This is a genomic window from Bradyrhizobium tropiciagri (assembly GCF_018130545.1).
GTDB lineage: Bacteria > Pseudomonadota > Alphaproteobacteria > Rhizobiales > Xanthobacteraceae > Bradyrhizobium > Bradyrhizobium tropiciagri_A.
Genome location: NZ_JAFCKF010000001.1, coordinates 1 through 55,214 on the forward strand (window position 1 = coordinate 1; position 55,214 = coordinate 55,214).

Sequence of the window (55,214 nt, forward strand, 5' to 3'; positions counted from 1 at the left end):
ATCCGCGTCTTCATGACGCCTTCCTGCAGCTCGGCGGTGACGTTGGAGAGCCGCTGCAGCGGCACCTTGAACTCGGTGTCCTCGTTGCGGCGGGAGATCTCCAAGAGCTGGTTGCGGGTCAGCACCAGCTCGGAGACCATGGTCATCAGGTGTTCGAGGGTGTCGACGTTGACCCGGATCGACTGGTTGGCGATCTTGTCGCCTTCCTGAACATCGGTCTCGGCGGCGGCTTTGCGAGCCGGCTTCTTCGCGGCTTCAGCGGGCTCGGCAGGCGCTGCGGCCACCGGCTTCGCGGCAGGCGCGGGCGCCGCCACGTCGATCTCGGTCTCGCGGAAGGCGCGCTCGAGCTCGTCGAGCGAGACCTCGCCCGGACGCAAGGGTCGCTCCAGCGTCTGCACCACCAGCGTGCCTTCGGTCATTGCGACCTGCACCGACGGCGCCTCGACCACCGGCACGTCCTCTTCAGCAACCTCACCCGCGGCCATCGCGGCCATGCCGCGCTCGACCATCGCTTCGAGCTGATCGATCAGGTCGCGGTCGTTCCCCTCCGGCTCGGCCTCGGTCGCCTCGAGCCCGCCAAGGATCTCCTTGATGCGGTCGATCGAGGACAGGATCAGCGTCACGGCTTCCGCCTTCACCGGCATACCGTCGCGGAATTTGCCCATCAGGGTCTCGCCGGCATGCGCCAGCGCTTCGAGCCGCGGCAACCCGAGGAAGCCGCAGGTCCCCTTGATGGTGTGCACAAGGCGGAAAATGTTATCCAGGATCTTCGCGTTGTTCGGATCCTGCTCGAACTGCACCAGCTGGTTGTCGACCGTATCCAGGCTCTCGCTGCTCTCCGTCAGGAACTCGCGCAACAGATCGTCCATGAAACCAACCTTCGAAAAACGCCGAAAACGCAGCGGCGCGCGACATCGACGCGCCTGACGGAACTGAGGCCAGCTTCTCCGCAAAGCGTTTAAGTTTGGTTGAGTAATTGGAAAAGAACGGGATCAACAAAGAGATAAGGCCGCGCGATTGAATCGCGCGGCCGGTCGTAACCTTTGATTAATGATCTTCGCGCGGGCCGCGTTCAGGCCGCGGCGATAATGACCTTGTCGCCGTCGAGCGTGAGCGTCACCTTGAGCCCGCAGGCTTCCGCCAAGAGGCGCGTGTAGTATGGCTGCACCGCATGCGCATCGACCGTGTTCGCCGAGGTCCCGTTGAGGATATCGACGATGTTCTGCGGCACGCGGGCATTCAGCCCGGCGGACGTGATCCGGAAGATCGTCGCATCACCCTCGCCGACCGGATCGATGGTGAGCGTGCCGCCGCGCGGAATCGTCTGCTGCGCGACCACCAGCATGTTCAGCAGCAGCTTGACGCGATTCTTGGGCAGCAGCAGCCGCGGCAAATTCCAGGTCAGCGTGACCTTGCCGTCCTCGATGTGTCCCTTCGCCATGTTCTGAGCGTCGCCGAGATCGATCTGCGCGCCGGAGGAACCGGCCGCGCCGAACGCCAGCCGGCAGAACTGCAGCCGCGCGGACGCGGTCTTGGCGCTCTTGCGGATCAGATCGAGCGCGAAGTCGCGATCTTCGGGCTTCGGATTGTCATCGAGGACCTCAAGCCCATTGACGATCGCGCCCACCGGACTGATGAGATCGTGACAGACTTTGGAGCACAGCAGCGCTGCGAGCTCGAGCGCATCGGGAGCGGGACCGGGAGACGAAGTGCCAGACATCAATTGTTTCCTGGAAAGCCGCACGCCGACCGAGGAGTGCGAATCACGCATGCCTGTCGGCTTGATACACCGCGCAGACGGATGCTGCCAGCTTGCGGCGAGACTGGCATCATGATCTCAGGGGAAGACGAACAGGATATGAGACCCGCTCATGAATAAGGCACAATCGCCCGCCCTCGACTGCGACAAGGCCGCCACGCTGCTCGAATCACTGACCGAACTGGTGATCCGGGCCGGCGACGCTATCCTTGCGGTCAACCGTTCCGCCATGAACGTCACCGGCAAGAGTGACGGCTCGCCGGTCACCGAGGCCGATCTTGCCGCCGACCACATCATCGTCGAGGGCCTGACGCGGCTGGCACCGCATGTCTCGCTGCTGTCGGAGGAGCGTGTCCATCTGGCGACGCCGCCCTACAAGGACAGTTTCTTCCTGATCGATCCGCTCGACGGCACCAAGGAGTTCGTCGCCGGCCGCAATGAATTCACCGTCAATGTGGCGCTGGTCACGCATGGCGTGCCACTGCTCGGCATCGTCGGTGCACCGGCACTCGGCTTGATCTGGCGCGGCATCGTCGGCAAGGGCGCCGAGCGGCTGACGCTAAAGGGCAATAAGGTTTCGCAGGCCGTGCCGATCAAGACCCGCCCCTGTCCGCCGCACGGCGCGCCATGGACGGTTGCGGTCAGCCGCTCACACGGCGATGCGCGCACCGAAGCCTTTATCGACGCACGCGGCGGCGCGGTCCGCGCCGTGCTGGGATCGGCCGTCAAGTTCGGCCGTGTCGCCGAGGGCGAGGTCGACATCTATCCGCGGCTATCGCCGACATCGGAATGGGATGTGGCGGCCGGTCACGCGGTGATCGTGGCGGCCGGCGGCAAGGTGACCGATTCGCACGGGCATCCATTGCATTTCGGGCTTGGCCGCGAAGACTTTCTGGTGCCGGAATTCATCGCCTGGGGCGACCCGACCGCCGCGGCATGATCACTGCGCGAGGTTTTCTTCCAGCCCCGGCCAGCGCGCGGCGGCTTCCTTGAGGAAGCGCGCGGGATCGGCGGTGAAGGCGTCGCGGCTGTGTTCCCGGTTGAACAGATAAAGCCTGTTCCCGACCACGGCCCAGAATCGCGGATTGCCCGCGCAGGTCACGCCACGCACCAGATCGGTCGGATCATAGCCGCCGAACTGCGGGCCATAGATTTCCGGATGTGCCACGAACGAGGCACGGTTGCCCTCGTTACGGAAGCGCCAGACCGCGCCGCTGTCGGCGGCCTCGAATTCCGGCCGCCCCTCGGTGGCGGTGGCGTCGGTGAAATAGGCGACGGGATCGAATCCCTCGATCGCCAATCCGGAGTAGCGGTTCGTCACCACGCGCTCGGTCGTCGTGGCCTGAACCGGCAAAGCGGGGCAGATAGCCGCCAAAATGCCCGCCAACAGGCCGAAAAACGCCATGCCCCGGCACGATCCATATCTTTCCTGCCGTTGTGCCGTCATAGTTGATACCGATAACATCCGAGTCGAGGGGACACTGGGCGCAACCTAGAGCCGTGCCTGTTGGCATCAGGTTAAAGGGCAGCGCCCAGATTTCGATAGCAGGGGTTCTTTATGACTTTCGCATCACGCCTTGCCGCGGTCGCGTTCGCCGCGCTGATGTGCTGGAGCGCAGGGGCGTCCGCGCAGCAGCCTCCGCCGCCGCAATATCCGCCGCCGCAACGTGAGCCGACCCCGTATACCTACGGGCCGGAAGAACTGGTCGGTGCCGGACACAAGTTCTTCGGCAACGTCTCGCGCGGGCTTGCCTCGGTGATCGAGCGCGCGGTCAGCCAATGGGGTCTGCCCAACGGCTATGTGCTCGGCGAGGAAGGCTCCGGCGCGTTCGTGGCCGGGCTGCGCTACGGCGAAGGCACGCTCTACACCAAGAACGCCGGCGACCTCCGGGTCTACTGGCAGGGTCCTTCGGTCGGCTTCGACTGGGGCGGCGACGGCGCCCGGACCATGACGCTGGTCTACAACCTGCCCTCGACGCAGGCGATCTATCAGCGCTTCGTCGGCATCGACGGCTCGGCCTACATCGTCGGCGGCTTCGGCATGACGGCGCTGACCGCCAACAACATCGTGCTGGTGCCGATTCGCTCGGGCATCGGCCTGCGGCTCGGCGCCAGCGTCGGCTATCTCAAATACACCCCGCGTGCGACCTGGAACCCGTTCTAGGTTACAAGCCTTGCTAGGTTACAAGCCCCGCTGGGTTACAAGCCCCGGTCGGGCGATGCGCCGGGGCGCGCCGCCACCGTTAGCGATTCACCTTAACGCGGCAAACGGGCTGGCCTTCGGCCGGCCCGCCGTGGCATTGTGATTAACAAATTCTTTCTTCTGTTCCTGGAGTGATCCTTCATGATCGAGCCGATCATGTACGCGGCGATCGGTTTCCTGATCTCGATGCTGTGTGGCCTGATGATCGTGCCCCTGGTGCATAACCGGGCGGTGCGGCTGACCACGCGCCGCATGGAGGCGGCCACGCCGTTGTCGATGGCCGAAATCCAGGCCGACAAGGACCAGCTCCGCGCCGAATTCGCGATGTCGGCCCGCCGGCTCGAGATGAGCGTCGACCAGCTCAAGAGCAAGACCACGAGCCAGCTCGCCGAGCTCGGCAAGAAGACCGATGCGATCAACCGCATGAAGATCGAGCTTGGCGAGAAGAACGCCGCGATCTTCGCGCTGGAGGCCCGCGAGAAGGCGATGAAGGAGCAGCTTCGCGCCACCGAGGAAGAATTCGGCGCCAAGAGCGAGCTGCTGCGCACCGCTGAACAGGCGCTGACCGACAAGCAGGGCGAGCTCGGCAAGATCAACGCCGAGCTCAACGACCGCTCGATGACCGCCGACAGCCGCCAGGTCGAGCTGGTCGCGGTGCGGACCCAGGTCGAGGAATTGAAGAACCGCGTCGGCGATGCCGCCAGGGAGTTCGCGGCGACCGAGGCGCGCCTCGCCCAGGAGCGCAGCCAGTCGGAGACCGCGACGCGCGATCTCACCGACGCGCGCGGCCGGGTCGAGAATCTGAGCCAGCGCGTCACCGACCTCGACCGCCAGCTGGTCGCGCAGGTCAAGGAAGCCGAGATGCTCGGCAACCGCGTCACCGATCTGGAGACGCGGCTCGCCACCCAGGGCAAGCTGCTGGCCGAACGCGAATTCGAGAACGGCCAGCTCAAGCAGGCCAACGCCGCCTCCGAGCGGACGGTGCAGGAGCTGCGCGAGGAGATCGCCGCAGCGGGCGGCGGCAAATCGTCGGTGCTCGAGAAGCTCCGCCAGGAGAAGGCCGCCGTCGAGGAGCAGCTGCGCACAGCTCGCGACGAGCGCGGCAAGCTGCAGCGTGACATCAACGCGATCCAGCAGCAGGCCGAGAGCTCCTGGGCGACCGAGCGGATGGAGAACGCGCTGCTGCGCGAGCGCATCAATGACATCGCCGCCGAGGTCGCCAAGCTCGCGATCCAGCTCGAGGGCCCCAATTCGGCGATCGAGGCCATGCTGGCGGCGGAGCCGACCGTGCCGGCCAAGGCCGCCGCCAAGCCTGCCAACGGCGCCGCCAATGGCACCGCGCCGGGCGGCGGCATGCCCGAAGGCGGCGGCACGCTGGCCGAGCGTATCCGGGCGCTGCAGTCCCACGCCTCCCGCGCCCGCCAGCAAGGCGCCTGATTTACACAGGGTTTGGCTTGACACCCCTACCCGGCACTTCGTAAATCGCACGCTCTGACGAAGCGCCACTTTCGACCGGCCGGCAGCGGCCGTTGGCAGTCAGATCCCGGACGCATAGCTCAGCGGGAGAGCGTTCCCTTCACACGGGAGAGGTCCAAGGTTCGATCCCTTGTGCGTCCACCATTTCCCTTGCTGAACCACCAGATCCCTTCCTGAACCGTCAGGTGCGGACGATCGCCGGCATTCCGGTGCCTTTCGGCACTGCCTCATCAAAAATGTCGAAAACAACCCCATGCACAGTAGCCGACACGGGTGCGATGCGGCCGGAAGTCCGGCTCATTGCCGGCGGCGGTGCGGGGCGGATGACGGCTGGGTGGTGCGCCGGCCGAGTTCGCCGAGCAGGTCGCGCACGGCGCCGTCGAGTTCGTCGGATGGCGGGGTGGCTTGATCGGCGCCCTGCGTGCCGGTCGGCCGATACCAGCCGCGGGCGGACATGTCGTCATTGGCGGCCCGAAGCCGGGGCGCATGAACCCGCGGCGAAGACCGCCGCCTCCGGCGCGAGATCAGCTCGCGGACGCCATACCCGGCTGCGAACCCGATCCCAGTGACGAGAACGACAATCAGAATTTCCAGCATTGTGTTGTCCCACCATCACCCTGCCGCAACGCAATATGCGCGACAATGCGGCAGCGGCTTGACCGGGCCGGTTCCTTTTCACTGTAGCGCACACAACCCTGCCCCACGGAGTCATACGGGGTTTTGTTTGCAGGCCTCCTCGGCTACCTTCCCGGAACTCGCGAGGGGGCCGGGACGTCTCGATGCGCAAGGGAAATGACTATCTTCTGAAGCTGCGGCCGTGGTCGTTGTCGACCTTCGTCGTCGCATTGCTGGCGGTGGTGCTGGCCACCGCGACCCAGGAGATGTTCGCGACCTTCGGGATGCAGTTCTATTTCGCAGGCTTCGTGCCGGCGATCCTGATCGCAGGCCTGATGGGCGGCGCGCCGGCCGGCGCCTTTGCCACCATCATCACGGTCCCGATCGTGTGGTGGGTGTTCATGCCGCCCTATTTCGAGTTCGCCTGGCCGACCGCCGACGATTACGACAGTATGTCGATGTTCCTGCTGTCGAGCGCGCTGCTGGTTTGTTTCTCGCAGCTCTACCGGGAAGCGCTGGCCATCCTGCGGAAGTAAGGGGCCACCGCAGGCCGCAAGCGCACGCCTGCGGTCGCAAGCCGGACGCCGGCGCGGATCGCCTGCCCTCAGATCCCGAACATCCAGACCGCGACGACGGTGGCGAGCATCGCCACGCCGCTGACCGTCCAGCCCACTGCGTAGAATGTGTTCTCCGGGGTGGTGTCGAGCACCGTATTGGTGGTTTCCGTCATTGACCGCCAGCGCATGGCGTCTCTCCTCGGAACTCCTGCCCAGCGACATAACGCAGCCGCTGGTTCCCAGTTCCGCTACCTCCGCTGCATCCGCGCCGTTCACGCAGAGCTCACGGACTGCTGATCGGCGCCGCGGAACCTGCGACATTCTGTCCCGTTGAGGGGCGCTGGATACCAACTTGGGAGAACCATCCGATGCGAACATTGATCCTCGCCGCCACGGCGCTTGCCTTCGTCTCGTCCACCGCGCTCGCGCAGGACAAGGCAGCCGGCAGCCCGGCCCCCGCAGCGCAAAGCGGTGACACGGCGGCCAAGGGCGAGGCGACCAAGATGGCGCCGAAGAAGAAGGCCAAGAAAGCCGCGAAGAAATCGAGCACCAAGGCCGGCGCCGCCGCGACCGGTGACGATGCGGCCGCCAAGCAATAAACAGAAACGATCGCGATGCTGATCGCGAACCCAGTGATCAAGGAAAAGGCCGCCCGAAGGCGGCCTTTTCACTGTCCCGGTGCGGATGCTGCCTCGGCCTGTGACGTCGCATTCAACTGCGCCGCCGCCTTGAAACAGGTGAGCCTGGACCAGTTGAGAGCTGGGCCAGCGAATTGAAGTGCGGGAGAGGGAGCGAAAGAGGCGCAGAGCCGATAATCCGCACCGCCATCGGATCGTTCTGAAAAATGACCACCGGCTCCAGGAATTGCTCCACCTCCCGCGCCTTCTGTTCTGCCGCGCGTGCTGATGCGGCGCATGATCCAAACGGGCTATCACTGCCATGCGCGGAAAGAATCGTGCGACAGGCTTAATGCTGCGCGCCACCGTCGCGTGGGCTGGCGAGCGCGCTCTCTCGGAGCCGCTCCGCAAACCAGCGCGACGCGGCGCTGTCGATGGCGCCGCCGGCATAGACCTCGGACGAGCTCACGCCGTTCGGCCCAACGATCACGAGAACACCCATCGCATAGGCAAACCAGACATTCGGGTCGGTCAGCGCCTGCAGCTTGCGTTGATCGTGCTCGAGCGGCTGGTGATTGCTGTCCTTGCGCAACTCGATGGCGAGCAGATTGTTCGGGATGTCACGCTGATGCACGACGATATCGGGATAGATCGACTTGCCGAGATGGTCATCGGTCGAGCTCCCCGAGCCGCGCGGCAGCCGCAGCGTGCGCTCGCCGAGCCGGTCGTAGTTGCAATCAACCTGCCAGCCCGGAAACTGCCGCTCGACATAGACCGCGAGCCGGTGAGTAAGCGTTCGCTCGCCGAGGTCGCGCTCCAGCAGGAACGTCTCCTGCGCGTAAAACTCTTGCACGGCGGCGATCACCTTGTTCAGTTCGGTCTGCATTGGCGCCTCCGACTTGAACTGGACCGCCACCGCGGTCGTGTGAGATTGCGCTGCTACATCTGCACTTCGATCAACCGCGGCCCAGGCTCGGCAACCGCATCCGCGAGCGCCTTGTTGAACTCGTCGGCCGTCGTCACCGCGACCGCCGGCACGCCCATGCCCTTCGCGAGCGCGACGAAGTCGAGCGTCGGCCGGTCGATCTTCAGCATGTCCTGCGCCCGCTTGCCCGGCTCGCCGGCGCCGACACCGTCGAACTCGCCGCGCAGGATCTGGTAGATCCGGTTGGCGAACACGATGGTCACGACGTTGAGCCCTTCGCGCGCCTGCGTCCACAGCGACTGGATCGTGTACATCGCGCTGCCGTCGCCGACCATGCAGATCACCTTGCGGTCCGGACAGGCAACTGCCGCGCCGGTCGCTACCGGGGTCGAGAAGCCGATCGAGCCGCCCATGTTCTGCAACCAGTCGTGCGGCGCAGCGCCCGCCGTCGGCGGGAAGAAGCCGCGGCCGGTGGTGACGGACTCGTCCACCATGATGGCGTTCTCGGGGATCGCGCACGCGATCGCCTGCGCGATCGAAGCGTGGTTGAGCGCACCGGTCGGCTTGACCAGTTCCGGGTGCTGCTGCGGTTTGACGTCCTTCGCCGTCGCATGCAGCGCATTGGCCAGCGCCTCGAGGGCAGCGACCGAATTCTCGCCCCAGGCGGTCATGCGATGCACCTCGCAGCCTTCCGCCTTCAACATGCTCGGCTTGTTCGGATAGGCGAAGAACGCCACCGGATCGTTGGCCTCGACCAGCACGATGTGACGGAAATTCTTCAGGATCGGCAGCGCCTGCTCGATCACATAGGGAATCCGGTTGACCGAGAAGCGGCCGCGGCCGCGCGCCATCCGCGGGTGATAGGTCTGGCCCATCACGGTGCAGCCGGTCTTGCCGGCGATGCGCTCGGCCAGCGCCAGCCCGTGCTCGGTCAGCGCGCTGCCGGTGACCAGCAGCAGCGTGTGCGCGGCGTCGCCGTGCAAGATCTTGGCCGCGGTGTCGACCGCCTGCGGCGAGTAGCTCGGGCGCTGCGTATCGACAGGTACCTCGGCTATGCCGTCGGCTTCGTTCCAGGCGGTGTCGGCCGGCAGGATCAGGGTTGCGATCTGCGGAGGTGCGCTCTTGGCCGCGGCAATCGCGGCCGCGCCGTCGGCGGCGACCGACTTGGCATCCGGCGAGGTGCGGACCCAGGACGACATCGGCCGTGCCAGGCCCTCGATGTCCGAGGTCAGCGGTGCGTTGTAACCGATGTGGTAGGTGGCGTGCTGTCCGACGATGTTGACGATGCCGGAATGCGCCTTCTTGGCGTTGTGCAGATTGGCGAGGCCGTTGGCGAGACCGGGCCCGAGATGCAGCAGTGTCGAGGCCGGCGTTCCCTTCATGCGGAAATAGCCGTCGGCAGCACCCGTCACCACGCCTTCGAACAGGCCGAGCACGCAGCGCATGCCCGGGACCTTGTCCAGCGCCGCGACGAAATGCATCTCCGAGGTGCCCGGATTGGTAAAACAGACATCCACGCCGCCTGCGACCAATGTCCGCACCAGACTTTCCGCACCATTCATGCTCTCGCTCCCGTTTCGCGGTGTTCTTGAGGTCGCTCCAGATCAACCATTGTTCATCCGCTTCGTCAAAGGTTTGACCGGACAATGCAGGTATCGCCTGCGGTCTGTTGCCTTTTTAAACCGTCTTGCCGGAAAGTGCCTGATGTCACCGCTTCGTCGCTTGCGAAAGGCCAGCGGTTGTGGCCTTTTTGGCTGTATATTTGATTGTTCGCGAGGACGACGACGATGCGCAAGATTGCCTTGATGTTTGCCGCGCTCACGATCCTGGCAGGTGCCGGCCAGGCCCAAGCCCAGTTCTTCGACTCCCGGGGCTACCAGTCCGAGCCCCCGAGCTTCTTTGGCAACGGCGCGAGCCCGATCCCACGCACCACCGTCAATTACCCGACCAACTATGCGCCCGGGACCATCGTGGTGAACACCGCCGAGCGCCGGCTCTATCTGGTGCAAGCCAACGGCCAGGCGCTGCGCTACGGCATCGGCGTCGGCCGCGACGGTTTCCGCTGGAGCGGAGTCCACCGCATCAGTGCGAAGAAGGAATGGCCGTCCTGGACGCCGCCGTCGGACATGCTGCGCCGCCGCCCCGATCTGCCGCGCCACATGGCCGGCGGCATCGAGAACCCGCTCGGCGCACGCGCGATGTATCTCGGCTCGACGCTGTACCGCATCCACGGCTCGAACGAGCCCGAGACGATCGGCCAGGCGGTCTCGTCGGGCTGCTTCCGCATGACCAATGAGGACGTCAAGGATCTCTATGATCGCGTTTCGGTCGGCGCCACCGTCGTGGTGAAGAACTGATCGCATCGATTTCGACGGAACCAGGCGCTGCCATCCGGCACAACAACTGATGGCGCCTTGCGCTGCCGCAAAGCTTGCGGCAGCGTCGTTACGATGTCCCAGCCTCGCGTCTCGATCCTGTTCCTTCTCGCCGCAGTGCTCGCTGCATGCGTCACTGATGCCGCCAGGCCCGCGGCCGCTACCGAGGTCCCGGCGATCGCGGCGCGCCAGCGCAACGAGAAGAAGGTCTTCACCGACGCCGAGATCGTCGAAGGCTTCCTGAAGACCGCCTTCGGCGCCGAATATCATCTCGCCGGACGGGTCGACCGCATCCGCAAATACGACAAGCCGGTGCGCGTGTTCGCCGACGGCAGCCGTGCCGACCGCAAGGCGCAGCTCGCCAAGGTCATCGCCGACATCCGCACCAGGGTGCAGCATCTCGACATTGCGATGACCGACGACAAGGATGCCGCCAATGTCGCGGTCAAGCTGGTGCGCGACCGCGAGCTCTACCGCACCATCGCGACCTTCTACGGCCAGGAGCGCGCCAAGGAAATCCGCTCCTCGCTCGACCCGCAATGCCTGTCCGGCTTCCGCAAGAACGAGAATTACGAGATCGAGCATTCCGACGTGATCCTCACCGTCGACAATGGCGATTTCATCTTCCTCGACTGCGCCTATGAGGAGCTGTTGCAGTCGCTCGGCCCGATCAACGACACCGCGACCGTGCCGTGGACCATGTTCAACGACAGCGTCTCGATGGGCTTCTTCGACGTCTACGACCAATACCTGCTCAATCTGCTCTACGACCCCCGCATTAAGCCCGGCATGAACGTGCAGGAGGTCAAGGCCGTGCTGCCCGCCGTGCTCACCGACGTCCGCGCCTGGGTGGCGAAGGTGAACCATCTGGAGTGAGGGGTGGCTGCGATCGGCGCAAACGTTCGCGGCATACACGGCCGTCGTCCCTGCCTAGTGCGCAATTGCGCACTAGGCAGGGACGACACCGAGTGTGTGGCGCGGCTTGTGAGTCGTACCGCAGAGTGCGGGACAACCACCCTCCCCGCTTGACCTTGCCCCTGCGGCCGCCTCCATAGAGGCGCGGTCAGACAACGCGAGGTGATTCGATGAATGCTCCTGCCGCCCGTTTCCTCAGCCCGTCCGAAGCTGCCAGGCAGCTCGGCATTTCGGCGAAAGCGCTGCGCCTCTACGAGGAGCGCGGCCTGATCGCGCCCAACCGCACGCCGGCGGGATGGCGCGCCTATGGTCCGGCCGAGATGGCGCGCTGCACCGAGATCGTCGAGTTGCGCGCGCTCGGCCTCAGTGTCAGTGAAGTGGCGCGGATCCTGGGTGGCGATGCCATCATGCTCGGCCGCGTGCTGGCCGCGCACGAGGCCACACTCGAAGCGCGCATCCGCCAATACGGCGACAGCATCGCCAGAATACGGCGGCTGCGCACCGACCTCGGTGGCGGCAAGATGCCCGCGACGCGCGACCTGATCGGTGCGGTCAAGGTGCGGTCGGCGATCGGCGTCGCGTTCGATCTGCCGTGGCCGTGGGGCGGCGAGCGCTTCGAGCTGCGCGACGTCAAGCCGCTAAATTACATCGTCGGCCCGCTCGGCAGCGGCAAGACGCGCCTCGCCCAGCGGCTCGCGGACGCGCTGCCGGGCGCGAGCTTCATGGGGCTCGACCGCACAGCCGACGGTGGTGCGGCGGCTCGTGCGCGCCTCGATGCCGCCCCGGCGCACAAGGCCAGGGTCGAGGCGAGCCTTGCCGTCCTGGTCGCCGACGGCGCGGTGGATTCACCGGCGCTGATCACCCTGCTCGCGGCGCTCGAGGCCCGCGACGGCGCGATCCTCGTGATCGACATGCTCGAGCACGGGCTCGATGCGGCAAGCCAGGAAGCCGTGATCGCGCATCTGCGCCGTCGCGGGCCGGAGGCGCGGCCGCTGTTCTTCCTGACACGCTCCAGCGCGATCCTGGATCTCGACGCGGTTGGCGACGACGAAACGATCATCCTGTGCCCTGCCAACCACAGCCTGCCGATCTGCGTCGCGCCCATTGCAGGCGCGGCGGGCTATGAAGCGGTCGCGACCTGCCTCGCCTCGCCGGAGGTGCGCGCGCGGACCGAAGGCATGATCGCGTGGCGACCGTCCTGACTTCTCGCATTGGTTGTATTATCATTAAATAACAATGCACGACGCAGGTCGGATGCACGGCAAAAAACTGTGCTATAAGCTCACACAATGACCGAGCTTCCCCGTACCCAGGCCTTGCGTTGCTTCATCACGGTCGCCCGTGAGGGCACTGTATCGCGTGCCGCAGCGATGCTGAAACTGACCCAGCCGGCGGTCAGCTTGCAACTGAAGGCGCTTGAGGAGAGCACCGGGCTGCTGCTGTTCAACCGCACCCCCAGCGGATTCACGCTTACCGAAGCCGGCGCCGCGCTGCTGCCGCTGGCGCACCGGGCGGTGGCCGCGGCATCCGACTTCAAGGCGATGGCGGACTCGCTGAACGAGGCGCAGCGCGGCACCTTGCGCGTCGGCACCATCCTCGATCCCGAATTCACCCGGCTTGGACCGTTCGTGCGCAGCCTTGCGATGTCCTCGCAACGCACCGAAGTGTTCCTGCGTCATGGCGTCAGCGACGACGTGCTGGCGCAGATCGGCAGGGGCGAACTCGACGTCGGCTATTATGTCGACGCCACGCCGCCGGAGCAGCTGGTCCATCACAGCTTCACCGAGCGAACCATCGCCGACGGCCGCTACCAGCTGGCGCCGCTGCTCTGCTACGACTACCGCGTGATCGCGCCGATCGGCTGGAGAGACCGTGTGATCGGCAAGGGCTGGGCCGAGCTCGCCGAGCTGCCCTGGCTTGCGACACCGCCGCATTCCGGCCATCGGCGGCTGCTCGACGACATCTTCCGCCCGCTCGGCGCTTTGCCGAAGCGCGTCGGCTATACCGATCAGGAAGAGGCGATGATCGACTTCGTCGAGTCCGGCCTCTGCCTCAGCCTCGCGCGCGACAGCGTGCTGGCGCCGCGGATGGCGCGCCCGCATCAATTCGTGGTCGCCGACAAAGTGAAGCTCACCTGCGATCTCTCCTTCGCCAGCCTCGCCGCCCGCCGCCACGAGCCGGTGATCGCCCACGCCTACGCCGCGGTGCGCGCGGTGTGGAATATCAAGCCGGCGATCGCCGGCGCCGGCCCGACGCGCACACGCAAGGTCGCGAAGAACGTCTAAGAGGGACTTGCGCCTACTTCAAAGCCAGGCTGGTGCAATACGCAAAGATTTCACCGCTTCTCCAACCGTTATTCAGTCCGGTTTCCGCGCACTGATTATAGCTCTTGAAGGGAACACCGCCCGGCCCGATGTTTCTGCAGCCGGTGTAGGCGGACGCTCCAGCGGACCAGGAGCATCCGACCCAGGGGCGATCGCCCGACCTGAAGCTCGACATGCAACCGCCGATGCAAAACACCGAGGTCGACGCCGTTTGCGGCGACCGGGCGCTGCGCGCCGCCGCGCGCTGCGTCGGCTTTTGTTGCGCGCCGACATGCTTCGGCGCCTCGACCGAGATGTCGGGAAGCGGGCTCGGTTGCGACCACGCCGGGCGGCCTGATCCGCACAGCAGCGGCACGATCGACAAAGCAGCGACGGCGAAATTCGTGACGAAGAGCGACGAGCCTTTCATAGCCATGTCCTCCCGGATGCCGGATGGCAATTCCATCCCGGGATGCAGGCTAGCACACATTCAACCGCCTGAAATTTCTATTCGGCGGGCCGGCAGCTGATCGTGAGCTGAGACCTAGGCTGCAAACACCAGCGGTCCCGTCATCTCCGCCATCGTGGGCACCAGTGATGGCGCCTCATAGTCCTGCAGCGCGAGCTCGTTGACGAGCTCTCGCAGCCGCGGCGGCAGATCGGCGTAATCGCCGCGCAACGCATGGCGAAGCCGCTCGCCGATCTCTTCGCAGATGGCGCGCGCGTGCTCGGACGCGATCGGATGATGATAAGTCATAAACGTGGACCGCTTGCGACGATGGCGCACTGTCCAACTGCAACCACGGATCCCGCATACGCAGATGCGATCAAGACGAGGATCCGAACAATGCTGAACATGTTCGTACTCCCTTTTCTGATCCTTTGATAACAGGGAGACCTTGCCGCCCGATTAGGGAAACTGGTTCCTGCGGCCTTTAGGGGATTGGTTAACACGGCGTTCAGGGCCGGTCCGTCGTTGGGACTGAGGCAGGAGACGGACAGTCCGGGATTTCGGCGTCGGAGCGCGCGCAAACCCTGTCCAGCTGCTTTCCAAGTGCTTTCCAGGTGCTGTCCGCTGTCCCCAATCCGGGGGACAGACGCGTCAGGCGGAATCAATATGATGCGGACCCGGACGCCGGTCGGCTATCATCGGCCGCGCATTGAACAAAAAGAACTTGCTGGGGAGGATTTGCAATGAAGCTGGCCATGGCCGGACTCTGGGTACTCGCGGGTGCGATCCTGATGGCGCCGGACGCGCGGGCCGACATCAAGGTCGGCATCGTGGTGTCGGCATCCGGACCGGGCTCGGCGCTCGGCCAGCCGCAGATGCGCACCATCGCTGCGCTGCCGAAGGAGATCGGCGGCGAGAAGGTCACCTATATCGCGCTCGACGACGAATCCGATCCGACCAAGGGCACGCAGAATGCCCGCCGCCTCGTGATCCAGGACGGCGTCGACATCCTGATCGGCTCCTCGCTCACCCCCGTGACAATGCCGATGCTCGACGTCGCCTTCGAATCCAAGACGCCGATCATCTCGCTGGCCGCCGCGACCGCGATCGTGCGACCGATCGACGACCGCCGCCGCTGGGCGTTCAAGGTGGTGCCCAATGACGATCTGATGGCGGCGGCGATCCTGAAATACATCGCCAAGTCCGGCATCAAGACGCTGGGCTATATCGGCGTCTCCGACGGCTATGGCGAAGGCTACTACAATGAGGTGTCGCGGCTGGCGCCGTCGCTCGGCCTCACCGTCACCACCCATGAAGTCTATGCGCGCGCCGACACCAGCGCGATGGGCCAGGCGCTGAAGGTGATCGCGACCAACCCGGAGGCGGTGTTCATCGCCTCGGCAGGCACGCCGGCCGTGCTGCCGCAGGAAGCGCTGCGCAGCCGCGGCTATGCCGGCAAGATCTTCCAGACCCATGGCGTGGCGTCGGAGGAATTCATCAAGCTCGGCGGCGCCAATGTCGAGGGCGCGATCTTCACGGGCGAGGCCTTCACCATCGCCGACGATCTGCCAGCAAACGATCCGTTCCGCCAGGCACGCGACGAGTTCGTGTCCTCCTATGAGAAGGTCAATGGGCAAAAGCCGAACATCTTCGGCGCGCATCTGTGGGACGCGGTGACGCTGTTCAAGCGCGCGGCGGCAATCGCGCTGAAGACGGCAAAGCCCGGCACGCCGGAATTCCGTGCCGCGCTGCGCGATGAACTCGAGCGCGGCAAGGACGTCTATCTGAACAACGGCCTCTCGACCATGAGCCCGACCGACCACAACGGCTATGACGAGCGCTCGGCGTTCCTGATCAAGGTCGACGGCGGCAAGTTCAGGCTGGTGAAGTAGAGGTTCGCGACCGGCCACAGCGTTTTCGAGCGAAGTGGATACCGGTTCGCGCAAAGAAGACGCGTCAAAGCAAGAATCTGGAACCCCGTTCTGATTCCATCGGAACGGGAACAGCTCTCGACGATGATTTCGAGGCTGTGCCGGGCAACGTCATCACCTCTTGCGCGCCACGATGTAGGGGCGGTGATCGTCGCCCTTCGTCGCATGATTCTCTGTTGCAACGATCTCGAATCCGCCGGCACCCAAGACCTCACGCAGTGCCTCGGACGTGAACACGCCGGCATGGGGCGCCATTCCGATCGTGCGCATCGCCGGCAGCACAAGCCGGACCAGCGGGTTCATCTCACCAACACAGGGCGTCTTGGAAATGAAAACGCCATCTGTCCCCAGCAGCGCGTGAATCCGGCACAGAGTACCATGCAGGTCCCGAACCAGATGGAGGTAGTTGAACCCCAGGATGGCGTCGAACGGTCCGGCATCGACCGCGGTGGTATCGGTGGTGGCGACCCGGAACGTCAGACCCCGGATCGGCGTCGTCGAGTGCTTCTCATTGGCGATCGCAATCATCTCCGCCGAAATATCGGTGGCGAGATAGCTCTCGACGTCGCCCGCGAGCCGGAGCGCCGTGGTGCCGGTCCCGCAACCGAGCTCCAGCACACGATCGCTGGATTTCAACAGTGCGCGGGTGCGGTCCAGCGTGCGCTCATATTCGGCCGGCGCAGCGATCGGCCGCGCGGCATATTTGCGTGCAGCCCGGTCCCAGAAGCGGGCGTCGCTTTCGATGGTCAAGACGGGAAAATCCTCCGGTTGCGGGCGAGCCCGGAGAGCATGAGCAGCCTGCATCCACTCAGGTCAATTCCGTCAAAATGTCGCGCCGGATCATGGTCCGGAAAACGACGAAGCGGCTTTCCGAAAGGATCATGCTCAGCCAAAGCGCTAAAGTGCGATGACGCTTCGGCCTGATCCCGTCGCGTTTAATCGCCGCCCCAGCGCCAGCGCGGCGGCTCGCCCTTCCACCAGCAGATCCCGACGAGCAGGATGCAAAGCAGGAGAACGTAGGCAACGAAGCGGGTCTGGGAGTGCGGGAGGATCGTCGCGGCGCCGACCGCGATCAACACGGCAAACGCCGCGACAACCGACCAGCCCTGCCAGTTGTTCGGAGGTCCCCAGCCCCAGCCATAGCGCTTGGCGGGAAACCAGTATCTGTCGTCATGCGGCATGGGATTGCTCCGGTTCTGAAACCCCAATTGCAAAATCTTCTGCCTTACACCTTGCCCTTGCCCGATCCGCAGATTCCCTTCAGCGCCTGCCATTCGGCCGATGACAGCAACGGCGGCCCGCTCGGCCGGTTGCCGGCGTCGGCCTTGTCCATGCGCGCGAGGCGGTCCTCGGTCAGCGGATGGCTGGAGACCAGCGAGAGCCCCTTGCCGCCTTCCTTGCCGGTGACGCGGAACATCAGTTCGCCCATCGGCTTCGCCGGACGGCCGAGCTTGTGCATGGTCTCGATCGCGAACGTGTCGGCATTGGTCTCGGCGTCGCGCGAATAGGACGACGTCACCAGCGAGCGCGAGGCGAAGATCAGCGCGCCGGAGCCGGTGACGTCGCCGAACAACAGCCCGATCAGGAACGAGGTGCCGCCATTGTGGATCAGCTCGCGCATGCTGTCGCGATGGCGGAGGTGGCCGAGCTCATGCGCCAGGACGCCTGCGATCTCGTCGGGGTTTTCCGCCTTCTCCAGCAGCCCGTCGAACAGATAGACCTTGCCGCCCGGCAGCGCGAACGCGTTCGGCACCGGTGTCGCCAGCACGCCCGACAGGACCGAATTATCGAGGCCTGCGCTGTCCCGCAATTTGCCGACCAGCTTCGCGAATGCCGCCTGTCCCGCCGCGTTGCTGCACGGCTTGCCGGCGAATATCACCTTGACCTGCGCCTCGGCGACATCGCCGAGCCGGCGTTCGAACGAATCCGGCACCAGCGGTGTCAGCCGCTCGGCGGCGAGCGGCACGCCGAACAGCACCACCAGCACGATCGACACCGCGGCCGCGAGCGACCAGCCGACGATCGCAGCGACCCCCTTGCGGTTCGGCAGGTCCTGCTCGAGCCGGTCACAGCGCGCGACCAGCGCCGCGATCATGGCGGGGTCGCGGACCTCGAGCCGCGCCAGCGCAGGCGCGGTCAGGCAGCTCAGCCGCAGCAGGCCGGACGGACTGTCGGCGCGGCGGATGTCGTGAAAGCCCCAGCGCAGCGCCGGCTCGCCGTCCTGCCTGATCTCCAGCGCATCCGACAGCCGGAGCGTGACGTTGCGGCGGCGGTTCGAGCGGCCGTCGAACAACACGGCGCCCGGTAATGGCGGTGCCGCCGAACTGGTCTCGCCGCTATCGAATTCCATGTCGCTAGAACCCTCCGACGTCGAGGCCGTCGGCAAAGCCCTCGCCGAGCGCATTGGCGAGCTCGCCGCGCGCCGTGACGTCGGCCGCCGCCTCGATGTTGTGCACGATGATCGACGACAATACGCGAACCCAGAGATCGCGCATCAGATAGACCCGCATCACCACGTTGATCGCCAGCGCATAAGCGAGATAGCCGATGCCGAGCAGCACGATCAGGGGAATGCTCTTGGCAAACGCCTCGGTCTTGAAGAAGGTCGCGATCGAGGTGCCGTCCATGCTGGCGACCAGGAAGATGCAGAGCATGACATAGGCCGCGAACACGATGAACAGCAGCAAGATCCAGCCGATCACCTTCCAGTAGAGGCCGATCAGCGCGCCGCGGCTCAGCGTCGATTCGAGCCGTACCTCGCCGAAGCGGATGCCCGACAGCCACCAGCGCCACTCGACCGCCTTGAACGCGGCATAGGCGAACGGGCCGAAGACCGTGACCAGCGCGAACGGCATCAGCAGCCAGAGCCACCAGCCGCGCTTGAAGAAATCCCAGCCGCGGCCTTCGAACGAGCCTTGCAGATCGCCGTAATAGGTGTGCCGCATCTTGTAGCGTTCGAGCGCCGCCTCGCGCCAGGGCAACGCGAAGCCAAGCGTGATCACGACCAGCAGGCCCCACAGTGAGGCCTTCAGCGCATAGACCCAGCCCGAGCCGCTCATCCAGAAACGGAGGCCGCGCCATACCGTGCGGGTCAGCCGATAGCGCCGCGCGCGGTAGATCGCGAACTGGCCGAACAGGTAGAAGAAGGCGACCATCGGCAGCGAGGCAAAGGCCTGCAGATGCTCCGCCTCGACGCCGAGCAGGGTGTAGCCGAGATAGATCGGCACCAGAATCGCGAGCGCGACCAGAAAGCCGATCAGCAGCTCCTTGCCGCGGCCGGTATATTCTGCCCCATCGCCGTCGATCACGGTGTTCGACCAGAGATGACGGCGGATGTCGGTGGTGAGCCAGAAGCGGTAGAAGCCGACCGTGACCAGTTCGAGCCCGGCGCCGCGCGCGACCAGGCGGAAGAACGCCTTGCGGTCCCCCGAAAACGCCACCGGCATCGGCGGCGGTTGAGGGGCCGGCTGCGAGGGCCCCAGCGGGGTCCAGCTCATGTCGTTCACGAGTCACTCCAGGACGGGACAATCTCTGCGGATCAAAAGCACAGGTTTGTCGCTCTGAGTGTGATCCAGGTTTCACACAAGGTCGAGATCGCCGGGCGACTTTTGGCCGGACGGGGTTGGGTTTGCCTTAACACCCCGGATATCGGCCGCGGGTGCACCAAAGTCGCCCCTCTTTCACGAACGAGCTTCGCTTGCCTCGAACCCCGGCCGGAGCTGAACCGACAGAACCGTTAAGAGGAACACGCCGCAAAAGCGAGGAAACCTGACGATGAACAAGTGGATCGTGTCGGCGTGCTTTCTGGTGCTGACGGCAGCTCCCGCTTACGCCGTCGACGTGCGCCTGGAGTCCTATCGCAATCCGAAGAACGAGAATTTTCGTATCTTCAATCATATGTACCTGGACGGCGTCAGGGGCGGCCTGATGGCTTCCAATGCCTGGCTGAAGCGGCATGGCGGGCAAATGCTGTTTTGCATGCCCGGCGACCTCGCACTGAGCAGCGAGCAAGTCGAAGAGATCATGCTCAAGTCGGCCGACAAGCGGTCCGCGAAAGGCGAGATGGCGGTCGCTCTCCTGCTGCTATGGGGCATGCAGGACACCTACCCGTGCGAGAAAGCCGGCAGCGAAAAGAGCGACAGTCAATAAGCGACGGCGGCATCGATCACACGACACCATCCAGCCGAATCAAACGCCGTTTCCAACAGGCGTGGTCACCAGCACTGCCGTCCCACCATCGGAAAAGGTCCGGATTCGGCCGCTTTGGCCTGACATCAATGCGGCCAAATGCGCGCTGACGGCCCTTGCGCGAACGGCGGAATGGGAATGTAATTCAGTAAAACATGCCGCGCCGGCCATGCTCCGGCGTTGGCAACGGTTGAGGAGCCGCCCATGCACGGGACCATCGATCTCGTCGACGACAGGAATCTGGACGCCGCGCGCGAGCGCGCCAACACGTTGCCGCTCGCGGACTACGATCCCGGCAATCCCGAGCTGTTCAAGACCGATACGTTCTGGCCGTATTTCGACCGGCTGCGCCGCGAGGATCCGGTGCACTACTGCAAGGACTCGATGTTCGGTCCGTACTGGTCGATCACCCGCTACAACGACATCATGGACATCGAGACCAACCATTCGGTGTTCTCCTCGGCCGCCTCGCTCGGCGGCATCACCATCCGCGACGTGCCGCCGGACCTGCGCCGCGAAAGCTTCATCGCGATGGACCAGCCGCGCCATTCGGCGCAGCGCAAGACCGTGGCGCCGATGTTCACGCCGACGCATCTCGACGAGCTCGCCCTCAACATCCGCAAGCGCTCGACCGAGTGCCTCGACAATTTGCCGCGCGCCGAGGTGTTCGACTGGGTCGACAAGGTCTCGATCGAGCTGACAACGCAGATGCTCGCGGTGCTGTTTGACTTCCCCTGGGAGGACCGCCGCAAGCTGACGCGCTGGTCCGACGTCGCGACCACCCTGCCCGGCGCCGGCGGCCTCGTCGCCACCGAGGACGAGCGGCAGGCCGAGCTGATGGAATGCGCGAGCTATTTCGCACGACTCTGGAAGGAGCGCTCTGGCCAGCCGCCGAAGAGCGACCTGCTCTCGATGATGGCGCACAGCGACGCCACGCGGAACATGGATCCGAAGAACTTCCTCGGCAATTTGATCCTGCTGATCGTCGGCGGCAACGACACCACACGCAACACGCTGTCCGGCAGCATCTACGCACTCGCCAAGCATCCGGAGCAGTACCGCAAGCTACGCGAGAATCCGGCATTGATCGACAGCTTCGTGCCCGAGGTGATCCGCTGGCAGACGCCGCTCGCCCATATGCGGCGCACCGCGCTCGCCGACTTCGAATTCCGCGGCCGCCAGATCAGGAAGGGCGACAAGGTCGTGATGTGGTACGTCTCGGGCAACCGCGACGAAGAGGCGATCGAGAAGCCCTACGAGTTCCTGATCGACCGCGCCCGGCCGCGCACCCACATCTCGTTCGGCTTCGGCATCCACCGCTGCGTCGGCCTGCGGCTCGCCGAGCTGCAGCTCAAGATCATCTGGGAAGAGATCCTCAAGCGCTTCGACACCATCGAGGTGGTGGAAGAGCCGCAGCGGGTGTATTCCAGCTTCATCAAGGGCTACGAGACGCTGCCGGTGCGCATTGCGGCCTGACGGTGCAACCGCTGTCGTGTTGAAACAATTGCGTCGTTTGGCCTGAGTCAGGGTGGCACGATCGGATGGGTTCCCTCCCCCCTTGCGGGGGAGGGTTAGGGAGAGGGGTAAGCCGCGCAGGCAGTGCTCGTGGCTCACCCCTCTCTCCAACTCTCCCCCGCAAGGGGGGAGAGAGCCCAACCACCTCCCGTTCGGCTTTGGAAACTAGAGAGAGATCATGAACGTCCAGACCGCTATCCGTGCCGACCGGGCCGAGCTAGAGCGCCAGGCGCGCGAGGAAGCCTATGCGACACCTCTGAAGGATTTTCATCCCGGCGCGCCGCGGCTATTCCAGAACGACACGCTGTGGCCGTGGTTCGAGCGGCTGCGCAAGGAAGAGCCGGTGCATTACTGCACCAATGCGCCGATCGAGCCGTACTGGTCCGTCGTGAAGTACAACGACATCATGCATGTCGACACCAGCCACGGCATCTTCTCCTCCGATTCCACGCTCGGCGGCATCTCGATCCGCGACGTGCCGCCCGGCTACGACTATCCGAGCTTCATCGCGATGGACCAGCCGAAGCACGCCCATCAGCGCAAGACCGTGTCGCCAATGTTCACGCCGACGCACCTCGATGAGCTGGCCAAGCTGATCCGCCAGCGCTCGGCCAGCGTGCTCGACAATCTACCTCGCAACGAGACCTTCAATTTCGTCGAGCGTGTCTCGATCGAATTGACGACCCAGATGCTGGCGACGCTGTTCGACTTCCCCTGGGAAGAGCGGCGCAAGCTGACACGCTGGTCCGATGTCTCCACCGCGCTGCCAAAGAGCGGTGTGGTCGACTCGCCGGAACAGCGGCGGCGGGAGATGGACGAGTGCTACGGCACGTTCACGAAGCTCTGGAACGAGCGCGTCAACTCGGCCCCGCGCAACGATTTGCTGTCGATGATGGCACATAGCGACGCCACGCGGCACATGGACCCCGACAATCTGATGGGCAACATCATCCTGCTCATCGTCGGCGGCAACGACACCACGCGCAATACCATGAGCGGCTCGGTGCTGGCGCTGCACGAGCATCCCGACCAATTCCAGAAGCTGAAAGAGAACCCCGAGCTGATCGACACCATGGTGCCGGAGGTGATCCGCTGGCAGACGCCGCTGGCGCATATGCGGCGCACCGCCCTTGTCGACACCGAGATCGGTGGCAAGACGATCAGGAAGGGCGACCGCGTCGTGATGTGGTACGTCTCGGGCAACCGCGACGACGAGGTGATCGAGCGTCCGAACGAATTCATCATCGATCGCGCGAGACCGCGCATCCACCTCTCGTTCGGCTTCGGCATCCATCGCTGCGTCGGCATGCGGCTTGCCGAGCTGCAGCTCAAGATCGTCTGGCAGGAGATGCTGAAGCGCTTCGACCGCATCGAGGTGGTCGGCGAACCGAAGCGGGTCTATTCCAGCTTCGTCCGCGGCATCGAGAACCTGCCGGTGCGGATCCCGGGCTGAATCTAGATTGTCCTTGGCCACAGGCGCGATCGGCCCTATGTCTTGCCGGGCGTGGTGGGTTGGTGCACCGCGTCTTGCAGCTTGGGCCAGTTGACGGAACATGAACCGGAAAGAACGGCGTGCCGCCGGTAAGCAGCAGGACGCGTCCGGCAAAAACGCACCTGTCTTCGGCTCCACGGGCGTCAGCATTGCCGGCCTCGCCGCCGAGGCCAGCCGCTTCTACGCAATGCGCCGCTTTGGCGATGCGCAGGAGATTTGCCGGCAAATTCTGGCGCGCGAACCTGCCCATGTGCAGAGCCTCAATCTTCTCGGCCTGATGGCGCAGGCAGCCGGCGATCACCGAGCCGCCGCGAAGCTGTTCACCAAGGCGATTGCCTCGGACGAGGTCAACGCCGCCTGCCACTATAATGCCGGCAACTCCTACCAGGCGCTGGGCAATCGCACCAAGGCGGCCGCACATTTCAGCAAGGCGCTTGCGCTCGGCATGGATGCCAAGGCGGTCGGCTTCATCCTGCAGAGCCCCACCGTCACCCGCTACGTCGAGCGGATCGCCGGCAAGTGGCCGCTGCCGATCGCGACCGCCGAATTGTTCGGCAGCGAAGGCATCGCCCCGCTTGCGAACGATCTGTTCCTGCGCTGCGCGATGGAAGCGACGACGCTGGCGAGCATGCAGCTCGAGATGCTGCTGGGACATGCGCGGGCCGAGCTGCTGCGGCTCGCGAACAACGAAGACGACGTCGAGGACGACATCGTCGCCTTTGCCTGTGCACTCGCCCGGCAATGCTTCATCGACGAATATGTCTATGGGCAGACCGAGGCGGACAGCGAGCGCGCGGGCGCATTGCGCGATCGATTGCTGCGAGACCTTGCGTCAGGCGCCGCGATCGCGCCGCTCACGCTGGCGGTGGTTGCGACCTATCTCCCGCTTCACTCGCTTCCGGCGGCGGACGCGCTGCTGCGCCGGGACTGGCCCGCGGCGATCTCCGGCCTGTTGCGGGTGCAGCTTCGCGAGCCGCGCGAGGAGATCAACGAGCGCAGCGCAATTGCGACGCTCACCCCGATCCAGAACGACGTCTCCGTCGAGGTGATGCGGCAATACGAGGAAAATCCCTATCCGCGCTGGACCGTCAACCCGCTGACGGCATTCGCGGCCGATCGGGCGCGGGGGCGGACCGTTGCGACCGCGGAACAGCAAGCCGAGCGGGATATCCTGATTGCGGGGTGCGGCACCGGCTCGCACGCAATCCAGATCGCGCAGGTCTATCCGAACGCGCGCCTGCTCGCAGTCGACATCAGCATGACCAGCCTCGCCTATGCGCGGCGCAAGACGCGGGAGCTCGGCCTGCGCAATATCGAGTATGCGCAGGCGGATATCCTCGAACTTGGTGCGATCGATCGCACGTTCGACAGCATCGAGTCAGTCGGCGTGCTGCACCATCTGGCCGAACCCTTTGCCGGCTGGCGCGTGCTGGTCTCGCTGCTGCGGCCGGGCGGCACGATGCGCATCGGCCTGTACAGCGAGCTGGCGCGCCGCGTCATCGTCGAGGCTCGCGCCCGCATCGCGGCGCGCGGCTATCGCGCTACCGCCGACGACATCAGACGGTGCCGGCAGGAGATCTTTCGCGAGGCGGAGCAGTGGAGACCGCTGATCGGCGCTAAGGATTTCTACAGCATGAGCGGCTGCCGCGACCTGCTGTTCAACGTCATGGAGCACCGCCTGACGATCCCCGAGATCGCGGCGTTCCTCAGCGACCACGGCCTGACCTTCCAGGGCTTCGAGCCGTTTGACGACCCGGCCGTGCTCGACCAGTTCCGCAAGCAGTTTGAGGGCGCGGCCGGCGAGACCAGCCTCGATCAATGGCACCGCTTCGAGGTCGACCATCCCGAGACATTCTGGAACATGTACGTGTTCACGGCGGGCAAGACGGCGCGCTGACTCAGCGAGCGTGCTGGCCCTTGTTGGTCGGCAACGGGCAGTTGGTGCAAACCCGGTCGTCACACATCCGGCAGATCGTGAAGCGATCCATCTCTGATGTGTCCTGCCTCGCCAGCAACTCGCGGATCAACGTTGCAAGCTGCTTGCGTTCGGCCGGTGACATCACATCCAACAGCGACGTCACGGCGGAGATCCGCGACGCCAGCAATTCGTTGCGCGCTGCGGCGCCGGTGGCCGTCAAATGCAAGGCGACTTCACGCCCATCCTTGCCCGCCCGGCGCTCGACCAGTCGATCCGACACCAGACGATCCACCAGCCGCACCGTTCCCGAATGCGACAGGCCAAGGATCCGCCTCAGCTTGTCGTTGGTCATGCCCTGGCCGTAGCCGATAACGATGAGCGCCGCAGGCGTTTCGCCGCCGCGGCCGACCACCTCCCGCGCACCTTGCTCGATGCGATCCATGACGGCGAGCGATAGCGCGCCCAGCAGATTGGCGATTCCGTTTTCCATGCGTCGAACAATATGTGCGCTGCGCACAAAAAACAACTTGACCAGATATGTGCGCTACGCACATATTTCTGGGAGAGCAACGCCGACAAGAAATGGAGAACGCGATGACGACCCGAAGCACCGCACTGGCAACCGCTGAGGCCGCCGGCAGCGAACCCACCCTGAAATACGTGCAGGCCAACGGCGTGCGGTTTGCCTATCTGGAACAGGGCTGCGGACCGCTCGTGATGTTCATGCACGGCTTTCCCGACAACGCATGGTCGTATCGAAAGCAGCTGCAGGTGTTCGCGGATGCCGGGTATCGTGCGGTCGCGCCGTTCCTGCGCGGCTACGCGCCGACCGAGATTCCAGCCGACGGCCTTTTCGATCCGATCGCGCTCGGCCGCGATCTCGAAACGCTGATCGCGGCGCTGAGCGACGACGGACGGGCCTGCGTCGTCGGCATGGATTGGGGCGGCACCTCAACCTTCCAGGCGCTGGCCACCGCGCCGTCGGCAATCAAGGCCGCGGTGGTGATGAATACCGCGCACCCGATCACAATCCCGAGCCTCAGAAGCGATCCCGATGCCGTTCGATCGGTCTTCCATGTCTATTTCTTCACGGTGCCTGGCGCTCACGCGGCGGTCAACATCGAGGGACTTCCCTTCGTCGACTACCTTTGGAAGTTGTGGTCGCCAACCCTTGAGAACGACGAGCATCTCCGCTCGGTCAAAGAGACGCTCAGCTCCCCCGGCACCATGAAGGCGGCGCTGAAATACTACAATGGCCTGGTCGATGCGGGAGTTGCGGGCCGGCTGCCGATCAACGACATGCATACGCCGACGCTGACGATTTATGGCGGCAACGATCCGACGGCGCGCTATTCGATCAGGGAAGAGCCGCTCTTCAAGGGGCCGCATCGGCGCGTTGTCCTGCCCGATGTCGGGCATTTCCCGCACCTCGAGCGTGAGGCCGAGGTCACCGGTCTGATCATGGACTGGTTCAAGACCCACGCCCCCGATTGAACCGGCGCGCCGCGAGCACCGGCCGCGTCAGCCAATATCTTTCCGTTTCCCTCAAAAGGAGTGCGCGCAATGGACGCCACGACACAGCAACGATACGCCGAAGCCTTTCACGCCCTTCACAGCAAGGGCGATCCACTCGTCCTGTTCAACGCCTGGGACGTCGCCACCGCGAAGGCCATCGCAAAGAGTTCGCCGGCGGTCGCAACCAGCAGCGGCGCAGTCGCGTCCGCGCTCGGCTATGCCGACGGAGAAAATGCCCCGCTGGAGAGGATCGAAGGTCTGGTCTCACGAATGACCGCCTCCGTGCCTGTCCCGGTATCGATCGATCTGGAGGCCGGATATGGCGACACGGCAGACGCCGCCGCGCATTCGGCGGCCAGGATCCTGAAGGCCGGTGCCATCGGCATCAACATCGAGGACGGACTGGTTGGCGGAAAGCGGCAACTCGCGAGCCCAGAGCAGCATGCGACAAAGATCAAGGCGGTGCGAGCCGCCGCGCAACAGCTCGGAGTTCACCTTTTCATCAATGCGCGGACCGATCCGTTTCTGCTGAAGTTCGGATCGCCGGATGAATGCCTGAACGAAGCGGCGAGGCGCGCGAAGGTCTATGCCGATGCCGGTGCCGACGGCATTTTTGTACCGGGACTCACCGACCTCGTGCTGATCGGGCGGTTCGTCCAGCTGACGCCTCTGCCCGTCAACATCATGGTGACGCGGGGCGTTCCCGAAATCCCGGATCTCGCCCGCGCCGGCGTGCGCAGGGTCAGCCTCGGTCCGTGGCCGATGATGGCCGCGATGCGCGTCATCGGAGAGGCCGCCGCCGCGGTCATCGCGAGCAAGCAATACGGCCCGTTTCTCCAGCCGAATGCCTGAGTTGGACGGTCGCCGGCTGCCGCGACGCGGGTATACAAATCCGGTATAGCTGCGCGAGCCAGATGCGAAGGGAGTTAAGTCTGCTCGCGCGGTAAAGCCTTCGGTGTGAGGACGCGCCACTGCGCATCCCGAGCCGAGGCCATGATGGACCAGATTGCCGTTCACCAGGACAGCGCGACCAGCACCGATTGGCCGGTCGCGATCTACCGCACGCTGAAGAGCTTTGGCGTGGCGCAAGTGTCCTACGTTCCCGACGCCGGACATTCCAAGCTAATCAAGCTGTCGCACGCCGATGCCGACATCAAGACCACCGTTTTGACCACCGAGGAGGAAGGCGTGGCGATGGCCGCCGGCGCCTGGCTCGGCGGCGATCGCGCGGTGCTGTTGATGCAATCGAGCGGCGTCGGCAATTGCGTCAACATGCTGTCGCTGATGGCGAGCTGCCGCTTCCCGCTGCTGACACTGGTGACGATGCGCGGCGAATGGGCCGAGTTCAATCCCTGGCAGATCCCGATGGGCCGTGCGACGCCACAGGCGTTCGAGATCATGGGCACGTCAGTGCTGCGGCTCAAGAACCCCGACGACGCCGAGGAAGTGATCTCGGCTGCCGCCTCGCTCGCCTATGACGGCGACCAGCAGGTCGCGGTCTTGATTTCGCAGCGGATGATCGGCCGCAAGAAGTGGACCAGGGAGACGCATTGATGTCAGCGCCAACAGGCACACTCGACCGCCGCGCCGCCGTGAAGGCACTGCTCGCCGAGCGCGGCGACCTGCTCGTGATCTCCGGGCTCGGCTCCTCGTCCTACGACGTGTTCGATGCCGGCGAGCACCCGGGCAATTTCTATCTCTGGGGCGCGATGGGCGGCGCCGCGATGGTCGGGCTCGGCCTCGCGCTGGCGCAGCCGAAGCGGCCGGTGCTGGTCGTCACCGGCGACGGCGAGCAGCTGATGGGGATCGGCAGCCTCTTGACCATAGCGACCAAGCAGCCCGGCAATCTCTCGATCGCGGTGCTCGACAACGGGCATTTCGGCGAGACCGGGATGCAGCTCAGCCACTCCGGCCTCGGCGCCAGGCTCGAGGTGATCGCGAGCGGCGCAGGAATTCACAATGTCTCCGAGATTGTCGACATGGCCGGCATCGAGAGCTTCCGCGCGAGCTTGCGCGATCTCAACGGCGGCCCGCGCCTCGCACGGATCCGCATCGCCGCCGGCGAAGTCGAGCGCGCGCTGCCGCCGCGCGACGGCACCTATCTGAAGAACCGCTTCCGCGGCCATCTCGGCTTCAGGGTGAGCTGATGCGACGCCGCGCTCAGGCGAGCTGGATATCCCAGAGCCCCTCGGCGCGCAGCGCGGTGACCTCGTCGCGCAGCAGCTTTGCGATCAGCGTCATCGCATTGGAGCCGGGATGCTCGACCGGCGAGGCCAGCGTCAGCTCGCGCCGCGGCGCCGGGCGCGCGATGGCGGCGGTCTCGAGCCGCCCCTCCGCGACCTCGGCACGCACCGAGGACGGCGGCAGCATGGTGTATCCGAGCCCCTCCTCGACCAGGCTGGTCAGCACGCGAAATGAATCCGCCTCCAGCTTGACGTCGAGATCGATCTTCTTTCTCGCCGCCGCATGTTCGAGCAGCGCACGGAGGCCGTGCGAATGACTGGGCAGCACCAGGCGCTGGCGCATCAGCCAGCCGAATTCGACCTGCTTCTTCTGCTTCAGCCCGCTGCCGCGCGGGCCGACCGCGACGATGCTGTCGCGGCCGAGGCTCTGCACCGCCAGGTGCAGGTCGACCGAGGGGCCGTAGATCACCGCAAGGTCCATCTCGCCGCGATGCAACCATTCGATCAGATGGCCGCTGTAGCTCTCGACGATACAGAGCGAGATGCCGGGATAGCGTTCCACCGTGCGCCGCGCCAGCCGCGCCGACAGCACGCAGCTCACCGTCGGCACCAGCCCAAGCACGACGCGCCCGGACGGCGCGCCGCCGGCGGACTGGATGTCATCGCGGATCTGGTCGATCTGCCGCACGATACCGCTGGTGCGCGCCAGCAGCAGCCGGCCGGCATCGGTCAGCACCATGCCGCGGCCGTTGCGCGTGAACAGTTCGGTGCGCAGCTCGTGCTCCAGCAGCTTGATCTGCCGGCTCAGCGCCGGCTGCGCGACCCGCAAGGTATCGGATGCCTTGCTCAGACTCCCGAGTTCCGCGACGCACGCAAAGGTCCTAAGCTGGCGGAAATCCATACTTGCCAATCCTGGAAGGCAGGTTCATACGCTATAACAAAACAGCATAGGGAGTTTACCGGGGCCCCACAACAGCGGGCGTTTTCCTCACGCGAACCGGTTTCCGTTTCGCTCGAAAATGCTCTGGCGCAACCTCTCGGCAAGACGAAACAATGACCACACACGATCAGCACACCGACGACCACACCGACATCCGCGACGCCGTCGCAAAGCTCTGCGCGCAGTTTCCGGGCGAATACTGGCGCAAGCTCGACCGCCAGATGGCCTATCCGAAGGAGTTCGTCGATGCGCTGACGGAGGCCGGCTATCTCTCGGTGCTGATCCCCGAGGAATATGGCGGCGCGGGCCTGAAGCTGTCGGCGGCGGCCGCGATCCTGGAAGAGATTCAGCGTGCCGGCTGCAATGGCGGCGGCTGCCACGCCCAGATGTACACGATGGGCACCGTGCTGCGGCACGGCAACGACGCGCAGAAGGCGAAGTATCTGCCGAAGGTCGCGACCGGCGAATTGCGGTTGCAGGCGTTCGGGGTCACCGAGCCGACCAGCGGCACCGACACCTCGTCGCTGAAGACCTTCGCACGCCGCGAGGGCGACCACTACATCGTCAACGGCCAGAAGATCTGGACCAGCCGCGCCGAATATTCCGACCTGATGGTGCTGCTGGCGCGCACCACGCCGAAGGAGCAGTCGAAGAAGCGCACCGACGGGCTTTCGGTGTTCATCGTCGACATGCGCGAGGTGAAGGGCAAGGGTCTGGAGATCCGCCCGATCCGCACCATGATGAACCATGCCACCACCGAAGTGTTCTTCACCGACATGAAGGTGCCGGCGGAGAATCTGATCGGCGAGGAAGGCAAGGGCTTCCGCTACATCCTCTCCGGCATGAATGCCGAGCGCATATTGATCGCGGCCGAATGCGTCGGCGATGCCAAATGGTTCATCGCCAAGGCCACCAACTATGCCAAGGAGCGCAGCGTGTTCGGCCGGCCGATCGGCCAGAACCAGGGCATCCAGTTCCCGATCGCCAAAGCCTACGCCTCGATGCGCGCGGCGGAATTGATGGTGAAGGAAGCCACCCGCAAATATGAAGCCGGGCTCGATTGCGGCGCCGAGGCCAACATGGCCAAGATGCTGGCGGCCGACGCCTCCTGGGAAGCGGCCAATGCCTGCGTGCAGACCCATGGCGGCTTCGGCTTCGCCGAGGAGTATGACGTCGAGCGCAAATTCCGCGAGACCCGGCTCTATCAGGTGGCACCGATCTCGACCAATCTGATCCTGTCCTTCGTCGCCGAGCACGTGCTCGGCATGCCCCGCTCCTACTGAGTTGTCTGATCATGCTGCCGCTTGAGGGATTGACCGTCATCGCCGTCGAACAGGCGGTCGCCGCGCCGTTCTGCTCGTCACGCCTGGCCGATGCCGGCGCCCATGTCATCAAGATCGAGCGGCCTGAGGGCGATTTCGCCCGCGGCTACGACGCCGCGGCGAAGGGCCAGAGCAGCTATTTCGTCTGGCTCAACCGCGGCAAGGATTCCGCGGTGGTCGACCTCGCCACCAAGGAAGGACGCGCGCAGCTGGAACAGCTGATCGCGGGCGCCGACGTGCTGCTGCAGAACCTCAAGCCCGGCTCGATGGACAAGCTCGGCTTCTCGCGCGAGCGGCTGCGCAAGGCCTATCCGAAGCTGATCATGTGTACGATCACCGGCTATGGCGACACCGGCCCGTACGCCGATCGCAAGGCCTATGACCTCCTGATCCAGGCCGAGAGTGGTCTCGCCTCGATCACCGGCGGCCCCGAGGGCGCCTCGCGCGTCGGCATGTCGATCGTCGACGTCGCGACCGGCGCCACCGCGCATGCCGCGATCCTCGAAGCGCTGATCGGCCGCGGCCGCACCGGCGAAGGCGCCGACATCCGGATCTCGATGTTCGACGTGATGGCCGACTGGCTCACCGTGCCGCTGCTCAATGCCGAGGACGGCAAGTCGCCGAAACGCATCGGCCTCGCCCATCCCTCGATCGCGCCCTATGGCGTGTTCCGCTCCAAGGACGGCAAGGAGATCCTGATCTCGATCCAGAGCGAGCGCGAGTGGAAGACGCTGTGCGCCAAGGTGCTCGGCCAGCCCGGCCTGCCCGACGATCCGCGCTTCGCCAACATGGTCGAGCGCGTGCGCAACCGCGCGCTGACCGACGGAATCGTCAACGACAGCTTCGGCAGACTGACCCGCGACGAGTTGCTGGCGAAGCTCGCGGAAGCCGACATTGCCTTCGCCGAGGTCAACAGCATGGACGATCTCGCCAAGCACCCGCATCTGCGCCGCATCGAGGTCGACACGCCGAACGGCAAGGTGAGCTATCCGGCGCCGGCCGCGATCGTCGTCGGCGAGGACAGGCACTACGGCAAGGTGCCCGCGATCGGCGAGCGCACCAAACGTTCCTGACATCTCTCCTGCCCGGGCAACACAGACATGACCGATAAACTCGACCTCGATCATCTCCGCCAGTGGATCGGCAAGACCACCGAGGCCTCCGACGTCGTCACCAAATATCTGGTGATGGGCCTGCGCGCGACGCTGTTCCAGGAGATCGGCGAGCCGAAGGCCGGCGATGCCGCGCCGTGGACCACGCATTGGTGCCTGGCACAGCCGGTGTTTCCGATGTCGCAACTTGGCCCCGACGGCCACCCGACCCGCGGCGGCTTCCTGCCGCCGGTGCCGCTGCCGCGCCGGATGTGGGCCGGCGGCGAGCTCGAATTCGTCGACGCGTTGCGGATCGGCGATGACGCGAAGCGGACCTCGACGATCGCCGACGTCACGGTGAAATCAGGCTCAACCGGCACGCTGTGCTTCGTCTCGGTCAATCACGAGGTGACGACCTCGCGCGGGCTTGCGGTCCGCGAGCGGCAGGACATCGTCTATCGCGAGATGACGACGACGCAAGGCGCAGCCCCGGCCAAGGCGCCGCCGCCTCCCCCGGCCGCGCAGCATCGCGAGAGCCATGTCTCCGATCCGGTGCTGCTGTTTCGTTACTCGGCGCTGACCTTCAACGGCCACCGCATCCATTACGATCGCGACTACGTCACCAAGGTCGAGGGCTATCCGGGCCTGATCTTCCACGGCCCCTTGCAGGCCTCCTTCATCGTCGAGCTCGCCGCCAGGCTGCGCGGCGGCAAGCCGCCGAAGAAGCTGTCCTATCGCGGCGTGCAGCCGCTGTTCGAGGGCAGCGAGTTCTCGATCAATGCCAACGAGAAAGACGGCGGCATGGAGCTGTGGACCGCCAATGCCGAGGGTCAGCCGACCATGAAGGGCACGGCGAGCTGGTAAAGGGCGAAGCGGGCTCGCATCGGGACGCGAAGGAAAAAAGAGGCGCTTTCATCGGCGCCTCGACTTCCGTATTGTGATTGCATTCATCCCTGGATCGCAAATCATGAGTCGCTTCTGGAGTTCGGTCGTCCACAATCTGTCGCCCTACGTGCCCGGCGAGCAGCCCAAGATCGACGGCCTCGTCAAGCTCAACACCAACGAAAACCCCTACCTGCCTTCGCCGCGCGCAATCGCGGCGATCACCGCGACCACGGATCGCCTGCGGCTCTATCCGGATCCGCGCGCAACCGCCCTGCGCGAGGCGATCGCGACGCGCTATGGGGTTACATCCGATGAGGTGTTCGTCGGCAATGGCTCGGACGAGGTGCTGGCCCACGCCTTTCCGGCGCTGCTGAAGCACGACGCGCCGCTGCTGTTTCCCGACATCACCTACAGCTTCTACCCGGTCTATTGCCGCCTCTATGGCGTCAGTCACGAAACCGTGCCGCTCGATGCCGCGATGCGGATCGACCTCGCCGACTACCGGCGGCCGGGCAGCGCCATCCTGCTGTGCAATCCCAATGCGCCGACCGGCATCGCGCTGCCGCGCGCCGCGATCGAGGCGCTGGTCAGCGAGCAGCCGGACCGGCTGGTGGTGGTCGACGAGGCCTATGTCGACTTCGGCGCCGAAAGCGTGGTGCCGCTGGTCGCGCGCCACGACAATCTGCTTGTCATCCAGACGCTCTCGAAATCGCGCGCGCTGGCGGGACTGCGCGTTGGCTTCGCGATCGGCCAGCGCCCGCTGATCGAGGCGCTGGAACGGGTCAAGGACAGCTTCAACTCCTATCCGCTGGATTGTTTCGCGATCGCAGGCGCCGTCGCCTCGATTGAAGACGACGCCTGGTTTCAAGAGACGCGGCAACGCATCATCGGAAGCCGCGAGGCGCTCACCCGCGGCCTCACCAAGCTCGGCTTCGAGGTGCTGCCATCGCATGCGAATTTCGTGTTCGCCCGTCATGGCGGCCATCGCGGCGCCGATCTCGCCGCCAAGTTGCGCGAGCGCGGCGTCCTGGTCCGGCATTTCCAGAAGCCGCGGATCGAGGATTTCCTGCGCATCACGATCGGCACGGACGACGAATGCGGCCGCCTGCTCGCCCTGCTGCACCAGATCGTTTGATCCGGCTCAGCCGTCGCTGGAACCGAATGTCGGCTCACGTGCCCCCGCCCTGACCGAAAACTCCACAGGAGACCACCATGCCATTCGTTCGTATCGACCTGAAGCGCGGCAAGTCCGCCGACTATCGCAAGACCCTGGGCGAAATCGTCTACAAGGCGATGCGTGAGGTGATCAACGTACCCGAGAATGACAAGTTTCAGATCATCACCGAGCATGACCGTGGCGATCTGAACTATGCCGACAATTATCTCGGCAACACCTACAGCGACGATCTCATCTTCATCCAGATCACCATGAATGCCGGGCGAACGATCGACATGAAGAAGGCGTTCTACAAGCGGATCGTTGACGACTATCAGAGCCAGTTGCAGGGCCGGCCGGACGATATCTTCATCAACCTGGTCGAGGTCGCCAAGGAGAACTGGTCGTTCGGCAACGGCATCGCGCAATACGCGAGCTGAACGCGGAACAGGCATGCGCCGGACGGCGGTCGCCTTGGCCGGCGGCCTGCCGTCCGCAGCTTGCGGCCGGCGTTGCCAGCACGCATAGTGCAGCCCGTGCACGAACAATAACAAGCAGGGAGGCAACCATGAGGACGATCGCAGCCGCGCTGTGCGCGCTCGCGCTGATCGCAACCGGTGCGCAAGCACAGACGCTGAAGGACTTCATGGCTACCGTCATGAAGAAGTGGACCGCGCCGTTCGAGCCGTTCCAGCTGATCGACAATATCTACTACGTCGGCACCGACGGCATCGCCGTCTACATCATCAAGACGTCGCAAGGGCTGATCCTGATGGACACGGCGATGCAGCAGTCGACCGGCATGATCAAGGACAACATCGCCAAGCTCGGCTTCAAGGAAGGCGACATCAAGATCATCCTCAACACTCACGCCCATCTCGATCACACCGGCGGCTTTGCCGAGATCAAGCAGGAGACCGGCGCCCAGCTGATCGCCGGCGAGCGTGACAAGCCACTGCTCGAGGGCGGCTATTATCCGGGTGACGAGAGCAACGCCGATCTTGCCTTTACGCCGGTCAAGGTCGACCGCACCGTCAAGGAAGGCGACAAGGTCACGCTCGGCGACGTGACGCTGACCGCACACGCCACGCCCGGCCATTCGCCCGGCTGCACCAGCTGGGAGATGACGGCGAAGGATGGCAACCAGACCCGCAACGTGCTGTTCTTCTGCAGCGGAACGGTGGCGCTGAACCGGCTGATCGGGCGCCCGACCTATCCCGGCATCGTTGACGACTACCGCGCGACCTTCGCCAAGGTCAAGGCGATGAAGGTCGACGTGCTGCTCGGGCCGCATCCGGAGGTCTACGACATGCAGGCCAAGCGTGCCGCGATGAAGGACGGCGCGCCGAACCCGTTCGTCAAGCCGGGCGAAAACGCCTCCTATGTGGCGGGGCTGGAGCAGGATTTCGACAAGCAACTCGCCAAGCAGACCGCTGCATTGCAGAAGGCGAATTAGGGGCTATCGCGAAACGTCCCCCGTCATCCTGAGGAGCCGCGAAGCGGCGTCTCGAAGGATGCACGGCCCCACTCCGGCCACGCATCCTTCGAGGCTCGCTTCGCTTGCACCTCAGGATGACGTGGAGTGGCTGCCTGTGCTATTTTCAGGCCGTTGCCGCGGCAACCATGGGTGCGGCGGCTTGACATCGCCAGGCAATCCATCGACAGGTGGATTGCCTGTCCGCTTTTGCCGCGCGCAATGACGGAACCAAACAAGACAGATATGGGAGCCGCCCGATGTCGTCGCGCAAACCGGCCGCCAGCAAAGGCAAGACCGTCACCGTCAAGGACGCCACTTTCGGCCTGCTCCGCGCATGGGGCATCAAGAAGGTGTTCGGCAATCCCGGCTCGACCGAGCTGCCGTTCTTGAGCGACTGGCCCGAGGATATCGACTACGTGCTCGGCCTGCAGGAGGCCTCCGTTGTCGGCATGGCCGACGGCTATGCGCTGGCGACCCGCAATGCCGGTTTCGTCAATCTGCATTCGGCGGCCGGTGTCGGCAACGCGCTCGGCAACATCTACAACGCCTATCGCAATCAGACCCCGCTGGTGATCACCGCCGGCCAGCAGGCGCGCTCGATCATGCCGCTGCAGGCCTTCCTCTATGCCGAGCGCGCCTCGGAATTCCCGCGGCCTTACGTGAAATTCGCGGTCGAGCCGGCGCGCGCCGAGGACGTGCCGGCCGCGATCGCGCGGGCCTATTACGTCGCGATGCAGCCGCCCTGCGGGCCGACCTTCGTCTCGGTGCCGATCGACGATTGGGCGCACGCGACGCAGCCGCTCGACGCGCGCCAGGTCAGCCGCGATATCGGCCCGGATGCGGCCGCGATGCAGGCGCTGGCGGCCGCGCTCGGCGAGGCCAAGCGCCCCGCCCTCGTTGTCGGCCCCGCCGTTGATCGTGCCGAGGCGGTCGATCTGATGGTTGACGTCGCCGAGAAGACCAAGGCCGCGGTCTGGGCCAGCCCGTTCTCGGCGCGCTGCTCGTTCCCCGAGCGTCATCCGCAATTTGCCGGCTTCCTGCATGCCGCACCGGGCCAGCTTTCCGACGCGCTGCGCGAGCACGACCTTGTCGTCGTGGTCGGCGCACCGGTGTTCACCTTCCATGTCGAGGGCCATGCCGCGATCTTCGACGGCGCAACCACGATCTTCCAGATCACCGACGACCCCGATGCCGCCGCGATGACGCCGACCGGCCACAGCATCGTCGCGACGATGAAGCCGGCGCTGACGGCCTTGCTCGCGCTGCTGCCCGAGACCAGGCGCAGCGCACCGGCCGGCCGAGTGCTGCCGGGCGCGCCCGCGGCCGGCGATCCGATCCCCGCCGAATACGCGCTGCACGCGCTCTCCGCCGCGATGGGCCCGCATGATGCGCTGGTCGAGGAGGTGCCGTCGCATCGCCCGCTGATGCAAAAGGCGATGCCGATGCGCGGCCAGGACAGCTTCTACACCATGGCAAGCGGCGGCCTCGGCTACAGCCTGCCGGCCGCCGTCGGCATGGCGCTCGGCCGCAGCACGGGGCGCACGGTCTGCCTGATCGGCGACGGCTCGGCGATGTATTCGATCCAGGCGTTATGGACCGCCGCGCAGCGCAAGCTGCCGCTGACCGTCGTCGTGATGAACAATTCCGGCTACGGCGCGATGCGCTCGTTCAGCCAGGTCATGCAGGTGCGCAATGTGCCGGGCCTCGATCTGCCCGGCATCGATTTCGTCAAGCTCGCCGAAGGCATGGGCTGCGACGCAATGCGGGTGACGAAGTCAGCCGAGTTGCCCGCTGCCTACAAGCGCGCGCTGTCACATCACGGCACCAGCCTGATCGAGGTGATGGTCGATTCCGCGGTGCCGCTGCTCTATACGAAGAGCTGAAGCAAACGCGACTGCCGTCGCTGACAAGACAATCAGCCGCGCAATCACGCTCTACCACTGGTCAGGAAGGCACTTGCCGTTGGGTTCCCTCCCCCCTTGCGGGGGAGGGTTAGGGAGAGGGGTGCCACACGGCATACTCTCTCGATATGAGACTCGACGACACGCGATCGAGATTGCGAAAAGAAAACTCACTGCAATCATCTCGCCCGGGGCTTACCCCTCTCCCCAGCCCTCCCCCGCAAGGGGGGAGGGAGCCCGATCAGCGTGCTCACCTTACGAAAGCGGGTTCGTGCACAGTCGCCGGCGGCGTCGGCACCTCGCAGCCGGTGGCGCAGCAGCGTCCGGGCTGCTTCGACACCCGCTGTCCCTCATCGACGAGGCCGCGGCCGAGCAGATTTTCGACCAGCTCGGCCTTCTCCATCACGGGATAATTGCGCCAAATTTCGCGCTTCATCGCCTCCGGCGAGCCGCCGCCATGCAGCGAGATCACCGAATACCAGCCGGCTTCGTGCGAGACGGTGAGGTCCTCGATCAGCCGCGCCACCTCGGCGCGCTGCTCGGCTGGAATATCCGGACGCCCACCCATGACAGCGGCAAGCGAGGCGCGCGTCTCCGGATTGTGGTCCTCGTCGGGCCCCGGCAGCGCCACGATCAGGCCGCCGGAGACGTAATGCGCGACGCGGTGCATGTCGTAGATCTTGGTCGCCAGCAACAGCTTGCCGATGTTCGAGAACACCGCATCCGGCATCACCGAGCCGGCCGGATCCTTGGTGCAGTAGACCGAGGACGCGACGCCGCAGGCGTAAAAACTCTCGGTGATGGTGATGAGCTCGACCATCGCCTCGCGGATATGGGCGTGCTTTTCGGCATCGAGCCCGTTGGCCTCGATCATCAAGGCGCCGGCGCCGATCAGAAGATCGCCGAAGCCGGCGCGCGCGCCGATGCAGGAGTGCCGGTGATGCGTGGCATAGGAGGTGGTGAGGAAGCCGCCCTCCTCGGTCTCCCCCGCAAGAAACACGCGGTCGTGCGGCACGAACACATCGTCGAAGATCACGACGCCGACCGACTGGCCGTATTTCGCCGAGAACTTTGCCGAGGCATCGCCGGGCCGGCCGGCCGGGCGCGCGACGATGGTAACGCCGGGCGCATCGATCGGCACGGCGCAGCACACCGCAAAATCCTTGTCATCGGGCACGTGGGTGCGGCACGGCATGACCAGGAATTCGTGCATGTAGGGCGCGCCGGTGACGATCGCCTTGGTGCCGCGGATCACGATGCCGTCGAGGCGCCGCTCCTTGATGTGGACGTAGACGTCCGGATTGGCCTGCAGGCCCGGTCGCTTGGAACGGTCGCCCTTGGCATCGGTCATCGCGACGCCCAGCGTCAGGTCCTGGTCCTGCACCTCGTGCAGATAGTTGAGGAAACGCTGGCTGTAGTCGGTGCCATGGCGGTCGTCTGTCAGCTTCGTTGCCTGATAGAGGCCGTTCAACGCGTCATGGCTGAGATAGCGCTGGGCACAACCCGACGTCCGGCACACCAGCCGCACCGCCTCGAGCTTGGTGAGCAGGTCCTGCGAGCTCTCATTGATGTGGAGCATGCGGTTAACGGTCTTGCCGGAGGTCGCCTGCCGCGCCGTCATGATCGGTGCGTGCTCGGGCCGGTGTGCGAAATCATAGGTCACGCCGACACCGGCGATGCCGGGCGCGAGCAGCGGCTCGTCCGCAACGCTCGCCACCGCCTCGCCGTTGACGAACACCCGCGGCTTGTAGCGGCGCAGGGATTCCCGGTAGTCCGCAGCCGTCATCAGCATGGCGCTTCTCCCTTGCTCATTTATTTGAACATTGTTAAATTATTGAACGCCGTTAGAATTGAGTCAAGGACGGATTCGACCGGATGCAGATGCGCGAGAGCAGGAAGGAAGCGGTCAGCCGCCACAAGCGGGAGCTGATCCTCGATGCCGCGCGCAGCGTATTCGCCGAGGAAGGCCTCGAGGGCGCGAGCCTGCGGGCGATCGCGACGCGGGCCGGCTACACCCCGGCGGCGCTGTATTTCCATTTCGATTCCAAGGAAGCGATCTATGCCGAGGTGCTACGGCAGTCGCTGGCCTCGCTCGGCGAAGCCGTCAGCGCCGCGGTCGCGACCACGCGCGGCGCCAAGCAGCGGCTACTCGCCGCAGGGATGGGCTTCTTCCGCTATTATGCGGACAATCCGCGCGACCTCGATCTCGGCTTCTATCTGTTCCGCGGCGGCATGAAGCCGGCCGGGCTCGGCCACGATCGCGACCACGCGCTGAACGCCGCGCTGGAGGCGGCGCTGCATCCGATCGCGGAGGCGGCCGAAGCACTCGGCGCATCCAGGCAAAAGGCGAACACGGTGATGGTGGACTGCTTCGCCCACGCCACCGGCCTGCTGCTGTTGCTGCACACCGGCCGCATCAGGATGTTCGGCGCCTCCGCCCCCGATCTGATGGATGCGTATCTGCGCGAGAAGATTGCGCAGCTCGGGAAGGAGTGAGATTGCGCGCGCACAATTGAGGATGGCACCGGCGGAAGGGGCTCCCTCCCCCCTTGCGGGGGAGGGAGCCTGACCAGCGGGCTCACCTCACGTCGCGTGACATCCACCGTCAGCATCGACCGCGAGTCACTTCCCGTAGCTCTCGCGCATCTTGGCCTGGATCTTGGCCATGCCGCCGATCCAGCGGTCGTAGTTCTCGGTCTTCTTGCGCATGTAGCCGAGCACCTGCGGGTGCGGCAGGATCAGGAAGGTTTCCTGCTCGATGCCCTTCAGCGCATCCTGGGCGACCTGCTCCGCGGTAAGGTCGCCGTCGCCGGATTGCGGGCCCTTCGGGATCGAGCGCAGCATGTTGGTGTCGACGCCCTGCGGGCAGAGGATCGAGACCTTGATGTTGTCGGCGCGATGCGAGATCGCGAGGTTTTCGGCAAAGCCGACCGCGGCGTGCTTGGTGGTCGAATAGGCCGGGCTGCCGACCTGCGACAGCAGGCCCGCGGCCGAGATCGTGTTGAGGAAGTAGCCCTCGCCGCGCGCCTTCATGCGCGGCACCAGATGCCGCGCCGCATAGACATGCGCCATCACATGGATCGCCCAGCTCCGCGACCACGGCTCGTCCGAGGTGCCGCCGGCGTTTTTCGACATCGGGTCGAAGCCGCCGCCGATGCCGGCATTGGAGCAGAACAGCGCGATCGGGCCGAACATCCGCTCGGTCTCTTCGATCACATGCAGGATGTTCTTCTCCTGCCCGACATCGCATTTGAACGCGGCGCCGCCGACCGAGGCCGCGACCTTCTCGGCCGCCGCATGATCGAGATCGACCACCACGACCTTGGATGCGCCCGCGGCGTGGAACGCCTCGCACAGCGCCTTGCCGATGCCATTGCCACCGCCGGTGACCACCACCACTTTACCTGCCACCTGCATGGCCATCCTCCCGATATCTTGATTTCAGCGCATGATCCGGAAGCCGGTCTCATGCTCAAACGAAGAGCGACCATGATAGCGCATCTTTGGCCGATGCATGATCTTTTCGAGAGCCGGCCCGGCGCGTTACGCCGGCGTCCCGCTCAGCTCGCCAGCACGACGTCGAACACCGCCGTGTAGTGGCAGGCGGCGCCGAGCAGCACGAAGCAGTGCCAGATCGCGTTCTGGAAGCGCAGCCGGCGCCAGGAGTGGAAGATCACGCCGAGGCTGTAGAGAATGCCGCCGGCCAGCACGAAGCCGAGCGCCATTGCCGGCAGCGCCTTGACGACGCGGTCGTAGAGCATGACGCCGCTCCAGCCCATCGCGAGGTAAAGCCCGACCGAGAGCCGGTCGAAACGGCCGGGATAGGCGAGCTTCAGCCAAATCCCGACGATCGCGACGCACCACACGCCGACCAACAGCGCGATGGCAAAATAGCTGTCCTTCAGTTCCATGATGAACGGCGTATAGGTCGCGGCGATCAAGAGATAGATCGCGGAGTGATCGAAGCGCCGCAGCACCCATTTGGCGCGCGACACCGGCCAGAGATTATAGGTCGCCGACAGCGTCAGCATCGCGAGCAGGCCTGCGACATAGACCGACACCACGGCAACGTCGAACGGGCCGGCATAGACCGCGGTCAGCACGATCAGCGCGGTGGCGGCAACCAGCCCGAAAGCGACACCGACGAGATGAACGACGCCGTCGGCGATCAGCTCGGCACGGTCGTAGTTCCACAGCGCGGCGCCGGCCGCGTGGATCGAGCTCGAGGCGAGTTGCTTCAGGCGAAAGACCGTCATGCAGGCTTTCCTGTGTGCCGACAAATGATGGGTAACGCGAGTGGCGTGACGCGTTCAATCCCCCTGCTTCCCCTCGCAATCCCTCGCCTGCAAAGGCGCCGGAAATGTGAAGCTTGATTTTGGCCTGATAATCGCCACCTTGCGGGTGATCTCCGCCTCTTTTGGCTCCTCTTGCCGGGTCTTTCGTTAACCCTCCATGCCCCCCAGGTTTCGAGATATCGTCGAGGAAGCCCGTCTCTCGGCGCGGGCGCTGCGCGACTATGGCGAGGGTCTATTCAACCCGACGGTGCGGCTCGGCGTCACCGGCCTGTCGCGCGCCGGCAAGACCGTGTTCATCACTGCGCTGGTGCACGGGCTGACCCGTGGCGGCCGCTTCCCGGTGTTCGAGGCGTATGCCTCGGGGCGGATCGCGCGGGCCGATCTCGCGCCGCAGCCCGACGATGCGGTGCCGCGCTTCGCCTATGAGAGCCACGTCCGCACGCTGGTCGAGGAGCGGCGCTGGCCCAATTCGACCAGCGACATCTCCGAGCTCAGGCTCGTGATCGAGTATCAGCGGCAAAATGGCGCGGACCGCAAGCTCACCCTCGACATCGTCGACTATCCCGGCGAATGGCTGCTCGACCTGCCGCTGCTCAACAAGAGCTACGAGCAATGGTCGGCGGAGAGCCTTACGCTGTCGCGCGAGCCGCTGCGCGCAAAGCTCGCGGCGCCCTGGCACGCGCATCTCGCGACGCTGAAGCCCGAGGCCAAAGCGGACGAGCAAGCCGCGCTCGCCGAGGCACGACTGTTCACCGACTATCTGCGCGCCTGCCGCGACGAGCGTTTCGCGATGAGCCTGTTGCCGCCCGGCCGCTTCCTGATGCCGGGCAATCTCGCCAACACGCCGGCGCTGACCTTTGCGCCGCTCGACGTGCCCATCGACGGCAGCGCGCCCGATGGCTCGCTATGGGCGATGATGCGGCGGCGCTACGAGGCCTACAAGGACGTCGTAGTCCGGCCGTTCTTCCGCGATCACTTCGCGCGGCTCGATCGCCAGATCGTGCTCGCCGATGCGCTTGCCGCATTCAACGCCGGCCCCGAGGCGCTGCACGATCTCGAGGCCGCGCTCGCCGGCATCCTCGACTGCTTCCGGATCGGCCGCAGCACGATCCTGAGCGCGCTGTTCCGGCCACGGATCGACCGCATCCTGTTCGCGGCGACCAAGGCCGACCATCTGCACCATCAGAGCCACGACCGCCTCGAAGCCGTGCTGCGGCGGATCGTGGCCAAAGCCGCCGAGCGTGCCGAATATGCCGGCGCCAGCATCGACGTGGTGGCGCTCGCCGCGGTGCGCGCCACGCGCGAGGCGCAGGTTCAGCGCGGCCGCGACAAGCTGCCGTCGATCCTCGGTACCCCGGCCCCCGGCGAGGTCGCCAATGGCGAGACGCTCGACGGTGAGACCGAAGTCGCGACCTTTCCCGGCGACCTGCCCGACAATCCGGAGGAGCTATTCAACGGCGGCTTCCGCGGCCTCTCCAGCTCGGACGCCGGGGCGGCCGATTATCGTTTCCTGCGCTTCCGCCCGCCGAAGCTGGAACGAAACGGCGATGCGGAGCCGGCGCTGCCTCACATCCGCCTTGACCGCGCCCTCCAGTTCCTGATCGGAGACAGACTGCAATGAACGAGAAGACGCCCCCGCGGCGGCCGGCGACGTTCAAGCTCGACGATCCCGGCGTGGTCGTGATGGATCCGGAAGAGGCCGGCCGCCTCACCCGCGGCACGATCCAGATCGTGCCCGAGGCCGAATCCGCGCAGCTTCCGGTGCCAATCGATACGCCGCTGCTGCCGGAACGTCGTGGCTTCCGCTGGGGCACGCTGTTCTGGAGCGCGGTCGCCGGCCTCGTGGTGCTCGGCACCGGGCTTGGCGTCATCAACCTCGTCGAGGATCTGTTCGCGCGCAATGAAGGCCTCGGCGTGGTCGGCCTGGGACTCGCCGTGATCGCAGCGGTGGCGCTCGCCGTCGTCACCACCCGCGAGCTGGTCGGCCTGGCGCGGCTTGCGACCATCGAGAAGTTGCATCTGCGCGCCGAGGAAGTGCTGATCAGCGACGACCGCGCCGCGAGCCGGGCTGTTGTCGCCGATTTGCTCAAGCTCGCGCACCGGACCCCGCAGCTCGCTCGCGCCCGCAGCGCGTTGCAGAGCCATACCGATGATATCATCGATGGCGCCGACATGATCCGCCTCGCCGAACGCGAGCTGATGACGCCGCTCGATGAGGAGGCGCGGCGGCTGGTGTCGTCAGCCGCGCAGCGTGTCTCGGTCGTCACAGCGGTCAGCCCGCGCGCGCTGTTCGACGTGCTGTTCGTGTTCGTGGCGTCATTGCGGATGATCCGGCAGCTGGCGCGGCTCTATGGCGGCCGGCCCGGCGCGCTCGGCATGATCCGCCTGCTGCGCCACGTCATCGCGCATCTGGCGATCACCGGCGGCATGGCCGCGAGCGACAGCCTGATCCAGCAGATGCTCGGCCACGGCATCGCGGCCAAACTCTCGCAGCGGCTCGGCGAAGGCATGCTCAACGGCCTGTTGACCGCCCGCCTCGGCCTCGCCGCGATCGACGTCACCCGCCCGCTTCCCTTTAACGCCCTGCCCCGCCCAGCCCTGACCGATCTGGCGAAAGACCTGATCCGCAAGCGCGAGGAAGAGGGATAACGGCGCAGCGTCGGCAAGGACACGTTTGCGCCGTGCCCACCATCCACGTCGTGCTCGCGACACACACAGCTGTCGTCCCTGCGAAAGCAGGGACCCATACGCCGTAGCGGATATTGTGAACGGGGCTCGCCGTTACAGCAACGCAAGATAACCAGCATCGGTGGTTATGGGTCCCTGCTTTCGCAGGGACGACATCGAGTGGGTTACGCGAGTGAGCCTGTAAGGTGGGCAAAGCCCAGCGTGCCCACCCTACGAATGAGCTTCCTCTGCAAGGGAAGGGAGAAACATCGCCAGTACGCGCCAGCGGAAGAATGTCGTGTCCGGCGACGGCGACAGATTTGGCGTCCAGCCTGAGATCTTCTCCAGCGCATAGGTGTCCATCACCATGCCGCGCCAGCTCCGGCTCACGCGCTCCAGCGGTTGCCGCACGGCCGTGGTCTCGCTCCATAGCGGCAGATTGTTCTCGGGTTCGCGTCCGACGTAGACGCCGACGTGATCGCGGATCTTGTCCATGCCGGGATCGGCAAAGCCCTGGAAGCGGCCGCGCTCATTGACCTCGATCACCGGCACCTTCCCGCGCAGCAACCAGCGCAGCATCGCATAGGTGCGGTAGTCCGTGGTCGCGACCCAGGTCGCGCCGGTGGCCTGCACCTGCGCCAGCGTGCGCGCCGCCACCACATCGTAACCCGCCTCGGTCCCGATCGGGTCGGTGCGGCCGATCAGATTCCACGGTGCGAACATGTAGTAGAGGAAGACGCAGACGACGAAGACGATGCCCGTGGAAATCGCCCTTCGCGCCCAGAACACGGTCGACTTGACCAGGGCAACCGACCAGCCCTCGAACGGCATCCGCGTGACGTTGATGGCAACCGCGGCAAAGCCGGCCGGCCACAGAAACATCGGCCAGGTGTCTCCGACCCGCAAGGTCAGCGACTTCCAGAGGAAGTAGATGAACGGCACCAGCACCGCAGTCGCCAGCAGGATCGCGATCGGCTCGCGCCTGAGATAGCCGCGCCATGCCGTCAGCGCCGTGCCGAACAGCGTCACCGGCAGCAGCACGAAGCCGACCAGGCCGAACTGCATGCCGATGAATTCGCCGAGGGTGCGAAACGTCAGATCGCGCTCGGCGGTGGCGCGCACCGCTTGAAAGCGGAACGAGGCCCAGTCGTGCTCGGCGTTCCAGATCAGCACCGGCGAGAACACGATGATCGCGATCAGTGCGGCGAGATAGGGGTACGGACTGCGCAGCCAGCGCCAGCGCCAGTCCGGCACCAGCGCGAAGGCCAGCACCGCCGGCGCGAACATGATCGCGGTGAATTTCGATAGCAGCGCCAGTCCGGCGAACAGCCCCGCGGCGAGCCACCAGCGCCCATCATTGCTCTGCGCAAGTCGCACCAGCGACCACAGCATGGCCGCCGAAAATGGGATCAGCGCCGTGTCGGGCGCGACCTTGGCCATTAACAACCCGTAATAAAGCGCGGCCTCCGGCAGCAGCAGCGCCAGCATCACGGCGCGGACATTGTTCGACGTGACACGGCGGACGATGTCGGCGAGCAGCAGCTGGGTCGCCAGCATCGCCACGATGCCGCCGAGCCGGACACCGAGATTGGTGTCGCCGAGAACTGCGGTACCAAAGCGGATGAACCAGGCGACCATCGGGGGATGGTCGAGAAAGGACAGCACGTTCTCCTTCGACCAGGTCCAGTAATAGGCCTCGTCGGTGCGCAGATCGAGCGCATAAGCATAGACCAGCCGCATCGCGGTCATGGCAACGATCACGGCGATGACGCCGCGCCAGTCCGGCGCGCGCGTGCGGGCCGGCTTAACGCGGATGTTATCGGGAGGGGCTATCGTCACGGCGCGCTTTTTGTTCGACTCTTAACGGAGTGTCAACGTGCTGCAGTGCCCGCTCATGCGGCCGTCCGGACCCGTGACGGTGTTCAGCCCGGGAATTAAGCACTAGACTTGCCGATCATGAATCACATGGCCTCCCCCTCGCGCGAGCACCTCCAGGACATGGCCCGCGGCGTCGGCCTACGGCAGGTCCGGCTGGTCACGGGGGCGATCATGTTCGCCTACCTGATCAGTCATTTCCTCAACCACGCGCTCGGCAATATTTCGACCGAGGCGATGGCGATCGGGGTCCACTACCACACCGAGTTCTGGCAGTTCCTGCCGGTCGCGATCGTGTTCTACACCGCCTGCCTGGTGCACACCGCGCTCGGCATCTGGGCGCTTTTTCAGCGCCGCGAGTTCCACTGGAAGGCAATCGAGCCGCTGCAGCTCACGCTCGGCCTCAGCGTCCCGATGCTGATCGTCGCGCATGTCGTCGGGGTGCGGCTCGGCCAGACCCTGTACGGGCACGAAAAGCTCTACCCTCAGGAGCTGTACACCTTCTTTATCTCCTCGCCGAACCGGCTGTGGGTGATGCTGGCGGTGCTGGTGATCGCCTGGGTGCACGGCTGCATCGGCCTGTATTTCTGGCTACGGCTGCGTGCGTTCTTCCAGCGCGCCGCGCCGTTCCTGCTCGCGACGGCTGTGCTGATCCCGACCTTGGCGATGCTCGGCGTCTATCAGGCCGGCCGCGCCACGATGGCGGACTATCAGGATCCCGACTGGCGGCGCGAGGAGCTGTCGGTGCAGAAGCTCGGCACGGCCGCCCAGGGGGCCATGCTCGAGAACATCACCGATGGGCTGTCGATCGGCTATCTCGGCCTGCTCGGCCTCGTGCTGCTCGCACGCGGCGCCCGTATGCTGCTGGAGCGCCGCGGCGGCATGATCGCGCTGTCCTATGGCAACGGCCGCACGCTGCGGGTACCGAAGGGGCTGAGCGTGCTGGAAGCGAGCCTGCGCTACAACGTGCCGCATGCCAGCGTCTGCGGCGGCAGGGCGCGCTGCTCGACCTGCCGCATCCGCATCATCGGCGATCACGCCACCCTGCCCGAGCCTTCGCCGCGCGAGGCCTTCGTGCTGCACCGGGTCGGCACCGACGATCCGTCGATCCGGCTCGCCTGCCAGCTGCGCCCGACCGGCGACCTGACCTTCTTCCAGCTGTTCCTGCCGAGCACGATGTCGGCGAACGCCCACGCCACCAATCCGACACGGGTTGGTCAGGAGCGTTATCTCGTCAGCATGTTCGTCGACATGCGCGGCTCGACCCAGCTTGCCGAGAAGCGGCTGCCGTTCGACACCGTGTTCATCGTCAACCGCTTCCTCGGCGCGGTGTCGCAGGCGGTGCTGGAAGCCGGCGGGCGGCCGAACCAGTTCATCGGCGACGGCATGCTGGCGCTGTTCGGGCTCTCTACCGAGCGGCAGGAGGCCTGCCGCCAGGCCCTGCGCGCGGCGGCGCTGATCGCCGCCAATATCGACGAGCTGAACCAGTTCCTCAGCCACGATCTGCGCGAGCCGATCCGCTTCGGCATCGGCATCCATGGCGGCGAGGTGATCGTCGGCGATATCGGCTATCGCGACCACATGGTGTTCACCGCGCTCGGCGATGCCGTCAACGTCGCGGCGCGGCTGCAGGACATGACCAAGGCGCTGGCCTGCGAGGCGGTGATCTCCGACGAAGTGCGCGTCACCGCGGGCCTCGCCGACGACGCCCTGCCGGCACAGGAGGTCGCGATCCGCGGCCGCAACGAGCCGATGACCGTGCGCACGGTCGAGACGACGCGCGTGCTGTCCACGCTGGTCGACGACCGCCGCGCCGTCGCGGCCTGACCGGAATCCCCACCCACTGCGAGTGTGACCTTCCGCACATCCGAACGCGCGTTCAGCAGCGATGCTCGAACGCGTCCCATGCCGGATGCGACTGACTGGCGATGGGTAACACTGCAACCGCGCCGCGACAGAGTTCAACGCGCATCTGAAGGAGACGACCATGCTTCGCAAAGTCACGCTCGCTCTCGCAACCGCCGCAACGCTCGCTGCCACCGCGCTGGCGCCGACCGCAGCCTCCGCCAAGCCGTTCTTCTGGCATCCGTACCATCATCACTTCTGGGGTGGCCCGGGCATCTCCGTCGGCTTCGTCGACTCAGGCTGCTACGTCACCCGCCTGGTGCTGACGCCCTACGGCTATCGCTATCGCACCGTGAACGTCTGCTACTGATCGACCCGACCACCCGGAATCAAAATGCCCCGGTCGCCTGATGCGATCGGGGCTTTCGTTATTGCGATGCAAAGCTGCAAAGCGCTGCGAAAGCTCAATTGACTCGCAATTGTCAGGTGCGACATTTGTCGCCGCGCGCAGTCCATGATGCGAAGGCGCGCAAGGCAATCCGGGCCTGGTGATGACCAGCCCGGCACAGAACAGCTTCGGAGGAAGCGGAATGCTCGATCGACGAGACTTGATGAAGCGCGCCGGGTTGGCCGCGCTGGCGGCGGGGCTGGGATCAAAGGGCGCATTCGCCCTCGACACGGTGACGCTGCCGTTCGGTAATGGTGAACGGCCGCTGGTGCGCTACCCGCAGAAGCGCCCGATGATCGGCCTGACCAGCCGGCCGCCGCAGCTGGAAACGCCGTTTGCGATCTTCAACGACGGCCCGCTGACGCCGAACAACGCGTTCTTCGTCCGCTACCACCTCGCTGGCATCCCCTACGACCTCGATCCGGACAAGTTCACGCTTGAAATCAAGGGCAAGGTCGACAAGCCGCTGAAGCTGTCGCTGAAGGATATCCGCAAGCTGAAGGCCACCGAGCTCGTCGCCGTCAACCAGTGCTCAGGCAACAGCCGCGGCTTCTTCAATCCGCGCGTCGCCGGCGGCCAGCTCGCCAACGGTGCTATGGGCTGCGCGCGCTGGCACGGCGTGCCGCTGAAGACCGTGCTCGACATGGCCGGCGTGCAGGCCGGCGCCAAGCAGGTCACCTTCAACGGCATGGACGGACCTGTGATGGAGACGACGCCCGACTTCGTGAAGGCGCTCGACATCGACCACGCGCGTGACGGCGAGGTGATGCTGGCCTGGGGCATGAACGGCGAAGATCTGCCATTCCTCAACGGCTTCCCGCTCCGCCTCGTGGTGCCCGGCTATTACGGCACCTATTGGGTGAAGCACCTCAACGAGATCACCGTGATCGACAATGTGTTCGAGGGCTTCTGGATGAAGTCTGCCTACCGGATCCCGGACACGCCGAACAACGCGGTCGAGCCCGGCACCGCACCGAAGGCGACGATCCCGATCAACCGCTTCACGGTGCGCTCGTTCATCACCAGCATTGCCGACGGCGCCAAGGTCAAGGCCGGCCGCACCATGCTGCGCGGCATCGCCTTCGACGGCGGCAAGGGCATCAAGGAGGTCGCGGTCTCGATCGACGGCGGCAAGAGCTGGACACCGGCCAAGCTCGGCAAGGACCTCGGCAAATACGCATTCCGCGAATGGAAGCTGCCGGTGAAGCTCGCGGCGGGCTCATACGATCTGAAGGTGCGCGCCACCAACAATGCCGGCGACACCCAGCCGATGGATCCGTTGTGGAATCCGGCCGGCTATCTGCGCAACGTCGTCGAAACCGTGCGCGTCACCGCGGCGTAAGGAGAAGCATCATGACCAGCAAGCTGCTTCTCCCCTTCGCCGCGATCGCCGTGCTGTCGATCGGGGCCGCGATCGCCGCGCCCGTCAACTACACGCTTCCCGAGGAAACCGCGGCGTTCAAGCCGGGTCCCAACCTCGAGGTGGTGCAGAGCAACTGCACGGGCTGCCACTCGGCCGACTACATCAAGACGCAGCCGCAGGGCGAGAAGTTCAAGAAGGATTTCTGGCAAGCCGAGGTGACCAAGATGATCAAGGTCTACGGCGCGCCGATCGATCAGGCCGACGTCGGCAAGATCGTCGAGTATCTCTCCGCGACCTATTGAGAGGCGGTCGATCGATCCCCCCGCGCAGCGGCCGATGCGCCCGCGCGGGGGCATCTTGGCCATTCAGGTTTAGTGGAACCGATCTTTTTGCAGCGCATCAATTGACCATGAAACAGGCAATCCGGCACCACCCCCCCGCAAAGCGGGTTGTTTCCGGGCAAAAACACACCGTGGTTTGATCTACCCAGCTTTTTTCAAACTGCTATCCTGTGCGGTACGGACAAGCCGGTTTGTGCGGGGACCGACTGGTCTGTTTTCGATTGATTCCGCGGAGACGACTGGAATGCCCAAAGGTACAGTGAAGTGGTTCAACCCGACCAAAGGCTATGGATTCATCCAGCCCGCATCGGGCGGCAAGGACATTTTCGTGCATATTTCAGCAGTTCAGAAGGCCGGCCTTCAGAGCCTCAACGAAGGCCAGTCCGTTGAATACGAAGAAATTGCAAATCGCGGCAAGACGTCAGCCGAAAACCTCAAGGTCTAGCGCGTCAGCGCCAGATCCCGCGGCGCACTCTCGGACGCGAGCCGGGAGTGAGAGCCGATCCAAAACATACGCATGACGTTCGGCGGAGCGGGCACGATGCCCGCGCGCCACGGCGTTGAACTTTTCTCAGCAGCGATCGATCGCGCGCTGTTGCTCACTCTCTCCTTTGCGGAAAGCAGCGCGCCCCTGAGCTGCCAGCTCACAGGCAGGTGCCGCCCTGGCCGCTGCCGCACGGCACCCGCTTCGACAGCTCCTGGATTTTCCGATTCGACTCGGCCTGCGCAAGCACGTCGAACACGCTCGACGGCGCGAGCTGGGTGGCTTTGCGGAAATCCTCGGTCGCCTTGTCCGCGTGGTTGAGCGCCTCGTGCGCCTTGGCGCGGGCGAACAAGCCCTCCACGGTCTCCTTCTGCGCAATCGCCCGATCGAGATCCGCGACCGCCCTGTCGTAGTTGCGCAGCGCCGACCAGGTGATGCCGCGCAGCGTCAGCGCGGCCTGATAATCGGGCCGCGTGCTCAGGATCAGATTGAGATCCTTCATCGCATCATCCGGCTTCTTCAGCCCAAGATAGGCGCGCGCGCGCAGCACATGCGCGAAGGGATCGTTGGGCGCCCTGGCGACGATCTGGTCGAAGGCGGCGACGGCGCGGTCATACTGCGCCGAGGTCAGCATCGCGAGCGCGCGGCCGAGTTGCGCCGTCGGATTGTTGGGACTTCGCTCCAGCACGCCATTGATATCGACCAGTCCCTCGTCGGCGCGGCCCTTGAGCATCAGCGCAAGTCCACGCCACGATTTGGCGATCAGATTGGTCGGCACCAGCGCCAGGGCCTGATCGAAATCCAACAGCGCCTTGTCGAGCTGGTTGAGACCGAAATAGGCGAGCCCGCGCTCGGTGTAGCCCAATGTCTCCTTGGGATTGAGCGAGATCGAATGATCGTAATCGGCGAGCGCGTCCTGCACCTTGCCGGTGCTGGCCTTGACGAGGCCTCGCGCCAGGTAAGCCAGCGAATTGTTCTGCTCGAGCGTGATGGCGCGGCTGGCGTCGGCGGAGGCATCGTCGAACTGCCGCAAGCCTGCGGCATTGAGCGCGCGGAAGGCGAGCAGCTGCGGGTCGTTCGGCTTCAGCTTGAGCAGATCGTTGAGGTCGTTGCGCGCCTCCGACAGCCGGCTGAGCCGTGAATAGGCCATCGCGCGCAGCCGCAGCGCCGCCTCGTTGCGCGGATCGCCGCTGAGCACCTGGCTGAGATTGCTGATGGCGCCGGTGAAATTGCCCTGCGCGATGAACTGCTTTGCCTGCTCGATCTGCTGATTGCTCGAGGCCGCGGACGGCTGCGCCGGCGCGGCCGGAGCCGGCGCCGACGGCGATTGCGGAGCCGCGCCGGCCTTCGCCAGCTCGGCCTGCATCGCGAGCGCCTGCTGGCGCTGCTGCTGGATCTCCTTGTTGTCGGGAACAACCTTCAACAGCCAATCGAAGTCGCCAATGGCGCGGACGTAGTCGCCCTTGGCGCTGTAGAGCTGGGCGCGGGCGAAATAGGCGTTGCGCTCGGTCTGCGGCGCCTGCGCGATCGCGCGCGAGAAATCCTCGATCGCGTGATCGATGTCGCCCTTGCGCCGGTAGGCCTGGCCGCGCCAGTAGAACGCGTTCGGCGTGCTCGCGTTGACGGCAATCGCGGTGTTGGCGTCGGCCAGCGCCGCATCGGGCTGCCCCGATTCGACATAGGCCCGTGCCCGTCCGACATGGGCTGCGGGCAGATCCTGCCGCAGCGTGATCGCCTGGTCGTAGTCCGAGATCGCGTCGCTCCAGGCGTGCTGATCGGCGCGCAGATTGCCGCGCGCGAGGAAGCCGAACGGGTTCTTCGGCTCGAGCTCGATCGCACGATCGAAATCGGCGCGGGCCTGATCCGCTTTGCCCTTGCGCTGCTGCACATAGCCGCGCGCGATCAGCGCCGAAATGAATTGCGGGTTCAGCTGCAGCGCGGCCTCGGCATCGCCCAAGGCCTGATCGAACTTGTTGCGGGCGATATAGAACCGCGCGCGGCCCGCGAAAGCCTTGGTGCGATCCTCCGTGGACCGCGCGGCATCGCCGATGATGGCCGAGCATGCCGCCTCCGCCTTGTCCGTCGGCGCCCCGCTGCAATCCTCGACGTCACCCGCGCGCGCCGGGCCGGCAAGCGCGGGCCACAGCAGCAGCGCAAGCACCAGCAACGATTGGAAACGAACACCACAGGTCGCAGCAGCGGTGCGGGTCGGACGCAAATGCATATCGTAGCCTCGGGTTGACCGAATGCTGCTCGTCTTACCGCGTCACTTGGCTCGAAAGGTGATGGGCGCAGAACGCATTGTCGAACCTTGGGGGTTCGGTTCCAGCGCCGATGACGCGATAACTATCCCTACAATCAACGGGAGTGGAACACCATGGAACACGCGCCGCAATGCTCAGCCGTTCAATCTTCCGTCACCCATTTGGCAACGGTCATGACGTCAGGCGGTTGCAGATAGCCGCGGGGCCAGAGATCGACGGCCCATTCCACCTTGGTGGCGCGCTCGACCAGCACGGCGGTGTTGTGCGGCGTCTGCATAAACTGGAAGCCGCGATAGTGGGGATCGCCGACGTCGTGGAACTTGAACAGATTCCATGACTGCATCACCAGCATCAGGCTGGTCGTGTTGCGCGTCGTGTCCCAGCAATCGAAATTGTGCTTGTCGTCATTGGCGCGGAAGTCCGCTTTCGCCACGCGCTTGTCGGTGCCGAGGATCGGCCCCATGCGGCGGTCGAACCAGATCACGGCCTTTTGCACGGCGGCGCGTTCGGCGGCGGCGTTGGCGCGGCCCGTGGCCATGATCCTGCTCAGGGCGGCCCTGTCGGCTGCGTTGAAGTCGAGCATCTCGCGGCGCCGGCAGACGAAGCCGTAGCACACGGTCATCGTCGAGGCCGACGGCGGATAGATCGAGACCGAGGTATAAAGCTGCATGATGCCGGAGCTGAACTCGGCCGCGCGGGCCGGCGCCGCTGACGGCAGCGCGAGCATGAGAACGGCAAGCGCACCGGTGAACCCGGCCCGCTTCATTCGTATCGGCTGATCGGCGTCTTTCATGAACCACTGCCCTACCCTGCAAGACAGGATTATCGCGGGTGCGCCGCGATGCCAATACATCCGGCGCATGGCTGTGGATCACATCGAACAGCCGTCAACCGACCGGCAGCGGCGCATCGCGCTTGACTTCCTCCATCACCGCGTAAGTTCGCGTCTCGCGCACGCCCGGCAGCGCCAGCAGCGTCTCGCCGAGGAAACGGCGATAGGCGGTCATGTTGGCGACGCGGGCCTTGACCAGATAGTCGAAGCCGCCGGCCACCATGTGACACTCCAGCACTTCCGGCGCGGTCTGGACCGCCTTGGCGAAGCGCTCGAACACGTCGGGGGTGGTCTTGTCGAGCAGCACCTCGACAAACACCAACAAGCCGAGCCCAAGCCGATGCGGGTTGAGCCGCGCGCCATAGCCCTCGACGAAGCCGTCGCGCTGCAGCCGCTTCAGCCGTTCACCGACCGAGGTCGGCGACAGGCCGATCCTTTCCGCCAACTCCACATTGGCAATCCGTCCATCCCCTTGCAGGATCGAGAGGATTTTGCGGTCCGTCTTGTCAATATCCATCATATCCACGGCAATATCAGAAATGATCCTTATTTTCTAAGGCAAATCTGCTAATTTGTCTATCGAACTACGGTCCGTAGGCGCGTAGGAGTTCCCACAAGCCAGCAAGGAACCGCCATGCCAGACCCGTCCCCGCTCCCGCCGTCGTTCAGCCCGCCCTACGCCCCCGACGACGGCACCATGGCCGGCCGGCTGCGCCAGGACGCCAGGCTCGGCGCGGAGGTGGAGGCCCGCATCGACCGCACCGCGACCCGCCTGATCGAGGCGATCCGGGCCAACGACGATCCGCTCGGCGGGGTCGAGGACATGCTGCGGGAGTTCGCGCTGTCGACCAAGGAGGGGCTGGCGCTGATGGTGCTGGCGGAGGCGCTGCTGCGGGTGCCCGACGCGCGCACCGCCGACCAGTTCATCGAGGACAAGCTCGGCCAAGGCGACTTCGTCAACCACGAGACCAAGTCCAGCGCGTTCCTGGTCAACGCCTCGGCCTGGGCGCTCGGCATGTCGGCGCGCGTGATCCAGCCCGGCGAGACGCCGCAGGGAACGATAGGTCGGCTGACCAAGCGGCTCGGCGCG

Annotated in this window: 56 protein-coding genes and 1 tRNA gene (1 of these 57 running past the window's edge); 35 read left to right on the forward strand and 22 right to left on the reverse strand. The window is 65.3% G+C overall.

The features are described 5' to 3' along the window. On the reverse strand, positions 1 to 869 hold an 869-nt coding region (locus JQ616_RS00005), incomplete at its 3' end, for an Hpt domain-containing protein (RefSeq protein ID WP_212011279.1). A 203-nt stretch (positions 870 to 1,072) separates the two neighbouring features. Then, the gene (chpT, locus tag JQ616_RS00010; RefSeq protein WP_212011281.1) at positions 1,073 to 1,720 is read right to left on the reverse strand and encodes a histidine phosphotransferase ChpT; all 648 of its coding nucleotides are present in this window, start codon (positions 1,718 to 1,720) and stop codon (positions 1,073 to 1,075) included. Positions 1,721 to 1,871: 151 nt separating this feature from the next. On the opposite strand from chpT, the gene cysQ reads away from it, so the two are divergent. Next, entirely contained in the window at positions 1,872 to 2,699 is an 828-nt protein-coding gene (gene cysQ / locus JQ616_RS00015; RefSeq protein ID WP_212011283.1) for a 3'(2'),5'-bisphosphate nucleotidase CysQ, read from the forward strand. On the opposite strand, the gene JQ616_RS00020 is transcribed toward cysQ, so the two are convergent. Then, positions 2,700 to 3,164, reverse strand: coding sequence for a YHS domain-containing (seleno)protein (locus JQ616_RS00020; protein ID WP_212011286.1), 465 nt, complete (start codon positions 3,162 to 3,164; stop codon positions 2,700 to 2,702). It abuts the gene before it with no gap. A gap of 153 nt (positions 3,165 to 3,317) precedes the next feature. Between JQ616_RS00020 and JQ616_RS00025 the strand changes: the two genes are divergently transcribed. The 3 genes from JQ616_RS00025 (at position 3,318) to JQ616_RS00035 (ending at position 5,582) form a co-directional block, all read left to right on the forward strand. Next, complete coding sequence (locus tag JQ616_RS00025; RefSeq protein WP_212011287.1) at positions 3,318 to 3,923, forward strand: DUF1134 domain-containing protein; 606 nt, start codon at positions 3,318 to 3,320, stop codon at positions 3,921 to 3,923. A 180-nt stretch (positions 3,924 to 4,103) separates the two neighbouring features. Then, the gene (locus JQ616_RS00030; protein ID WP_212011289.1) at positions 4,104 to 5,399 is read left to right on the forward strand and encodes a hypothetical protein; all 1,296 of its coding nucleotides are present in this window, start codon (positions 4,104 to 4,106) and stop codon (positions 5,397 to 5,399) included. Positions 5,400 to 5,507: 108 nt separating this feature from the next. Beyond that, positions 5,508 to 5,582, forward strand: a tRNA-Val gene (locus tag JQ616_RS00035). A 153-nt stretch (positions 5,583 to 5,735) separates the two neighbouring features. On the opposite strand, the gene JQ616_RS00040 is transcribed toward JQ616_RS00035, so the two are convergent. Then, on the reverse strand, positions 5,736 to 6,035 hold the full coding sequence (locus JQ616_RS00040; RefSeq protein WP_212011291.1) for a hypothetical protein: 300 nt from the start codon (positions 6,033 to 6,035) through the stop codon (positions 5,736 to 5,738). A 182-nt stretch (positions 6,036 to 6,217) separates the two neighbouring features. Between JQ616_RS00040 and JQ616_RS00045 the strand changes: the two genes are divergently transcribed. Then, entirely contained in the window at positions 6,218 to 6,589 is a 372-nt protein-coding gene (locus JQ616_RS00045; protein WP_212011294.1) for a DUF4118 domain-containing protein, read from the forward strand. A gap of 68 nt (positions 6,590 to 6,657) precedes the next feature. On the opposite strand, the gene JQ616_RS00050 is transcribed toward JQ616_RS00045, so the two are convergent. Continuing rightward, positions 6,658 to 6,798, reverse strand: a complete 141-nt coding sequence (locus tag JQ616_RS00050) for a hypothetical protein (RefSeq protein ID WP_212011295.1) — start codon at positions 6,796 to 6,798, stop codon at positions 6,658 to 6,660. A gap of 180 nt (positions 6,799 to 6,978) precedes the next feature. Between JQ616_RS00050 and JQ616_RS00055 the strand changes: the two genes are divergently transcribed. Beyond that, positions 6,979 to 7,209 carry a hypothetical protein gene (locus JQ616_RS00055; protein WP_212011297.1) on the forward strand — a complete coding sequence of 77 codons (231 nt, stop codon included), beginning with the start codon at positions 6,979 to 6,981 and terminating at the stop codon, positions 7,207 to 7,209. 367 nt (positions 7,210 to 7,576) lie between these two features. On the opposite strand, the gene JQ616_RS00060 is transcribed toward JQ616_RS00055, so the two are convergent. Then, positions 7,577 to 8,113, reverse strand: coding sequence for a hypothetical protein (locus JQ616_RS00060; protein WP_212011299.1), 537 nt, complete (start codon positions 8,111 to 8,113; stop codon positions 7,577 to 7,579). 53 nt (positions 8,114 to 8,166) lie between these two features. Then, entirely contained in the window at positions 8,167 to 9,714 is a 1,548-nt protein-coding gene (locus JQ616_RS00065; protein ID WP_212011301.1) for an acetolactate synthase large subunit, read from the reverse strand. A gap of 225 nt (positions 9,715 to 9,939) precedes the next feature. On the opposite strand from JQ616_RS00065, the gene JQ616_RS00070 reads away from it, so the two are divergent. From JQ616_RS00070 to JQ616_RS00085, 4 genes are all read left to right on the forward strand, one after another. After that, positions 9,940 to 10,509, forward strand: coding sequence for a L,D-transpeptidase (locus JQ616_RS00070; protein ID WP_212011303.1), 570 nt, complete (start codon positions 9,940 to 9,942; stop codon positions 10,507 to 10,509). A gap of 93 nt (positions 10,510 to 10,602) precedes the next feature. Beyond that, on the forward strand, positions 10,603 to 11,403 hold the full coding sequence (locus JQ616_RS00075) for a DUF2927 domain-containing protein (RefSeq protein WP_212011305.1): 801 nt from the start codon (positions 10,603 to 10,605) through the stop codon (positions 11,401 to 11,403). Between the two features lie 209 nt (positions 11,404 to 11,612). After that, positions 11,613 to 12,644: a MerR family transcriptional regulator gene (locus tag JQ616_RS00080; protein WP_212011306.1), complete on the forward strand. Its 1,032-nt coding sequence runs from the start codon at positions 11,613 to 11,615 to the stop codon at positions 12,642 to 12,644. Positions 12,645 to 12,731: 87 nt separating this feature from the next. Continuing rightward, the gene (locus JQ616_RS00085; RefSeq protein ID WP_212011307.1) at positions 12,732 to 13,727 is read left to right on the forward strand and encodes a LysR family transcriptional regulator; all 996 of its coding nucleotides are present in this window, start codon (positions 12,732 to 12,734) and stop codon (positions 13,725 to 13,727) included. A 13-nt stretch (positions 13,728 to 13,740) separates the two neighbouring features. On the opposite strand, the gene JQ616_RS00090 is transcribed toward JQ616_RS00085, so the two are convergent. After that, positions 13,741 to 14,211, reverse strand: coding sequence for a hypothetical protein (locus JQ616_RS00090; protein WP_212011308.1), 471 nt, complete (start codon positions 14,209 to 14,211; stop codon positions 13,741 to 13,743). A gap of 78 nt (positions 14,212 to 14,289) precedes the next feature. Then, complete coding sequence (locus JQ616_RS00095; protein WP_212011309.1) at positions 14,290 to 14,502, reverse strand: hypothetical protein; 213 nt, start codon at positions 14,500 to 14,502, stop codon at positions 14,290 to 14,292. Between the two features lie 437 nt (positions 14,503 to 14,939). On the opposite strand from JQ616_RS00095, the gene JQ616_RS00100 reads away from it, so the two are divergent. Continuing rightward, positions 14,940 to 16,088 (forward strand): ABC transporter substrate-binding protein, encoded by a 1,149-nt coding sequence (locus tag JQ616_RS00100; RefSeq protein ID WP_212011310.1) that lies wholly within the window; start codon positions 14,940 to 14,942, stop codon positions 16,086 to 16,088. 153 nt (positions 16,089 to 16,241) lie between these two features. Here JQ616_RS00100 and JQ616_RS00105 read toward each other — a convergent pair whose 3' ends face one another. The 4 genes from JQ616_RS00105 to JQ616_RS00120 all read right to left on the reverse strand — a co-directional run bounded on the left by JQ616_RS00105 (position 16,242) and on the right by JQ616_RS00120 (position 19,624). Beyond that, on the reverse strand, positions 16,242 to 16,877 hold the full coding sequence (locus JQ616_RS00105) for a class I SAM-dependent methyltransferase (protein ID WP_212011311.1): 636 nt from the start codon (positions 16,875 to 16,877) through the stop codon (positions 16,242 to 16,244). A 185-nt stretch (positions 16,878 to 17,062) separates the two neighbouring features. Next, positions 17,063 to 17,308, reverse strand: a complete 246-nt coding sequence (locus JQ616_RS00110) for a hypothetical protein (RefSeq protein WP_212011313.1) — start codon at positions 17,306 to 17,308, stop codon at positions 17,063 to 17,065. A 44-nt stretch (positions 17,309 to 17,352) separates the two neighbouring features. Then, positions 17,353 to 18,477, reverse strand: a complete 1,125-nt coding sequence (locus tag JQ616_RS00115) for a M48 family metallopeptidase (RefSeq protein ID WP_212011315.1) — start codon at positions 18,475 to 18,477, stop codon at positions 17,353 to 17,355. A 4-nt stretch (positions 18,478 to 18,481) separates the two neighbouring features. Beyond that, positions 18,482 to 19,624 carry a DUF898 family protein gene (locus JQ616_RS00120; protein ID WP_212013049.1) on the reverse strand — a complete coding sequence of 381 codons (1,143 nt, stop codon included), beginning with the start codon at positions 19,622 to 19,624 and terminating at the stop codon, positions 18,482 to 18,484. Positions 19,625 to 19,901: 277 nt separating this feature from the next. On the opposite strand from JQ616_RS00120, the gene JQ616_RS00125 reads away from it, so the two are divergent. The 4 genes from JQ616_RS00125 (at position 19,902) to JQ616_RS00140 (ending at position 25,219) form a co-directional block, all read left to right on the forward strand. Further along, positions 19,902 to 20,276, forward strand: coding sequence for a hypothetical protein (locus JQ616_RS00125; RefSeq protein ID WP_212011317.1), 375 nt, complete (start codon positions 19,902 to 19,904; stop codon positions 20,274 to 20,276). A 243-nt stretch (positions 20,277 to 20,519) separates the two neighbouring features. After that, positions 20,520 to 21,791, forward strand: a complete 1,272-nt coding sequence (locus JQ616_RS00130; RefSeq protein WP_212011319.1) for a cytochrome P450 — start codon at positions 20,520 to 20,522, stop codon at positions 21,789 to 21,791. Between the two features lie 217 nt (positions 21,792 to 22,008). Next, on the forward strand, positions 22,009 to 23,283 hold the full coding sequence (locus JQ616_RS00135; protein WP_212011321.1) for a cytochrome P450: 1,275 nt from the start codon (positions 22,009 to 22,011) through the stop codon (positions 23,281 to 23,283). A gap of 100 nt (positions 23,284 to 23,383) precedes the next feature. Beyond that, positions 23,384 to 25,219 (forward strand): class I SAM-dependent methyltransferase, encoded by a 1,836-nt coding sequence (locus JQ616_RS00140; protein ID WP_212011323.1) that lies wholly within the window; start codon positions 23,384 to 23,386, stop codon positions 25,217 to 25,219. 1 nt (position 25,220) lies between these two features. On the opposite strand, the gene JQ616_RS00145 is transcribed toward JQ616_RS00140, so the two are convergent. Continuing rightward, a complete protein-coding gene (locus JQ616_RS00145; RefSeq protein WP_349629964.1) occupies positions 25,221 to 25,757 on the reverse strand; it encodes a MarR family winged helix-turn-helix transcriptional regulator in 537 nt (178 codons plus the stop codon). Between the two features lie 77 nt (positions 25,758 to 25,834). Here JQ616_RS00145 and JQ616_RS00150 point away from each other — a divergent pair, with 77 nt between their 5' ends. The 4 genes from JQ616_RS00150 to JQ616_RS00165 all read left to right on the forward strand — a co-directional run bounded on the left by JQ616_RS00150 (position 25,835) and on the right by JQ616_RS00165 (position 28,902). Then, a complete protein-coding gene (locus JQ616_RS00150; protein WP_212011325.1) occupies positions 25,835 to 26,734 on the forward strand; it encodes an alpha/beta fold hydrolase in 900 nt (299 codons plus the stop codon). Between the two features lie 69 nt (positions 26,735 to 26,803). Further along, positions 26,804 to 27,607 carry an isocitrate lyase/PEP mutase family protein gene (locus tag JQ616_RS00155; protein WP_212011327.1) on the forward strand — a complete coding sequence of 268 codons (804 nt, stop codon included), beginning with the start codon at positions 26,804 to 26,806 and terminating at the stop codon, positions 27,605 to 27,607. Positions 27,608 to 27,748: 141 nt separating this feature from the next. Next, positions 27,749 to 28,309: a thiamine pyrophosphate-binding protein gene (locus JQ616_RS00160; RefSeq protein ID WP_212011329.1), complete on the forward strand. Its 561-nt coding sequence runs from the start codon at positions 27,749 to 27,751 to the stop codon at positions 28,307 to 28,309. After that, positions 28,309 to 28,902, forward strand: coding sequence for a thiamine pyrophosphate-dependent enzyme (locus tag JQ616_RS00165; protein WP_212011331.1), 594 nt, complete (start codon positions 28,309 to 28,311; stop codon positions 28,900 to 28,902). Before JQ616_RS00160 ends, JQ616_RS00165 begins: the two co-directional genes overlap by 1 nt. A 13-nt stretch (positions 28,903 to 28,915) precedes the next feature. Here the strand turns inward: JQ616_RS00165 and JQ616_RS00170 are convergent, their stop codons facing one another. After that, positions 28,916 to 29,839 carry a LysR substrate-binding domain-containing protein gene (locus tag JQ616_RS00170; RefSeq protein ID WP_212011333.1) on the reverse strand — a complete coding sequence of 308 codons (924 nt, stop codon included), beginning with the start codon at positions 29,837 to 29,839 and terminating at the stop codon, positions 28,916 to 28,918. Positions 29,840 to 29,991: 152 nt separating this feature from the next. Here JQ616_RS00170 and JQ616_RS00175 point away from each other — a divergent pair, with 152 nt between their 5' ends. From JQ616_RS00175 to mdlC, 7 genes are all read left to right on the forward strand, one after another. Beyond that, positions 29,992 to 31,161, forward strand: a complete 1,170-nt coding sequence (locus JQ616_RS00175) for an acyl-CoA dehydrogenase family protein (protein ID WP_212011335.1) — start codon at positions 29,992 to 29,994, stop codon at positions 31,159 to 31,161. Positions 31,162 to 31,172: 11 nt separating this feature from the next. Beyond that, positions 31,173 to 32,273 carry a CaiB/BaiF CoA transferase family protein gene (locus JQ616_RS00180; protein ID WP_212011337.1) on the forward strand — a complete coding sequence of 367 codons (1,101 nt, stop codon included), beginning with the start codon at positions 31,173 to 31,175 and terminating at the stop codon, positions 32,271 to 32,273. A gap of 27 nt (positions 32,274 to 32,300) precedes the next feature. Next, the gene (locus JQ616_RS00185) at positions 32,301 to 33,155 is read left to right on the forward strand and encodes an FAS1-like dehydratase domain-containing protein (RefSeq protein WP_212011339.1); all 855 of its coding nucleotides are present in this window, start codon (positions 32,301 to 32,303) and stop codon (positions 33,153 to 33,155) included. 103 nt (positions 33,156 to 33,258) lie between these two features. Continuing rightward, the gene (hisC, locus tag JQ616_RS00190; RefSeq protein ID WP_212011341.1) at positions 33,259 to 34,311 is read left to right on the forward strand and encodes a histidinol-phosphate transaminase; all 1,053 of its coding nucleotides are present in this window, start codon (positions 33,259 to 33,261) and stop codon (positions 34,309 to 34,311) included. A 77-nt stretch (positions 34,312 to 34,388) separates the two neighbouring features. Further along, positions 34,389 to 34,772, forward strand: coding sequence for a tautomerase family protein (locus JQ616_RS00195; protein WP_212011343.1), 384 nt, complete (start codon positions 34,389 to 34,391; stop codon positions 34,770 to 34,772). A gap of 128 nt (positions 34,773 to 34,900) precedes the next feature. Beyond that, complete coding sequence (gene blaBJP, locus JQ616_RS00200) at positions 34,901 to 35,788, forward strand: BJP family subclass B3 metallo-beta-lactamase (RefSeq protein WP_212011345.1); 888 nt, start codon at positions 34,901 to 34,903, stop codon at positions 35,786 to 35,788. A 278-nt stretch (positions 35,789 to 36,066) separates the two neighbouring features. Further along, a complete protein-coding gene (gene mdlC / locus JQ616_RS00205; RefSeq protein ID WP_212011347.1) occupies positions 36,067 to 37,692 on the forward strand; it encodes a benzoylformate decarboxylase in 1,626 nt (541 codons plus the stop codon). A gap of 268 nt (positions 37,693 to 37,960) precedes the next feature. Here mdlC and JQ616_RS00210 read toward each other — a convergent pair whose 3' ends face one another. Further along, a complete protein-coding gene (locus tag JQ616_RS00210; protein WP_212011349.1) occupies positions 37,961 to 39,502 on the reverse strand; it encodes a 4-hydroxyphenylacetate 3-hydroxylase family protein in 1,542 nt (513 codons plus the stop codon). Between the two features lie 89 nt (positions 39,503 to 39,591). On the opposite strand from JQ616_RS00210, the gene JQ616_RS00215 reads away from it, so the two are divergent. After that, a complete protein-coding gene (locus JQ616_RS00215) occupies positions 39,592 to 40,206 on the forward strand; it encodes a TetR/AcrR family transcriptional regulator (RefSeq protein ID WP_249136300.1) in 615 nt (204 codons plus the stop codon). 126 nt (positions 40,207 to 40,332) lie between these two features. On the opposite strand, the gene JQ616_RS00220 is transcribed toward JQ616_RS00215, so the two are convergent. Further along, positions 40,333 to 41,127, reverse strand: coding sequence for an SDR family oxidoreductase (locus JQ616_RS00220; RefSeq protein WP_212011351.1), 795 nt, complete (start codon positions 41,125 to 41,127; stop codon positions 40,333 to 40,335). A 143-nt stretch (positions 41,128 to 41,270) separates the two neighbouring features. Continuing rightward, the gene (gene trhA / locus JQ616_RS00225) at positions 41,271 to 41,966 is read right to left on the reverse strand and encodes a PAQR family membrane homeostasis protein TrhA (protein WP_212011352.1); all 696 of its coding nucleotides are present in this window, start codon (positions 41,964 to 41,966) and stop codon (positions 41,271 to 41,273) included. Positions 41,967 to 42,162: 196 nt separating this feature from the next. Between trhA and JQ616_RS00230 the strand changes: the two genes are divergently transcribed. Beyond that, a complete protein-coding gene (locus tag JQ616_RS00230) occupies positions 42,163 to 43,626 on the forward strand; it encodes a YcjX family protein (RefSeq protein ID WP_212011353.1) in 1,464 nt (487 codons plus the stop codon). Continuing rightward, on the forward strand, positions 43,623 to 44,654 hold the full coding sequence (locus JQ616_RS00235) for a YcjF family protein (protein ID WP_212011354.1): 1,032 nt from the start codon (positions 43,623 to 43,625) through the stop codon (positions 44,652 to 44,654). Before JQ616_RS00230 ends, JQ616_RS00235 begins: the two co-directional genes overlap by 4 nt. Positions 44,655 to 44,903: 249 nt before the next feature. Here JQ616_RS00235 and JQ616_RS00240 read toward each other — a convergent pair whose 3' ends face one another. Further along, complete coding sequence (locus JQ616_RS00240; protein ID WP_212013053.1) at positions 44,904 to 46,421, reverse strand: glycosyltransferase family 39 protein; 1,518 nt, start codon at positions 46,419 to 46,421, stop codon at positions 44,904 to 44,906. Positions 46,422 to 46,637: 216 nt separating this feature from the next. Between JQ616_RS00240 and JQ616_RS00245 the strand changes: the two genes are divergently transcribed. The 5 genes from JQ616_RS00245 to JQ616_RS00265 all read left to right on the forward strand — a co-directional run bounded on the left by JQ616_RS00245 (position 46,638) and on the right by JQ616_RS00265 (position 50,989). Then, entirely contained in the window at positions 46,638 to 48,374 is a 1,737-nt protein-coding gene (locus JQ616_RS00245) for an adenylate/guanylate cyclase domain-containing protein (RefSeq protein ID WP_212011355.1), read from the forward strand. Between the two features lie 160 nt (positions 48,375 to 48,534). Continuing rightward, positions 48,535 to 48,762: a hypothetical protein gene (locus JQ616_RS00250; protein WP_212011357.1), complete on the forward strand. Its 228-nt coding sequence runs from the start codon at positions 48,535 to 48,537 to the stop codon at positions 48,760 to 48,762. Positions 48,763 to 48,982: 220 nt separating this feature from the next. Further along, on the forward strand, positions 48,983 to 50,182 hold the full coding sequence (locus JQ616_RS00255) for a molybdopterin-dependent oxidoreductase (RefSeq protein ID WP_212011359.1): 1,200 nt from the start codon (positions 48,983 to 48,985) through the stop codon (positions 50,180 to 50,182). A gap of 11 nt (positions 50,183 to 50,193) precedes the next feature. After that, positions 50,194 to 50,505, forward strand: coding sequence for a c-type cytochrome (locus JQ616_RS00260; protein ID WP_212011361.1), 312 nt, complete (start codon positions 50,194 to 50,196; stop codon positions 50,503 to 50,505). Positions 50,506 to 50,788: 283 nt separating this feature from the next. Next, positions 50,789 to 50,989, forward strand: a complete 201-nt coding sequence (locus JQ616_RS00265; RefSeq protein WP_163149424.1) for a cold-shock protein — start codon at positions 50,789 to 50,791, stop codon at positions 50,987 to 50,989. Between the two features lie 199 nt (positions 50,990 to 51,188). Here the strand turns inward: JQ616_RS00265 and JQ616_RS00270 are convergent, their stop codons facing one another. The 3 genes from JQ616_RS00270 to JQ616_RS00280 form a co-directional block, all read right to left on the reverse strand. After that, on the reverse strand, positions 51,189 to 53,252 hold the full coding sequence (locus JQ616_RS00270; protein WP_212011363.1) for a tetratricopeptide repeat protein: 2,064 nt from the start codon (positions 53,250 to 53,252) through the stop codon (positions 51,189 to 51,191). 182 nt (positions 53,253 to 53,434) lie between these two features. Further along, positions 53,435 to 54,058, reverse strand: coding sequence for a hypothetical protein (locus tag JQ616_RS00275; protein WP_212013054.1), 624 nt, complete (start codon positions 54,056 to 54,058; stop codon positions 53,435 to 53,437). 121 nt (positions 54,059 to 54,179) lie between these two features. Further along, complete coding sequence (locus tag JQ616_RS00280; protein WP_212013056.1) at positions 54,180 to 54,641, reverse strand: Lrp/AsnC ligand binding domain-containing protein; 462 nt, start codon at positions 54,639 to 54,641, stop codon at positions 54,180 to 54,182. A gap of 117 nt (positions 54,642 to 54,758) precedes the next feature. Between JQ616_RS00280 and putA the strand changes: the two genes are divergently transcribed. After that, a protein-coding gene (gene putA, locus JQ616_RS00285; protein ID WP_212011364.1) for a bifunctional proline dehydrogenase/L-glutamate gamma-semialdehyde dehydrogenase PutA crosses the window boundary here: on the forward strand, positions 54,759 to 55,214 show its start. It continues 2,556 nt past the right edge of the window; the window shows 456 of its 3,012 coding nt (coding positions 1-456); its start codon is at positions 54,759 to 54,761; its stop codon lies off the right edge, out of view.

Bases quoted from the DNA above. Each gene is read 5' to 3' on its own strand.
- chpT (WP_212011281.1), bottom strand. From the start codon at position 1,720: ATGTCTGGCACTTCGTCTCCCGGTCCCGCTCCCGATGCGCTCGAGCTC.
- cysQ (WP_212011283.1), top strand. From the start codon at position 1,872: ATGAATAAGGCACAATCGCCCGCCCTCGACTGCGACAAGGCCGCCACG.
- JQ616_RS00020 (WP_212011286.1), bottom strand. From the start codon at position 3,164: ATGGCGTTTTTCGGCCTGTTGGCGGGCATTTTGGCGGCTATCTGCCCC.
- JQ616_RS00025 (WP_212011287.1), top strand. From the start codon at position 3,318: ATGACTTTCGCATCACGCCTTGCCGCGGTCGCGTTCGCCGCGCTGATG.
- JQ616_RS00030 (WP_212011289.1), top strand. From the start codon at position 4,104: ATGATCGAGCCGATCATGTACGCGGCGATCGGTTTCCTGATCTCGATG.
- JQ616_RS00040 (WP_212011291.1), bottom strand. From the start codon at position 6,035: ATGCTGGAAATTCTGATTGTCGTTCTCGTCACTGGGATCGGGTTCGCA.
- JQ616_RS00045 (WP_212011294.1), top strand. From the start codon at position 6,218: ATGCGCAAGGGAAATGACTATCTTCTGAAGCTGCGGCCGTGGTCGTTG.
- JQ616_RS00050 (WP_212011295.1), bottom strand. From the start codon at position 6,798: ATGCGCTGGCGGTCAATGACGGAAACCACCAATACGGTGCTCGACACC.
- JQ616_RS00055 (WP_212011297.1), top strand. From the start codon at position 6,979: ATGCGAACATTGATCCTCGCCGCCACGGCGCTTGCCTTCGTCTCGTCC.
- JQ616_RS00060 (WP_212011299.1), bottom strand. From the start codon at position 8,113: ATGCAGACCGAACTGAACAAGGTGATCGCCGCCGTGCAAGAGTTTTAC.
- JQ616_RS00065 (WP_212011301.1), bottom strand. From the start codon at position 9,714: ATGAATGGTGCGGAAAGTCTGGTGCGGACATTGGTCGCAGGCGGCGTG.
- JQ616_RS00070 (WP_212011303.1), top strand. From the start codon at position 9,940: ATGCGCAAGATTGCCTTGATGTTTGCCGCGCTCACGATCCTGGCAGGT.
- JQ616_RS00075 (WP_212011305.1), top strand. From the start codon at position 10,603: ATGTCCCAGCCTCGCGTCTCGATCCTGTTCCTTCTCGCCGCAGTGCTC.
- JQ616_RS00080 (WP_212011306.1), top strand. From the start codon at position 11,613: ATGAATGCTCCTGCCGCCCGTTTCCTCAGCCCGTCCGAAGCTGCCAGG.
- JQ616_RS00085 (WP_212011307.1), top strand. From the start codon at position 12,732: ATGACCGAGCTTCCCCGTACCCAGGCCTTGCGTTGCTTCATCACGGTC.
- JQ616_RS00090 (WP_212011308.1), bottom strand. From the start codon at position 14,211: ATGGAATTGCCATCCGGCATCCGGGAGGACATGGCTATGAAAGGCTCG.
- JQ616_RS00095 (WP_212011309.1), bottom strand. From the start codon at position 14,502: ATGACTTATCATCATCCGATCGCGTCCGAGCACGCGCGCGCCATCTGC.
- JQ616_RS00100 (WP_212011310.1), top strand. From the start codon at position 14,940: ATGAAGCTGGCCATGGCCGGACTCTGGGTACTCGCGGGTGCGATCCTG.
- JQ616_RS00110 (WP_212011313.1), bottom strand. From the start codon at position 17,308: ATGCCGCATGACGACAGATACTGGTTTCCCGCCAAGCGCTATGGCTGG.
- JQ616_RS00115 (WP_212011315.1), bottom strand. From the start codon at position 18,477: ATGGAATTCGATAGCGGCGAGACCAGTTCGGCGGCACCGCCATTACCG.
- JQ616_RS00120 (WP_212013049.1), bottom strand. From the start codon at position 19,624: ATGAGCTGGACCCCGCTGGGGCCCTCGCAGCCGGCCCCTCAACCGCCG.
- JQ616_RS00125 (WP_212011317.1), top strand. From the start codon at position 19,902: ATGAACAAGTGGATCGTGTCGGCGTGCTTTCTGGTGCTGACGGCAGCT.
- JQ616_RS00130 (WP_212011319.1), top strand. From the start codon at position 20,520: ATGCACGGGACCATCGATCTCGTCGACGACAGGAATCTGGACGCCGCG.
- JQ616_RS00135 (WP_212011321.1), top strand. From the start codon at position 22,009: ATGAACGTCCAGACCGCTATCCGTGCCGACCGGGCCGAGCTAGAGCGC.
- JQ616_RS00140 (WP_212011323.1), top strand. From the start codon at position 23,384: ATGAACCGGAAAGAACGGCGTGCCGCCGGTAAGCAGCAGGACGCGTCC.
- JQ616_RS00150 (WP_212011325.1), top strand. From the start codon at position 25,835: ATGACGACCCGAAGCACCGCACTGGCAACCGCTGAGGCCGCCGGCAGC.
- JQ616_RS00155 (WP_212011327.1), top strand. From the start codon at position 26,804: ATGGACGCCACGACACAGCAACGATACGCCGAAGCCTTTCACGCCCTT.
- JQ616_RS00160 (WP_212011329.1), top strand. From the start codon at position 27,749: ATGATGGACCAGATTGCCGTTCACCAGGACAGCGCGACCAGCACCGAT.
- JQ616_RS00165 (WP_212011331.1), top strand. From the start codon at position 28,309: ATGTCAGCGCCAACAGGCACACTCGACCGCCGCGCCGCCGTGAAGGCA.
- JQ616_RS00170 (WP_212011333.1), bottom strand. From the start codon at position 29,839: ATGGATTTCCGCCAGCTTAGGACCTTTGCGTGCGTCGCGGAACTCGGG.
- JQ616_RS00175 (WP_212011335.1), top strand. From the start codon at position 29,992: ATGACCACACACGATCAGCACACCGACGACCACACCGACATCCGCGAC.
- JQ616_RS00180 (WP_212011337.1), top strand. From the start codon at position 31,173: ATGCTGCCGCTTGAGGGATTGACCGTCATCGCCGTCGAACAGGCGGTC.
- JQ616_RS00185 (WP_212011339.1), top strand. From the start codon at position 32,301: ATGACCGATAAACTCGACCTCGATCATCTCCGCCAGTGGATCGGCAAG.
- hisC (WP_212011341.1), top strand. From the start codon at position 33,259: ATGAGTCGCTTCTGGAGTTCGGTCGTCCACAATCTGTCGCCCTACGTG.
- JQ616_RS00195 (WP_212011343.1), top strand. From the start codon at position 34,389: ATGCCATTCGTTCGTATCGACCTGAAGCGCGGCAAGTCCGCCGACTAT.
- blaBJP (WP_212011345.1), top strand. From the start codon at position 34,901: ATGAGGACGATCGCAGCCGCGCTGTGCGCGCTCGCGCTGATCGCAACC.
- mdlC (WP_212011347.1), top strand. From the start codon at position 36,067: ATGTCGTCGCGCAAACCGGCCGCCAGCAAAGGCAAGACCGTCACCGTC.
- JQ616_RS00210 (WP_212011349.1), bottom strand. From the start codon at position 39,502: ATGCTGATGACGGCTGCGGACTACCGGGAATCCCTGCGCCGCTACAAG.
- JQ616_RS00215 (WP_249136300.1), top strand. From the start codon at position 39,592: ATGCGCGAGAGCAGGAAGGAAGCGGTCAGCCGCCACAAGCGGGAGCTG.
- JQ616_RS00220 (WP_212011351.1), bottom strand. From the start codon at position 41,127: ATGCAGGTGGCAGGTAAAGTGGTGGTGGTCACCGGCGGTGGCAATGGC.
- trhA (WP_212011352.1), bottom strand. From the start codon at position 41,966: ATGACGGTCTTTCGCCTGAAGCAACTCGCCTCGAGCTCGATCCACGCG.
- JQ616_RS00230 (WP_212011353.1), top strand. From the start codon at position 42,163: ATGCCCCCCAGGTTTCGAGATATCGTCGAGGAAGCCCGTCTCTCGGCG.
- JQ616_RS00235 (WP_212011354.1), top strand. From the start codon at position 43,623: ATGAACGAGAAGACGCCCCCGCGGCGGCCGGCGACGTTCAAGCTCGAC.
- JQ616_RS00240 (WP_212013053.1), bottom strand. From the start codon at position 46,421: ATGACCGCGATGCGGCTGGTCTATGCTTATGCGCTCGATCTGCGCACC.
- JQ616_RS00245 (WP_212011355.1), top strand. From the start codon at position 46,638: ATGGCCTCCCCCTCGCGCGAGCACCTCCAGGACATGGCCCGCGGCGTC.
- JQ616_RS00250 (WP_212011357.1), top strand. From the start codon at position 48,535: ATGCTTCGCAAAGTCACGCTCGCTCTCGCAACCGCCGCAACGCTCGCT.
- JQ616_RS00255 (WP_212011359.1), top strand. From the start codon at position 48,983: ATGCTCGATCGACGAGACTTGATGAAGCGCGCCGGGTTGGCCGCGCTG.
- JQ616_RS00260 (WP_212011361.1), top strand. From the start codon at position 50,194: ATGACCAGCAAGCTGCTTCTCCCCTTCGCCGCGATCGCCGTGCTGTCG.
- JQ616_RS00265 (WP_163149424.1), top strand. From the start codon at position 50,789: ATGCCCAAAGGTACAGTGAAGTGGTTCAACCCGACCAAAGGCTATGGA.
- JQ616_RS00270 (WP_212011363.1), bottom strand. From the start codon at position 53,252: ATGCATTTGCGTCCGACCCGCACCGCTGCTGCGACCTGTGGTGTTCGT.
- JQ616_RS00275 (WP_212013054.1), bottom strand. From the start codon at position 54,058: ATGAAGCGGGCCGGGTTCACCGGTGCGCTTGCCGTTCTCATGCTCGCG.
- JQ616_RS00280 (WP_212013056.1), bottom strand. From the start codon at position 54,641: ATGGATATTGACAAGACGGACCGCAAAATCCTCTCGATCCTGCAAGGG.